The organism is uncultured Lutibacter sp., assembly GCF_947493565.1.
Taxonomy (GTDB): Bacteria; Bacteroidota; Bacteroidia; order Flavobacteriales; family Flavobacteriaceae; genus Lutibacter; species Lutibacter aestuarii.
In genome coordinates this window covers 1-57,671 of record NZ_CANLRG010000009.1, presented here as the reverse complement: position 1 = coordinate 57,671, position 57,671 = coordinate 1, and the positions used below count along the sequence as shown (strand labels likewise).

The following is a 57,671-nucleotide window of genomic DNA, read 5'->3' as shown; positions in this document are numbered from 1 at the left end:
AACAACCGTAGTAAAAGATGTAAACGTCCCTAATGTAGGAAGTTTATTTTCTGGTCAAGTTGCAGGTTTAACTGTAAATAACCCAACAGGTTTATTTCAAGCCCCTTCTTTTTCATTAAGAGGTAAAAATCCTTTAATTGTAATAGACGGTGTACCTGTTGAAACAGATTTTTATGACGTTTCTCCAAATGATATTGCAGATATCAATGTTTTAAAAGGAACTACAGCCTCTGCACTTTATGGGTCAAGAGGTAGAAATGGAGCCATTTTAATTACCACCAAAAACGCTACCAACGAAGGTTTAGAAATTTCAGTTTCACATAACACTATGGTAACAGCTGGTTTTACAGTGTTTCCAGAAACACAAACTGAATACGGAAATGGTTCTAATGGAAAATATGAATTTTGGGATGGAAAAGACGGAGGTATCTCTGATGGTGATATGATTTGGGGTCCAAAATTTGAGTCTGGTGTAAAAATAGCACAATGGAATAGTCCTATATACGACAATGTAACTGGCGAAACGATTCCTTGGTGGGGAGATGTTTATGGAACTCAATATAACGATAAATCTCGCTATTCAAGAGTCCCAATAGATTGGAAATACCACAATAACTTGAAAGATTTCTTAAAAACCGGAGTTATTTCTTCTTCAGATTTTTCTATTTCTCATAAAGGTGAAAAAGGTTCTTTTAGGTTAGCTGGAAATTATTCAAGTCAAACAGATAGAGTTCCAAATGCAAACTTAAAAACTGGAGGACTAAGCTTTAAAGCAAGTACTAAATTATCTGAAGCTTTAACTTTAGACAGTAAACTAGCTTATAATAAAGTTTATTCACCAAACTACCCTAGACACGGATATGGTCCAAAAAATCACATGTACACCATACTAATTTGGATGGGTGATGATGTAAATGGAAAAGAATTAGAAGAACATCAATACATTCCAGGACAAGAAGGTTACAGACAAGCAAATTTTAACTATGCGTGGTATAACAACGTCTATTTTGCGGCACATGAACTTACTCAAACTTACGATGCAAATAACATCAATGGTCAATTAAGTTTAAATTATAAAATTAATGATAATTTGAACTTACAAGCAAGAGGTTCAGCAATAATTAATGACACTTTTGAAGATAGAAAAAGTCCTAAATCATATCTAAATTATGGAGACCCTAGAGATGGGGATTATAAAACTTGGAATAAAAATAAACTCACCGTAGATTATGACTTTTTAGCAAGCTATAATACCTCTATTAACGATAATTTAGTTATAAATATAAATGCTGGAGCTGCAACATACTACAGAAAATATCAACAAGAGTACAATGCTACAGATGGTATTATAGTTCCTTTTATTTATAGTTTAAATAATACAAAAGGGAGTGTAAAAGCTGAAACTTATTATGAAGAAAAAGCAACAAATAGCGTTTATTCAACTTTAGAACTAGACCTATATAATTCAGTATTTTTAACTTTTGCTGCAAGAAATGATTGGTCTTCAACGCTGTCAAAAGATAATAGATCTTATTTTTATCCTTCTGCTTCACTAAGTACGTTGGTTTCAAACTATATTGAAATGCCATCAAGCATAGATTACTTAAAACTATTTGGATCTTGGGCAAAGGTATCTAGCGATTTAAACCCCTACCAAATTTCATCATATTATCAAAATTCAGGAAACTTTGGAGGTTTAACACAACTATACTATCCTAATAGTATTGTAAACCCTTTAATTGAACCTGAAAACTCCACTTCTTTTGAATTAGGTTTAAGTGCTGCTTTCTTAAAGAAAAAATTGAAACTTGATTTTACATATTACAATGTTGTAGATTCAAATCAAATTATAAATTTACCAGTATCAAATGCTTCAGGATTTACTAGTAGAAAAGTAAATGGTAATGAATATACCACTAATGGTTTTGAAGTTGTTTTAAATGCTACGCCAATAAACAATGAGAATTTTAAATGGAATTTAACAACCAACTGGAGTAAAAAAACACAAAAAATAACTAGTATTTATGATAACCAAACTACTTATGGAGACCTTAATTTAAATGATAGAACTGATAGTTACTATGCAACAGTTTGGCAAAAATCAGCTGACGGTAGGTTAATTTTAAATGATCAAGGACTTCCTGTTAAAGATCCATACAAACAATTTATAGGAAACAAAGACCCTAATTGGAGATTAGGATTACAAAATAGTTTTAAGTATAAAAATATGACCCTAACAGTAGGTATTGATGGTGTTTGGGGAGGTTTAATGCGTTCCAGAACTGTTGAAAAAATGTGGTGGGGAGGTAAACATCCTAATTCAACAGAATTTAGAGATGCTGAATATGCTGCTGGAACTCCTGTTTATATACCTAATGGTGTAAATATTGTTAGTGGAGAATTGATTAGAGATGTTGAAGGTAACATCACTTCAGACACTAGAGTTTATCAAGAAAACACCACTGCAGTTAACTGGCAAACTTGGTCTCAAAACTACCCATATAGAGCCCAAGTAACCCAAGAGGAAAGCAAAAAATTTGCCAATGTATTTGATAGAAGTTTCTTTAAAATAAGAGCGGTATCCTTCAAATATGATTTAACTAAAGAGTTAAACATTAATGGAATCAAACATATTGATGTTACTTTAAACGGATACAATCTTTTAGCTTGGAAAAAAGCAGACATTATTGATCCTGATTTTGGGAATGACGATAATCTTCAAGATCCTTCATCGCGTTATATCGGATTTGGAGTTAATATGAAATTTTAAAAAAAATGAACAACATGAAAAACACGTTATTATTATTTTCACTTATAATTTTAGTGTCTGTCTCTTCTTGCCAAGACTTATCTGAAATTAATGAAAATCCGAACAATGTAAACGAAACCCATCCGCAACTTTTATTAACCAATATTTCAGAAAATGCTTTTGAAGTAGATGGCACAGGCGCAATGTACGCAGCAAGAATGTTGGTACAAACTGATGGTGAAAATAGAAGTCAATATTACAACTGGGATAGAGCTAGCTTTAACGATTATGATATGTTAGGCGAAGTGACCAAAATGATGGAAGAAGCTCAACGCATAGAAAGCAATGCCTATATTGCATTAGCCAAATTTTTTAGAGCTTATTACTTTTACAACTTAACATTAACCTTTGGAGATATTCCATATAGTGAGGCTTTACAAGGTGAGTCTAATCAAATTTTCACTCCAAAATACGATGCTCAAAAAGATGTTTTTATTGGTATTTTAAGTGAGTTAGAAGAAGCTAATAACTTGTTAGATGGAAATAATGATATTATTTACGGAGATATTATTTATGGTGGAAACGCTTTAAATTGGCAAAAACTAATCAATTCTTTTCGCTTAAAAGTATTAATAACCTTATCTAAAAAAGAAAATGATACTGAGTTAAATATCAAAAGTGCTTTTGCTTCCATTGTAAACAATAATCCAATTATGCAATCTAATAATGATAGTGGTCAATTGGTTTTTTTAGATCAAGATGGAAGTAGGTATACCGAATTTAATTCCAGTGGTTATGGATCGGGTATGTATATGTCGTCTACGTTTATTGAAAGATTACAAGATAGACAAGATCCAAGGTTATTTATTTTTTGTGGAAGAACAAAAAATGCCAAAGAAGCTGGATTAGCAATAGACGATTTTAATGCCTATGAAGGTGGTGATCCTTTAGCTCCTTATGCTGAAGTTAATGACAAAGCAGCACAAGGAGATGTTTCTAAAGTGAATTTAAGATACTCTACTGATCCAACTACGGAGCCACATGCGCTTTTAAGTTATAGTGAATTAGAATTTATTTTAGCGGAGGCTTCTGTCAGAAACTGGATTAGTTCAAATGCTGAAACGCATTATAACAATGCGGTTAAAGCTTCATTTCAATTTTATAATACGTTTGCAAAAGGATTTGAAAGCTATGTAGAAAGTTCTGCTGCTGAAGCCTATTTAAATGGCAACTTAGTTTCATTTAATAATGCACTAACAATGGAACAAAAATTAGAATTAATTTTAACTCAAAAATATTTTACTTCATTCTTACAATCAGGTTGGAGAATGTATTTTGATCAATTAAGAACTGGATATCCAAATTTTGTATATCATGGAAATTCAACACCTCCAAATAGATGGATTTATCCAACTTCAGAATATCAACAAAACACCCAAAATGTTTCAGAAGCTATTAAATCTCAATTTGGAGAGGGCAATGATTTAATCCGTGAACTAACTTGGTGGTTAAAATAACTTATATAAAAACAATATCAATTATAAACTTAAAACCTTGGAAGAATATTCTTCTAAGGTTTTAGAATTAATACCAATAAGTATGTTAAATAATAAATTATTACTTTTTTTTAGTTTAATTTCTTTTTTTGTTACGGCTCAAACAAAAGAAATAATTATAGAAGTTCAACCTTATTTACAAGATGCTACACCTTCATCAATAAAAATCATGTGGCAAACTAATGCAAATGAAGAAAGTATTGTTGAATGGGGATTAACACCTAAGTTAGGTAAAAAAACCAAAGGAATATCCTACGATGTAAATTTTTCAGAAACTAGAATTCATGAAGTTAGTTTAAAAGGTTTAAAACGGTTTACAAACTATTATTATCGTGTAAAAACAGGTAAAACCAAATCTGATATTTTTCAATTTAAAACACCTCCTTTCGCAAAAGATCAAGAATCTTTTAAAATAGTTGCAATGAGCGATATGCAGTACGATTATAATCAACCTAATAAATTTTATGAAGTTGTAAATGATGGAATTTTAGAGTTCTTAAACAAAGATTCTAAAGATAATCTACCTAATAATTTAGCCCTGATTATGATTCCTGGAGATTTGGTGGAAAATGGAACTAAATACTATCAATGGAAAGATCATTTTTTTAAACCTGCTCAAAAATTATTTGGCAATGTACCTGTATATCCCGTTTTAGGAAATCATGAAAAAAATTCGTTGTATTATTTTAAATACTTTAGCCTTCCTAAAAATGGTAGCCCAGAATATGCTGAACATTGGTGGTTTAAAGATTATGGAAATACGCGAATTATTGGATTAGATTCTAACAACGGCTATAGAAACTCAAAAGAGCAATACAATTGGTTAAAAGAATTATTAGACAAAACTGAACAAGATGATACTATCGATTTTGTTTTTGCTCAACTACATCATCCACATAAATCAGAACTTTGGATTCCAGGAGAAGAGGATTTTACAGGAAAAGTTGTAAAACTTTTAGAAGAATTTAGTACTAAAACAGGAAAACCAAGCATCCATTTCTTTGGACATACTCATGGATACTCTAGAGGTCAATCTAAAGATCATAAACACTTATGGATAAATGTTGCTAGTGCTGGCGGAGCTATTGACAATTGGGGAGAATTTGAAGGAAGAGATTATGATGAATTTACGGTTACCCAAGACGAATATGGCTTTGTTTTAGTTGAAGTTGATGGAAATAAAGAAGACACCAAATTCACCATTAAAAGAATAAGTAGAGGCAATACTAAAGAGTTTAAAAATAACATAGTAACCGATAGTATTACTATCTATAAAAATGAAAAAAAACCTCTACAACCCCAAGCAGTTTCGCCTAACAATTCAACGGTTTCTATAACAAAAACTGTATTAAAGGCAAATGAATTTGAAAGTAGTTTTAAAAACGCTTTTCATGCAGCTTCTAATTGGCAAGTTGCAACTGACAATGATTTTACATCTGTTATATTTGATAGTTGGAAACAATTTGAAAATTGGTACTACAAAGAAAATAGACAAAAAGATGACAATTTAACTGATGAGGAAATTACCAAACGTTTAACTCCAAATACAACTTATTATTGGAGAGTTCGATATAGAGATCAATACCTGAATTGGAGTAATTGGTCTAAAGTAGCTACCTTTAAAACTGATTAAAACTTAAATCAACTATAAATTCAAAATAATAACTAAACACTACAATGAAAAAAAATATACTATCAATAGCACTTTTAATATTTAGCTGCGTAGTACTAAGTGCTCAGCAAAAAGAAACAAAACCAAATGTAATTTTAATAACCTTAGATGGCTTACGCTGGCAAGAATTATTTGGAGGAGCAGATTCTTTATTAATCTCAAATAAAAAATACACTAAAAACATTACTCATTTAAAAGATAAGTTTTGGGCTAACACACCTGAAGAGCGAAGAAAAATTTTATTTCCTTTTATTTGGTCAACCATTAAAGAAAAAGGTCAGATTTATGGAAATAGAAAACATGAAAATAACGTAGATTTAACCAACAACAAATGGTTTTCTTATCCAGGTTATAATGAGATTTTAACAGGAAAGGCTGATGATGAAAGAATTGTAAGCAATAGTAAATTACCAAACCCAAATACCACTATTTTAGAAACAATAAATCAATCTGAAACTTATAAAAATAAGGTAGCAGCATTTACAAGTTGGGATGTTTTTCCTTATATCATAAATGAAAAAAGAAGCGGTGTACCTGTAAATGCGGGGTTTGACATTGCTAATGAAGAAGAATTAACCATTTATGAGGCGTATTTAAACAAACTTCAAACAGTAACTCCTAGTCCTTGGGGCTCAGTTCGTTTAGATGTATTTACACATCATTATGCTTTAGAATATATGAAAAAGAACCATCCAAAATTTATGTATATTTCTTACGGAGAAACTGATGATTTTGCACATGATGGAAATTATAGCGCTTATTTACAATCTGCGAATACAACAGATGGTTTTATAAAAGAACTATGGGAGTTTACGCAGCAAGATAATTTTTACAAAAACAATACAACCTTTATTATAACTACAGATCATGGAAGAGGAACAAACCCAATTGACACTTGGAGAAGCCATGGCAAAGATATAGAGGGGGCAGATGAAGTTTGGTTGATAGCTTTTGGAAACAAAATTAAAAGTACAGGTGAACAAACCTATAAAAATCAACTTTATAGCAATCAAATTGCCAGAACCATTGCAGAAATTTTAGGAGTTGAAATTACCGATAAAACGATTGGGAACAAACTAGAGTTTATAACGTACTAAAGTTATTTTAATAAAAAAGAGAGAGCTATTCTAGCTCTCTTTTTTATTTAGTACAAACTGGTAAAATTTCACCTTTTACCAAACAATATTTAATTACTAATTCTGAAGATAGTGTTTTTGAATAATCAAGTTCATTTACCTTAAAACCAACTTTTCTCAATCGTTCAAAATAATCTTTGCCATATACACGAACATGGTCGTATTGTCCAAAATGTTTTTTCCGATCTTCTTTTGACGTAATTGAAAAATCTTCATATGTTTTTTCTAAATTTAAATCTTGAGGTATTTGAAAAATCCCCATTCCTTTTGGCTTTAAAACACGATATAATTCGCTCATTGCTTTTTTATCATCTTCAATATGTTCTAACACATGATTGCAAAAAACAATGTCAAAAGAATTGTCTTCAAAAGGCAAATTGCAAATGTCAGCTTTTACATCAGCTAAAGGTGAAAATAAATCTGCTGTGATATAATCTAAGTTTGATTGCTCTTTAAAACGTTTTAAAAAACATTGTTCAGGAGCTATATGTAATACCTTTTTTGATGCAGTAAAAAAATCAGTTTCATTTTTTAAATACAACCAAAGTAATCTATGTCGTTCTAGAGATAATGTACTAGGAGATAAAGCATTTTTCCGTTGTTTTTCATAGCCATAAGGCAAAAATCTTCTAAACCTTTTACCATCAATAGGATCTGTATAAGTAGCTCCTTTTAAATAACACGAAAGTATTGGACGTACCCAATAACTTGCTTTTAGTAATAATGGTCTAGGTATGGTATTTAGTATAAGTTTAAAAAGTTTCATTAAAAATTTTGTCTAAACTCATCTTCCTCATTGCTTTCAATGCCTAATGCTTCGTATATGTATTTGAAAGTTGATAAAAGTTCCGGTTTTCCATTTACAATGGCTACATCATGTTCAAAATGCGCACTTGGTTTACCATCTTTAGTTAAAATAGTCCAACCATCATTTAATTGATTTATATGTTGTGTTCCAAGATTCACCATAGGTTCAATGGCAACTACCATCCCTTCTACAAATTTCTTACCTCTACCTCTTCTTCCATAATTTGGCATTTCAGGATCTTCATGCATATCTCTTCCCAAGCCATGACCTACTAATTCTCTTACAACTCCATATCCATGATTTTCACAGTAATTTTGAATTGCAAACCCTACATCACCAATTCTATTTCCTACTTTAAATTCTCTAATTCCCACATACAAACTCTCTTTGGTTACTTGTAATAATTGTTTTACGTCTTCAGCAACTTCTCCTACTTGAAATGTATAGGCATGGTCTCCATAAAAACCATTTTTTAACGCACCACAATCTATTGAAATAATATCGCCTTCTTCTAAAGGTTTGTCGTTGGGTATTCCATGTACTACTTGCGCATTTGGACTCATACAAAGTGTATTTGGAAAATCGTACAAGCCTAAAAATCCTGGTTTTGCACCATGGTCTCTAATAAATTCTTCTGCTAATTTATCTAAATATAATGTGGTTACTCCTGGCTTAACTTCTTTAGCTAAAATACCCAATGTTTTAGAAACTATTAAAGCGCTCTCTCGCATTAATTCAATTTCTTCACGAGTTTTAATTTTTATCATGTAACTGTAAAATTAGAGTTGCAAAGGTACTTTTAAAAAAAAGAATTTCAAAGCTATGATTTTAATATTGACTTTATACAAAAAAGCAGTTAAAAGTGTGACATTTGACAGCTTTTAAACTTAAAAACCTATTTAAATTTGTGAAAAGAAAAATTTAATAATTAGTTATGTATAAAGCAGTAACTGCCGAAGAGGCCGTAAAAGTTATAAAATCTAATGATAGAGTATATATACAAGCAGCAGCAGCAGCTCCTCAAGTTTTAATTAATGCGATGTCTGCAAGACATGAAGAATTGAAAGGCGTAGAAGTTTGCCATTTACACATTGAAGGTGATGCTCCTTATGCAGATCCAAAATATAAAGACAGTTTTCATGTAAACTCTCTTTTTATAGGTAAAAATGTACGTCATACTTTAAAAGCTGGTAATGGCTCATACACTCCTGTTTTTTTAAGTGAAGTCCCTAACTTATTTAGACGAAATGTTTTGCCTGTTGATGTTGCTTTAATTCAAGTTTCAACTCCTGATAAACACGGATATTGCTCTTTAGGAGTATCTGTTGAAGCTATATTAGCCGTTATTGAAAACGCCAAGCACGTAATTGCTCAAATAAATGATAAAATGCCAAGAGTTCATGGTGAAGGGTTAATTCATATTTCTGAATTAGATACTTTTGTTGAAGAAAGTGAACCCATACACGAATTTCCTACCACCGAACCTACTGAAGTAGAAAGCAAAATTGGTGATAATATTGCTGAACTAATTGAAGATAGAAGTACTTTACAAATGGGAATAGGTTCTATTCCTAATGCCGTTTTATCTCGTTTAGGAAATCATAAAGATTTAGGATTGCACACTGAAATGTTTTCAGATGGAGTTATTGACCTTATTTTAAAAGATGTAATTAATGGTAATTACAAAGGTGTAAATGCTGGTAGAGCACTTACAACATTTTTAGGAGGTTCTAAACGTTTATATGACTATGTTGATGACAATCCATTTATTGAAATGCGATCTTGCGATTATACAAATAACGTCTCTATTATTAGACAAAATCCTAGAATGGTTGCTATCAACTCAGCTATTCAAGTAGATTTGTCTGGTCAAGTTTGTGCAGATTCTATTGGAACTAGAATGTATTCAGGAGTAGGTGGACAAATGGATTTTATAAGAGGAGCTTCTTTAAGTGATGGTGGAAAAGCAATCATTGCATTACCTTCAGTAACTAATAAAGGAATTAGTAGAATTGTACCTTTTTTAAATAAAGGTGCTGGAGTAGTTACTACAAGAGCCCATGTACAATATATTGTAACTGAATATGGCGTTGCTGATTTATATGGAAAAACTATTCAACAACGTGTTGCTGCCTTGACCAAAATTGCACATCCAGATCATAGAGAAGCTATAGAGAGAGAATATTTTGAAGCAACAAGTTAATAGTTGATTAACATCCCTTTTAAGAAATATTCTTAAATTAACTTGTTAAAAAAAGCAGAGTAATATACTCTGCTTTTTTTGTATATTTTTTTGTTTGTTAGAAATCAAAATACCAATTAAATACATCGGTTTTTAAACCAACAGTTATCCACGTAGAATTTGAAGTGTCAAAAGCATTTGTTGGAGCATTTGGATTGAAATCTCTAAATGTAAAACCTCCAAATATTTTTAAATTAGTTGCTGGATTTACCAAATATCCTAATTGAAAATCAGCGATAAAAATATTTGCTTTATTTCCTTGTCCTATATGATTTCCATATTCTGAAGCTCTATCATCATTATCTCTATAAATGTTTCCTCCGTAGCTAAAAGTATCTGTACTGTTTTTATAATCAAATCCTTTTTTACCAAAGAGTACTTTAGCATTGGCAAACCATCTATTTTTTGAATAGCGAGCAATTCCAATTGTTTCATTAAAATTAGAACCCCATAAATGAGCTAAAGGTTGATTATTATGTCCAAAGTTATAATTTAATTCATCGTGAGAGTATGTGTATGGCCTCACTGAATTATATTCGGCTTGTAAATATAAATTGTCAACACCAAATGCATTGTAATACTTTGCGCCAATTTGAATACCATTTTTATTCCCCCACCAATCATCATTGCTGGTCATTTCAGAAACTCGAAACTCATCAATTAATACTTGTGAATATAAAGAAATATCCTTCATTTTATATTTTAAACTAAATCCTAATAACGAATTTCCAGCTCTTGAACCCGAAGAAAACTCAATGGCTGTATAAAAAATAAGCGGATTTAGGTAATTTACATCAAAGCCCCTATCATTTACGTTATCCCAAATAACAGCTTCAAATAAACCTAAATTTAACTTTTTTGATACATTCCAGCTTAAATAATGTATGGCCATAAACTTTCGTTTATAAGCCCCATCAACCGTTAATTCTGGTCTTACATCTTGCATCCACATCCACATATTAGTGTACTTAATTTTCCAAAAATTAGTATTAATTTTAAACGAGGTAAATGGAGAAGCTACATCAGATAAGAACATAGATCGATATCCATCTCCAATGAAATTTTTGCCATGACCAAATTGAAAGTTAAAAAAGTTGTTTGGAGTGTATGAAATGTATGCTTCTGAAACTGGATAGTCATACGCATCAGATTTAAACTCCTTGGCTATTCCTCTTCCTGGAATTATTGCTGGATTTCCTCCATCTGGTTTTATAGACTCCGCATACTTATTCACATATTCGGCAAAACGTCCTTGACTTTCATAAAAGCTTGCTGAAAAATTGAATTTTTTGCCCAACCCACCATTCACTTGAATTGCTCTAGTATTGTTAAAGGTACTTATTCCTTCGCTATCTTTTCCAACCTGTAAATCAACTATGGGGTCAATTGTAAACCAATAATCTTTTCCCTTAACAAAAGCCATATGTTCATTTAAAAGTTTTTTACTAAACCACGTATTTTTGGGTTTCATTAATTTATTTTTTTGAGCATCTAAATCAATATATTGTTTTACTTCAGAAAATAAATAAGGTTTCACTGCAGTATGGGAATTTGAAGCTTGATCTAAATAAGAATCAAACGTAGTATATTCTGCATGAGTAAAAGGAATGTTTAGCTCACTTTGATGCTCTGGAAACAGTGTGTTTTTTTGAGTTTCTTTTAAAGTTTCAATATTAGAAATTAATTTTTCTCTTTTTATTTCAGCCTTTTCTTCAACAATTATTTGATTTTCGTTGTTATTAAATGGAATACTAAGTGGTAAAACAAATCTCATCTCAACAGGATGGTTGTTATATTTTGCAGGTGTGATAATTGGAAGGGTTGAAAAAACACGCTGCACTTCTTCCTTAAGTTCTTTATAGGGAGAGTTTACATAAATTACTTTTAATTCTCCTTCAGCGGTTACTAAAAAAACGATATTTACCGTTTCTTGAAAATTTTCTTTTTGTAAATTTTCAGGTATTCTAAAGGCATCAATAACTTTATTTTTAACGTTCACTTTAAAACATTTCTCAATTTTAGAAATTTCTAAAGAATCACAATCTTGAAAAACAGGGTATTTTTCTATTTGGGCTGTTACACTAACTGATAACAATAGGAAAAGTAAACTAATAGTAGCTTTATTCATTATCATTTATTTCGAAACTTTTTGAACTTGATTATTTTTTAGTTGATATTTTTCACCACTTTCAGGGCATATTGCAACACCTTCTTTATTAAAATTTAATCGATGTCCATATTCACTTATCCAACCTATTTGTTTTGAAGGATTTCCAACTACCAACGCATAAGGTAAAACTTTTTTGGTTACCACTGCCCCAGCACCAATAAAGGCGTATTCACCTATTTCATTTCCACAAACAATTGTAGCATTTGCACCAATACTTGCTCCCTTTTTAACAATGGTTTTTTGATACTTACCTCTTCTAACAATAGCACTTCTTGGGTTAATTATATTGGTAAATACCATTGAAGGGCCTAAAAAAACATCATCTTCACAAATAACACCTGAATATATGGAAACATTGTTTTGAACTTTCACATTTTTACCTAAAATGACTTCAGGGGAAATGACTACATTTTGACCAATATTACAGTTTTCACCAATTTTTGAATGAGGCATGATATGACTAAAATGCCATATTTTAGTACCAGCTGCAATTTCACAACCCTCATCAATTACAGCAGTTTCATGTGCAAAATAGTTGCTCATTTTTAATACCCTTCTTTACTTGTTCCTCCATCTGCTATTATTTTAGCTGATGATGTTCCAATACGTGTTACACCTAAATTAACCATTTTTACGGCATCATCGTAATTTCTAACCCCTCCAGCTGCTTTTGCTGGTAGTGGTTTTGCATTTTCAACAATTAATTCCATAGCCTCAAATGTTGCTCCGTTAGGTTTACCTCCTTCTGTTTTAAAAAATCCTGTGGAAGATTTTACAAATACTTTAGTTGCATTTTCCTCTCCAAAATTATCTAGAACTACATCTCTTATCAATTGTGTAAGCATCACAATTTCTTTAGTTGTTAAGGCAGCAATTTCTATAATCCATTTTACAACTTTATTATTCTCCAAAGCTAATTTTGTACCTTGAAAAATTTCAGCTTTGACTAAATTAATTTTTTCTTTCTTAAAAGCTTCATAATTTACTACATAATCTAACTCATCAACCTTATTATTTATTGCTTGTTGTGCTTCTTCTAATTTTTGAGAAGTTGTATAGGTTCCTTCGTGAAAACCAATAACTGTACCCACTAAGGTTGTAGAATTAGCTTCTTTTATCATATTATGAGCTAATGCAACAAACTTAGGCCTAATCATTACTAGTTTGAAATTATTTTCAATAGCTTCATTAACTAGCTCTTTAACTCTATTTTCGGTTTCTTCTTCAGAAATTCCAGCTTGGATTGCTGTTTTTAAATATGTTGAATCTAAATATTGGTTAATATTCATCCTATTTTTTTTACTAAAGTAATTAATTATGATACAAATATACTTTAATAATTAGCTTTTGTTTATAAAAAAATCCCGTTAAAACGGGATCTTTTTACTCAACTCTAAAAACAATCGGTAAACCATACCTAACACCTACTGCTCTACCTCGTTGTTTTCCTGGAGTCATTTGAGGCAATAAATTTATTACTCTTATGGCTTCCTCTTGTAATTTTTTATGTGGCGCTCTTGCATGAATATCAGTAATATTTCCTTCTTTATCAATTTTAAACATTACAAATATTTTTTGTATACTGCCTGATGTTAAACCTAAATCTGAAGCCAGTTCTGAATTGAATCTTTTAGCAACAAATTTTGATATTTGATTTGAAAAACATTCTCTTAATTCTGCATTATTGCCCTTACATCCTGGAAAAATTGGCACATTTTCTATAACCACAAAAGCAACATCCTCTACAATATCCTCATCTTCTTCAACTGCTACAATATCTTTATTAATATCCATATTAATTGCTTCCATTTCGTCGGTTTCTGTTGACTCAATAATTGTTTCCTGAATTTCAACCTCATCTTCTACTTTTACTATTTTTTCAGGAATAACAGCTTTTGCTGCTTGAGGTTCTAATACTTCAATTGGTTTAATTTCAATAACTTCTTCAGTATCATCTTCAACCGACATGGTGCCTACTAACTCTTTAACAGGAGTAGGATACGTTTTCATATTGATAAATTCATATACAATAAACAAAGCCAATACAAGACCTAATTGCATTAAAATTTTACTGTAATTTTCTAAAATTGCACTGGGATATTTTTTTACTTCCATGAGATTCTTTATTTAAGATTACACACGAAAAACTAAATATAACTGCTAAAGGCAGGATAGTTTATAATGCAAGAAATTACGGTAGGTTAAGTAGTATTGATAACGTAATATCTAGCAAGATAGATTTCATATTAAATTTACGTTTTTTAAACTTGAAAAACAATGTTTTAAGATAAAATCATTTATATACTTAAAAAGTATCTAAATTTTTATAAATATTTAACCTTAAGATAGTTAAATAATGTTTTTATCAAAAAAAATTTATTACTCAATTTTAAATAGTATAGGTAATGCATATTTAACAACTACTGGTCTACCTTGTTGTTTACCAGGTTCCATTTTAGGCAATAAATTAATAACTCTAACAGCTTCTATTTGTAGTTTTTTATGAGGAGCTCTGGCTTGAATATCAACTACATTGCCATTTTGGTCTATTTTAAATAGTGTGTGTATTTTTTGAATTCCTGGGGATAAACCTAGTTCAGATGCAATATCCGTATTAAATTTACTATTGATATATTTGCGTATTTTATTAGCAAAACAAGCTTTTTTCTCTTCATTAGTTCCTTTGCAACCTGGATATAAAGGGACTTCTTCTAAAAATACAAAATCGACCTCATCATTAGGATCAAATTCTTCAGCTTCTTTTACATCTTCTAAGTTGGTAATATCTACGGGAGCTTCCGGATCAATATTTTCAAAAAAGAATTCATCAATTTCTGCATCATTGTCTTCTTTTTTAATAATTTCTGGAATTATTTTTTTAACAATCTTTACTTCAGGTTTGGGTTGTTCTCTATTTATATCTACTATTTGTTCTTGCTCGTCAATAAAGTTTCTTTCAATACCTGAAATGTCTTCAAAATCTTTAGCATACGATTTATTTTGAATTAAAACATAAACCACAAATAATGATAAAACTAATCCTAATTGAGTAAATAATCTGCTGTAATTTTCTAAATTTGCTTTTGAGTGTTTTTTGGTATTCATAATGTATAAGGTTTATTTTATCCTTTTGTTATGAACTGCTACTAATTAATTGTTTTTAAGTGGAATTGAGAAAATTAATTATAAAGCAATTGATAATTTTGGATAACTGTTAAAATTATGTTAACATCAAGAAACATACCAAAAAAGAAGCTGTCCAATTGGACAGCTTCTTTAAAGCAATTAACCTATTTCTAACTAATCTATAATTGCAATATTTTTATGGTAATCCGTTAATTAAAGCTTCTAAAGCTGGTTGACTTATTGGACTTAAACTTGTTATTACCTCTATATGATCTTCAACAATTGTAGTTCCTTGGATAGCATAATGCAACTGGCCATCAATTTCAGCTACCATAATGATATGAACTTCCATTCCAACAGGGATTAACCCATAATGCTCGGTAAACATCTCCAATTCGGTATTATACACATCCATTCTAGCTAAAGCTGTTGGTTCTCCATCATAAGATAAATACACGGCACAGTTATCTTGATTAAACTCATTAGGAACATCGATAAAAAGTTCTGTTTTAGCTCCAGCATAGTTGTACCATCTGTCAAGGTTAGTCCATCCAAAATCTCCAATATCATAATTATAAGTTGCAAATTCTCCGTCAGCACCTTGTCCGTCTCTTATTTTTGCATCATCAGTTTGACCATCACCATCTTCATCAGCTTCAACCCAATCACAGGTTGCATCAATTCCATCACAATCATTATCTAATCCACCAGCTCTAAATATTTTCATACCTCCATCTAAATCTGCAAAATCTACAGGTTTACTTGTTACTTCAGCCATTACTAATAGTTCTAAATCATTGTTAGCTTGTTGCGCATTTATAAAAAACTGTCCTGCAGATTTTAACGCTTCTTTGTCTCCATTTGCTTTTTCACCCAAAGTTGATCTGTTTTTAAGTACCATAGAGGCTTTATCATAAATTTCTATTAATTGAACTTTCACATTTCCTGTAACCGGAGTTCCGTTAATTCCAAAAGAGTTTGGTGCAAAAGTTACTTGTGTTCCTTGACTTCCTGTAATAACTCCTCCTGTAGAAGCATCTAAAGTAAATTCTTGCAGAACATCAACCCTATTATTATAAAATCTTTCTGCTAATGCGTCTCCATCAGGTTGAGGTTGGTAAGGTGCATCACCATTATCGGTCACACAACTTGTAAAAAAAGTTAATACTGATACAACTACTATGTTTTTAAAAAATTGGCTCACTCCTTTACTATTATTTAAGTTTGTGATGTTTTCTTTTTGTGTTTTCATAATTATTCGTTTTTAATTGTTTTTAAATTTGTTTTACACTTACATATCAACTCAATTATTTTTTTGTTACCCTTGTTTCTGAAAAAAAAATTAAATTAGCTCTCTATAACTTTAATAAATGAACCAAAAACCACACGAAGACCATATATATATTGAAGCGTTGCTGAAAAATGATAGTAGAATACTTTCTAAAATTTATGAGAAGTATTCTTATAAAATTGTGGCTATGGTTAAAAAAAATAACGGAAATGCAGACGATGCTCAAGACATTATTCAGGAAACTTTAGTAACTATCTACCATCAAGCAATTGAAAAAGGATTTATACTTACTTGCCCTTTTGATGCTTACTTTTACTTATTGTGTAAACGAAAATGGCTAAACGAACTTAAAAAAAGAGGAAATAAGAAGGTAACAATTTTAGAAGATATTACATCTATTAGTGAAGAACAAAAACAACAAGTTGAAGAAACCGAATTGTTTGAACAACAACATCAACTTTTTGAGTCAAAGTTTAAAGAATTAGGCATAAAGTGTCAAGAATTATTAAAAGCATCATTTAAAATAAAGTCGATGGAAAAAGTTGCTGAATTTTTAGGAGTTTCTTATGGATATGCCCGTAAGAAAAAATCGCAATGTATGGGACAATTAACAAAACTTGTTAAAAATTCAACTGAGTTTCAACAACTAAAAGAGTATTAAAATGGAAGATGAAAGATATATAACATTTGAAAATTATTTAACTAATAAACTCTCTAACGAAGAACTTAAATTATTTGAAGAAAAAATTCAGTCAGATGTTGATTTTAAATATGAATTTGAAATTTATAAAGCCTTAAACTCATCTTTAGCCTCAAAGTTTAGCAATGAAGAAAAAGAACAAGAACTTAAAAAAACATTAACTAGTTTAGGAAATAAACACCTTAAAAAAGAAACCAAAGTAATCTCATTATTCAATTATAAAAAATTAATGGTAGCGGCAAGTATTGCATTACTAATTGGATTCTTTTTATTTAAAAATGGAGACCCTGTTTATAGTGATTTTTCTAACCATCATAAATTAGAGCTAGTTGTTAGAAGTGAAAACAACCAAGCAATTTCTAAGGCTGAAGCAGCTTTCAATTCTAAAAATTATAATGAAGCTCTAGAACATCTAAACACCTTATCTCAAATATATTTAAATGATACTGAAATTTTATTATACAAAGGAATTTGCTTATTAGAACTCAATAATTTTTTTGAAGCCGAAGCTATTTTCGATAAAATAAGTACTGGAAATTCAGCATTAGTTAACCAAGCAATTTGGTATAAAGCGCTTAGTTTATTAAAACAAAAAAAGTATTTGGAATGTAAAAAAGTATTAGAAACAATTCCTAAAAGTGCCGAAGAGTTTAAACAAGCTAAAAAATTATTAAGGAAATTGTAACAACTACTTTTTACTTTTAAGCTTTATCTTACTTTTGTATCATGATAATTACCGATACACATACACACTTATATAGTGAACAATTTGATGAAGACAGAAATGAAATGATACAACGAGCTATAGATGCTGGTGTATCTCGTTTATTTATTCCTGCCATAGACTCCACCTATTTTAACGCAATGTTAACTCTAGAAAAACAGTATCCAAAAAATACTTTTTTAATGATGGGACTACACCCTACACATGTAAAAGATAACGTAGAAGAAGAATTGGCTTTTGTAAAAAAGCAATTAAATAAAAGAAATTTTTACGCAGTAGGTGAAATAGGCATCGATTTGTATTGGGATAAAACATTTTTAAAACAGCAACAACACGCTTTTAAAACACAAATAAACTGGGCAAAAGAAAAAAACCTTCCAATAGTTATTCATTGTAGAGATGCTTTTGATGAAATTTTTGAAGTTTTAGAAGAAGTTAAAGATGAAAGATTAATTGGAATATTTCATTGTTTTACTGGAACATTAGAACAAGCAAAAAAAGCAATTTCGTTCAACATGAAATTAGGAATTGGTGGAGTTGTAACTTTTAAAAATGGTAAAATAGACCAATTTTTAAACCAAATTCCTTTAAATCACATTGTATTGGAAACAGACGCTCCTTATTTAGCACCCTCTCCTTTTAGAGGTAAAAGAAATGAAAGCAGTTATATTATCAATGTTTTAAATAAATTAGCAGATATTTATAACTCAACTGCTGAAGAAGTTGCTGAAATAACCACACAAAATTCAAAAAAGATATTTGGAATCTAAACCAACTGCATATTATAAAACACCTATTGGAACAGCCAAAATTATTGGAGATGAAGACGGAATTATAGCTGTTACAGTTTTAGATAATGAAATTGAAACCTCTAAAAATGTTCCTAACTGTTTAAAAGAATGTATTCAGCAATTAGATGAATACTTTAAAGGAACTAGAACTACTTTTAATCTAAAATTAAATCCGCAAGGAACCAGTTTTCAAAAAAAAGTTTGGAAAGAGTTATTGAATGTCCCATTTGGAAAAACACGAACTTATTTGGAACAAACCAAAAAAATAGGAGATCCAAAAGCTATTAGAGCTGTTGCTTCTGCTAACGGAAAAAATCCAATTTGGATTGTAATACCTTGCCATAGAATAATTGGAACTAACGGATCATTAACTGGGTATGCTGGTGGATTATGGAGAAAAAAATGGTTGTTAGAACACGAAAATGGAAGCAAACAACAATCTTTATTTTAACCACCAAAAATTTTAAATATTTTTATTTTGGTTTAATTATTGATAGTACATTTGCTTTACAATTAAAAATTATCGTATGAAAAAAATACTACTTCTTCCTTGTTTATTTTTAACCCTTACAGTTTTTGCACAAAACAATTCAAATTCAACTCCAAAAAAACACGAACTTAAATTAAATGTAGGTTATACCTTAGCAGAATTACCTGAAATTACTTACGAATATATATTAAGTGATGAGTCTGCTATTGGAACAAGTGTAACTTTTGGTTTTAATGAAGATGATTTAAAATTTGCGTTAACACCTTATTATAGATTTTACTTTGGACAAAAAAAAGCCGCGGGTTTTTTTGCAGAAGCTTTTAGCATGTTAAATGTAGTGGAAGACGAAATTTATTATTTAGGAGCTTCTAAAGTTACAAATACTGAAACTGGGCTTGCCCTAGGTATTGCCATTGGCGGAAAATGGATAACCAACAATAATTGGCTTTTTGAGCTCTATTTTGGAGTTGGTAGAAATATTATAAATAATGAAAGTATTGACGGAGTTCCAAGAGCTGGTTTAACACTTGGAAAAAGATTTTAACCAAAAAAAGCCTTGCATTAGCAAGGCTTTTTTTGGTTTGAGTTAAAACTGATTACATTTTCATCAACCAATTTTTTACATCTACTTCTTTTTTAATTATTTCTTTAAGTTCAGAAATTTTTACTCGTTGTTGTTCCATTGTATCTCTATATCTAATGGTAACCGATTGGTCTTTTAATGTATCGTGATCTACTGTAATACAAAATGGTGTTCCAGCAGCATCTTGTCTTCTATAGCGTCTTCCAACAGCATCTTTCTCGTCATAATCAACATTAAAATCCCATTTTAATTCATCAACAATTTGACGTGCAATTTCTGGCAAACCATCTTTTTTTACCAATGGTAAAACAGCTGCTTTTGTAGGAGCCAATACCGCAGGTAATTTAAGCACTGTACGCGTTGTCCCATTTTCTAATGCTTCCTCTTGTAAAGAATTAGAAAAGACTGCTAAAAACATTCTGTCTAAACCTATGGAAGTTTCTACAACATAAGGTACATAACGCTCATTTATTTCAGGATCAAAATATTGTAATTTTTTTCCAGAATATTTTTCATGACTCGATAAATCAAAATCTGTACGAGAGTGTATTCCCTCCAACTCTTTAAATCCAAATGGAAATTTAAATTCTATATCAGCCGCAGCATCTGCATAATGTGCCAATTTTTCATGGTCATGAAAACGATAATTTTCAGCACCCATTCCTAAAGATAAATGCCATTTTAAACGTGTTTGTTTCCATTCCTCATACCATTCTTTTTGGGTTCCAGGGCGAACAAAAAATTGCATTTCCATTTGTTCAAACTCACGCATACGGAAAATAAACTGACGCGCAACTATTTCATTTCTAAATGCTTTTCCAGTTTGAGCTATCCCAAAAGGAATTTTCATTCTACCTGTTTTTTGAACATTTAAAAAATTAACAAAAATACCTTGAGCTGTTTCAGGACGTAAATACAAATCCATAGCAGTGTCTGCAGAGGCGCCTAATTTTGTTCCAAACATTAAATTAAACTGCTTTACATCTGTCCAATTTTTTGAACCAGACAACGGACAAACAATTTCTAATTCTTCAATTAAAGCTTTAACATCAGCTAAATCTTCATTTTCTAAAGATTGTCCCATTCGCTTTAAAATAGCTTCTCCTTTTTCTTTGTATCCTAAAACTCTTGGGTTTGTTGCTAAAAATTGTTCTTTATCAAATGCATCTCCAAATCTTTTTTGAGCTTTTGTAACTTCCTTTTCAATTTTAGCGTCAAGTTTTCCAACATAGTCTTCAATTAAAACATCTGCTCTATATCTTTTTTTAGAGTCTTTATTATCAATTAAAGGATCGTTAAAAGCATCTATATGGCCAGAAGCTTTCCATGTTGTTGGATGCATAAAAATTGCGGCATCTAACCCAACAATATTTTCGTGCATTTGCACCATTGCTTTCCACCAATAGTCTCTTATATTTTTCTTTAATTCTACACCGTTTTGCGCATAGTCATATACTGCGCTTAAACCATCATAAATTTCACTAGATTGAAATACGTATCCGTACTCTTTTGCGTGTGAAACTACTTTTTTAAATTGATCATCTTGATTTGCCATGCTGCAAAAATAGGAAAGGTTTTAGTAGAAAAAAATAAAAAAGTGGAAATAGCCAAAACTATTTCCACCCATTTAACATTAAACAATTATTAAATTGGAGTTGTCTTCTTTACTTTAACATTGCTTTTGTTGCTCCAACAAATTTATTGTCTATAAAAATATTTACTGTATAAACACCTTTTTCAATATTGTCTCTATTCACTTCTACTAAAGATATTACATCTACCGATTCGTTTAAATAGTTAATTGTGGTGTTATCACTATAAGTTATTGAAGTTCCGTCGGTTAAAATTAATTCTCCTTTGCCTGCAATAGTATTTCCTTTAGAATCTACTATTTGAACGTAAACTTGACGTTCACCTTGCTCTGAAATTTCATTTTTTCCAACCGTAAAGTTAATTCTAAAAGCATCTGTATTTCTTGATCTTGAAGTTTCAACTAATTTACCACTTGAACGTTCTCTCATGGCAATCACTTTTGATGTACTTAACTTTAATACTGAACCAATAGCAACTTTTTCTGCTAAATTTAAATTTTGCATAGATAACGTGTCATTAATTGCTATTTGATTAGATATTTTAACATTTGCACTGTCAAGATTCATTGCTAATAGTTGATTTTGTCCTTTTAAAGAATCGTTTAAATAAAATAAACGTCGGTTTGTTTCCTCTAAATTGGCAATTTGTTTTTTATAACGTCTCATTAAGCTATAATTAGTAGCTTTCATATCTTTTACAGAATCTCTTAAAGCTATAATTCTGTCACGTTCAATAGCTAATTCATTTGACATAGAAGTTTTTTGCGCAATAGCATCCTCATACTTCACTATCATACTATCTAAATTTTGCTCAATCTCTTCTTTTTCCTCTTCAATTGCATTGGTTAGTTTTGTGTACTCACTTCTATTATAAAGAGTATATGCCACTACACCTATTAACAATAAGGCTAATATTATAACTATTACCTTGTTGTTTGATTTTTTGTTTTCTTCCATTGTTTGAATATTTTAGTATTACAATTTAACGCAAAAAATGCGAATAAATTATAATAAAATTAACAAATATTTTTGAGGTAACTATTTTAATAGAGGTGCTATAAATTTACAAAAACCTGTCTAATTATCATAATCTTATTTTAAAATATTTACGCTTATATTTTTTTTAATTAAATTTAAATTCTTTATCAAAAAAGATTTGCTATGATTTTTTTAAATGAAATACTTTCTATTTTTTATCCAAAATTATGTTTGGGTTGCTACGAACCTTTAACAACTCATGAAAACTTAATTTGTATTAATTGTAGACATGAGTTGCCATTGACAAACTTTAGTTTTGAAAAAAGTAATTTAGTTGAAAAAGCATTTTATGGAAGAATTCCTATTGAAGGTGCTACTGCTTTATGTTATTTTTTAAAAAAAGGAATCATTCAACAATTAATTCACAATTTAAAATATAAAAATCAACAAGAAATTGGGAAACTCTTAGGCGACTGGCTTAGTGAAGAAATGCTACAAAGCAACAGATTTAATACTATAGATTATATAATTCCTGTTCCGCTTCATAAAAAAAAGCTTAAAAAAAGAGGTTACAATCAGGTTTCTGAATTTGGAAAAAGCCTGTCTGAAAACCTTCAAATTCCCTATTCCGAAAAAATTTTAACTAGAATTTCGTCAACTAAAACACAAACCAAAAAATTACGCTTTGAAAGGTGGAAAAATGTAAGCGAATTATTTTTTGTAGAAAATCCTGCTGTATTAAATAATAAACACATTTTATTAATTGATGATATTATTACTACCGGTGCAACGCTTGAAGCTTGTTATTTAGCCTTAAATAAAAGCAAAAACATTAAAATTAGTATTGCGTGTATGGCTTATACTAAATAAAAGAACATAATTTACAATACTCCTAATTTTAGTGCGTTTTTTAAATAAAATAATTGTTATTTTGTAACCAAAAAACAACTTATGAGGCATTCTTTATTAAAGTTTATCGCTGTGATTATATTCACAAGCTTATTTTTTAATTGCGCTAGAAGAGGTACTCCTACAGGTGGTGATAAAGATAGTATTCCTCCAGTTTTAATAAAAGCAATTCCAGCTATTGAAACAACTAATTTTAAAGAAACCAAAATAAGAATATATTTTGATGAATACATTAAACTTAAAGATGTAAAAAAACAACTGGTCATTTCACCTCCTCAAAAATACGATCCAATTATATCTCCAGTTGGAACTGCAAGCAAGTTTATTTCAATTAAAATATTAGACACATTAGATCAAAATACAACTTACGCTTTTAATTTTGGCAATAGTATTGTAGATAATAATGAAGAAAATGAATTAGGTAATTTCAAATATGTTTTTTCTACAGGTAATTATATTGATTCCTTAAACTTATCAGGTAAAGTAATCGATCCAATGGTTAAAGAAATGGTTTCAGGCATAGATGTTATGCTCTATGAATATAACGAAACCTATACAGATTCAATTATTTATAAAGAAAAGCCTCGTTATATTGCAAACACCTTAGATAGCACTTTATTTGAACTTACAAACCTTAGAGCTGGAAAATATTTATTGATAGCTTTAAAAGATGCCAACGGAAATAAAATTTACAATCCTGAAATTGATAAAATTGGTTTTATTAATGATACAGTAACCCTACCAACTGATAAAAGTTACAATTTTAATATTTTTAAAGAAATTCCTGAACTAAACGTTATTAAACCAAAAGAAGTTAATAAAGGTCATGCCATATTTGGTTTTTTAGGAAATGCTAAAGATTTAAAAATTGAACTTCTAACCAAAACTCCAGAAAATTTTAAATCGCAAATTATTTACGAAAAAGATAAAGACACTATAAATTATTGGTACACTCCATTTGAAACAGATTCATTAAATTTTATAGTCTCAAAGGATGAATTTTACCAAGAATATACTTTTAAACCAAGAAGCTCTAAAATTGATTCGTTAAAAATTCAAAAAAGCACCAATAGTGTTTTACACTTGTTAGACACCTTTTCCATAGCAACTAACACCCCAATTGTAGCTTTTGATAAATCAAAAATTAAAATTATTGATCAAGACTCTACTGCAGTAGAATTTACACCAATTTTAGCACCTTCTAAAAACAAATTATACCTCAATTTTGATAAAAAACACAATAGCGAGTATAATTTTGAGTTATTACCTAAAACAATTACAGATATTTATGAAATTTCAAATGATACCTTATCTTTTAAATTAAAAACAAAAACCACTGAAGATTATGGTATTATTAATGTTAATTTATCTGCAAGTAAAAAAACAGCTTTAATTGTAGAACTTTTAGATGATAAAAATAATTTAATTAGAACTTCTAAAGTTAAAGAGCCTCAAGTTGTGAAATTTGATTTTTTAAATCCTGGAAATTATACTGTTAGAGTTACTATTGATGAAAATGGAAATGGCATTTGGGATACTGGAGACTTTCTAACAAAAAAACAGCCTGAAGTTGTAAAATATTTTGATGAAATAATAGAGTTGAGAGCCAATTGGGATGTCAACCAGCCTTTTAATTTAGATTAGTTTTTATTTAATTATGGTATTTCTTTAAGTTTTTATTACATTTGAATCTCTAAATTTTTTCTTTTTTGAATAAAATTATAAAAATAACAACCTCAATTCTATTACTATTATTTTCAATAAATAGTAATGCACAAGACGAAGCTAGTCACGAAGTGGGCTTTATTTCAGGATCAGCATCTTTCACAACAGATTATGGGCAACGAAATCACTTAAAAAGTAATGTAGCTGGTAATATAGGTATGGGGGTTGGTGTAATTTATTACTTAAATTTTACTGATTACAGGTATCGATGGAATCAAAGAACTAGCTATTTTGCTGAACATTTTAGAGTAAGAGCTGAAGTTTCGTATATGTCTGCAGAATTAGATCATTTTGGGAAATGGGTTGATGAATCTAAAACTACACCCGAAGCAGATAAATTACGTGCAATGCACGGAGAAACTAAATTGCTTAATTTAGGAGCGCAGTTAGAATTTCATATTGTTGATATTGTAGACTTTGGATCTAGAAGAATTCCAGATTTAAAATGGTCTCCTTATTTAAGTGCTGGTTTAATGGTTGATTTTTACAATCCATCATTAAAATCTGATTTAGGAGATTGGGAAGCAAATCCAAATTTACTCTATCCTAAATGGGCTGTTCCAGGGGCTACTAAAATGAAATCTAATGTGACGGGTTCTGCAACTTTAGGAATTGGAACTAGACGTAAATTAGGTGAATATTCTGATATTTTAATAGAATCTCGTTGGCAATATTTCTTTTCAAATTATGTAGATGGATTAAATGCTAAAAATGATCCTGCTAACAAATATAACGACTGGTTATTATGGGTTCATGTAGGATACGTTTACTATTTAAACTAAAATATATTCTCAATAAAAAAGGAGCTTTTAAAAGCTCCTTTTTTTATATTTATTTTTAAGGTAGCTTTCTAAATAAGTTTTAAGGCTTGTTCTAAATCTTCTATTAAATCTTGCTCATCTTCAATACCAACACTTAATCTAATTAAAGAATCTACTACACCGGTTTTTTCACGTTCTTCTTTTGGAATAGATGCATGAGTCATACTTGCTGGATGACCACTTAAAGATTCAACACCACCTAAAGATTCAGCCAAAGTAAATATTTTTAAATTTTCAACAATCTTAAATGCATCTTCTATCTTATTCCCTTTAGTTACAAAAGACACCATACCTCCAAAATCTTTCATTTGATTTTTTGCCACTTCATAATTTGGATGATCTTCAAAACCTGGCCAATATACCTTTTCAATTTTAGGGTGCTTTGCCAAATATTGCGCTACAGCTTTCCCATTTTCACAATGACGTTGCATACGCACATGCAATGTTTTAATTCCTCTTAACACCAAAAAACTATCCATTGGACCACAAACAGCTCCGCAAGAATTTTGGATAAAATACAGTTGATCTGCTAATGTTTTATCATTCACTATTAAAGCTCCCATAACAACATCCGAATGACCTCCTAAATATTTAGTTGCAGAGTGCATTACAATATCGGCACCCAAATTTAATGGGTTTTGTAAATAAGGTGTTGCAAATGTATTATCTACAGCTAATAAAACCTTATGCTTCTTTGCTACTTTTGAAACTGCCACAATATCTATGATATTCATCATGGGGTTTGTTGGCGTTTCCACCCAAATTAATTTAGTTTTGTTAGAAATATAACTTTCAATATTTGTTGCGTTTTCCATTCCAATAAAATGAAACTTAATTCCGTAATTTTCAAATATTTTAGTGAATATACGGTAAGAACCACCATACAAGTCATTTGTAGAAACTACTTCATCTCCTGGTTTCAATAACTTTAAAACACAGTCAATTGCTGCTAATCCTGAACCAAAAGCCAATCCAAACTTTCCATTTTCAATACTTGCGAAAGCATTTTCTAAAGCTGTACGTGTTGGATTTCCTGTTCGAGAATATTCATACCCCTTATGATCTCCTGGAGAAGCTTGAGCATAAGTTGATGTTTGATATATTGGTGGCATAACCGCTCCAGTTGATGGGTCATGCTGTTGATTTCCGTGAATTGTTTTAGTGTTAAATTTCATCTTGTATTCTCTTTGTTTAGAATTGTATTAGGCTACAAATTTACTTATTCTTTACTTAATCTTTTAATTAATTTCCCTACAGTTAAACCTTGTCCAATAATAGAAAAAACTACAACAATATAGGTAATTACTAAAAATAAATCTCTATGCATTTCAGAAGTTAAACTCAATGCTAATGCAATAGAAATTCCTCCTCGTAAACCACCCCAAGTCATAATTAAATTTGTGTTTGGTACAAAATCTAACTTTTTCGCAAATAGTTTTATTGGCAACATTAACGATAAATAACGAGCTAATAGTAAGGTTGGAACACAAAATATACCTGCAAGAATGTATTGATGGTTATAGGTAAGAATTAGAATTTCCATACCAATCATTACAAATAAAATGGTATTCAATAAAATATCGATTAACTCCCAAAATTTATCTACATATTGTTCTGTAGTTTTACTCATTGTTGTTTGCCTAACAGTATCATGTCCGACTATTAAACCTGCAGTAACCATAGCTAATGGAGCTGATAAATGTAAATACTGGGCTAAAACGGTTCCTCCCATAACTGCCGCAATGGTTATTATAACTTCAACATCATAATCATCTATAGATTTTAATAATTTGTAAGTTATCCATCCCAATAAAAATCCTAAACCTATTCCTCCGATAACTTCAACTAAAAACATTTCGGCTACATGCATAAAAGTAACATCTCCACCACCTTTAGCGATTTGATAAATTGTTAAAAACACAACAACTCCTACTCCATCATTAAACAACGATTCACCAACAATTTTGGTTTCTAAATTTTTAGGTGCTCCAACTTGCTTAAGGATGCCTAAAACAGCAATTGGGTCTGTTGGTGAAATTAATGCCCCAAATAATAAACAGTAAATAAAATCTACTTCTAAAGTTAGCATTTGTAATAAAAAGTAAACTAATACACCTACTAAAAAAGTAGAGGTAATAGTACTAAATGTTGCAAAAGTTAGAATTGGTTTTCGTTGTATTTTTAGTTGCTGAAAATTGGTATGTAAAGCACCTGCAAATAGCAAAAAACTTAACATTACATCTAACAATACAGTTTTAAAATCTATTTGAAAAATTAATTGTTTTTCATGCTCCAACAAAGTATCATCAACAAAGCTTGTTGCCAAAATTAATAACGTAAAAATAATGGTAATTACCATTAATCCTATCGTATTTGGAAGCCTTAAATAACGAACATTTAAGTATCCAAATAATGCAGAAATAACAATTAAAATTGAGGCAATGGCAAACAAACTCATCCTAAATAAATTTCATAAGTTGAAGAATGATTCCCAAATGAATACCTTCATGGTATAAATTGAATGAAATTGCATCTTCCACAGAATTTAAAGTAACATTAATACTTGTTGTGTATTGATTGTATTGTTTAAAAACTCCTTTAGCATAATCTTCTTTTAAGAGTAGAGGTAATTCTAAAAATTGTTTTTTTATGGTCGCAAATTCTGCTTCAGAAATCATGTAATTTGGTGCCGATCCTTTTTGAAAATTTTCTATCATTTCATTTGACACCAAACATTTCAATCCAGATAATTTATAACACAACAATTGTTGAGTTACAAGTAAATGTGTCAAATTCCAAGCAATATTATTTTTAAATCCTTCAGGTATTTTATTCAGCTGTTCAATGGTTAAATTTTCTGTAATTTTTAATAAAAATTTTCTTGTAATAAGTAAAGTATCTATTTGATTTTGCATGCTAATTTGAATTTTTAATTTTATTCAAATTTAAAATAAAAAGTCAGTAATTTTACTGAGAACTCTATTTATTAAAAAATGAAAAAAATTTATTATTTAAAAACTTGTGATACTTGTAGAAGAATTTTAAAAGAAATGGATATTACTAATTATATACTACAAGAAATTAAAACAGAACCAATTACTGTAAAACAGTTAGATGAACTTTTTTCCTTAACTAAAAGCTATGAAGTTTTATTTAGCAGAAGAGCTAAAAAATACAAACAAATGGACTTAAAAAATCAAAATTTAACTGAAAAAGATTATCGACAGTTAATTTTAGATGAATATACGTTTTTAAAACGACCTGTTATTATTAATGAAAATGAAGTTTTTGTAGGAAGTAATAAAAAGAAAGTGGTTTAAATTAACTATTTTTTAATTTAAGATTCAATAAATTACATTTATCACATTAATGATACAAAAGTAACATTAGACACATTATAATTTCATTTAAAATATAAATTTGTTCTTATATTAAAAACAATTTTATATTATGAAAAAACATATGCTATTATTGGTTGCTTTGGTTATTGCAACAAGTGCAAGTGCACAATTTTATGTAAGTGCTAGCGGCGGTTATGCAATCCCAAGTGCTGGTGTATTAATGGGTACTAAAGTAACAGCAACAAAAACTGAAAATACGTACGGAAGCTATGGCGAAGGCTTAAATGGGCAATTACGTTTTGGATATTCTATCAATGAAACTTTTGGAGTTGAGTTAGGACTTGGATATTTACATGGTTCTGATCAAATCAAAAGCGATGTTAATATTCCAAACTACAGAATTACAGATGCTGTAGCTAGAGGTAGAGCTTTTGGTGTATTACCTCAATTAACTTATAAATTTAACAGTCATTTTTATGGTAGAATTGGCGCATTACTTAAAGTTGGTGGTAAAACAGAAGCTGTAGTAGATGATAAAAACTATATGTATGACGCCGAAAACGGTATTACTATCTCACAAGCTCTTAATCTTCCTTCAGGATCATATACACATACAACATATACAGAAGATTACCATGGAAAATTACCTTTAGGAATAGTAGCTGCTATGGGATACAAATTTGATTTAAGTGAAAAATGGTCTCTATTTACTGAACTTGAGTATATGGGTGTTAGTGTTAAACGTAAAGACTCTGAATTGGCAGAATTTAATACTGATGTTGTTTTAGCAGATGGCACTATTGCAGTTCCTGGTTTGTACACATTAGATAACCTGCCTGATGGATATGTTAAAAAAACAACATATGTAGATGAATTATCAAATGCTAATACAGATCCTTCAAAAAAATTATCTGAAAGAGTGCCTTATTCTTCTTTTGGGTTAAATATTGGTATTACTTATACTTTTTCTAAAAAATAAGCTAAATTTTAGCTAACAAAAAAGCCGTTTAGAATTCTAAACGGCTTTTTGTTAAAGTTTTTTAAGTTTAATTACTCGTTAATTTTACATTTGATTCTTCAATAATTTTATTAAAATCTTCTTCAGAAATATTTGATTTTAAACCAAGTAAAACAAAATCTTCATCGCTTTTTACTTTTAAAACCAATTCCCTAATTTTATTTTTCTTTTGCAAAAAATACAATTCAACTTGTTCTCCTTTCTCATTCAATCTAAATATGGAAGTATATTTGTGTTGTTTTATAAACCTATTAAATTTTTTATTAAGTGATTTCGATCCCTCAGAAAAGATCATGACTCTGTAATGTTTTACTTTTTTTAATAATGTCTCAAATTCTTTTACATCCTCATTTGGTATAAATAAATTGGCTACAAAGGCTGGTGTACTTATTGAAAACTCACAATCATGTTTATTTTCTGAATAAAAGGAATTGAATGACGTTTGTGCAGCACAAGAAGTTAATACAATGACTGCAAAAAAAGTTAAAATATAGTTTTTCATAAAAAAAGGTGTTTAATTTATGACGATTAAACACCCTTTTTGTTTCTTCTTTAAAACATTTTATTTCTTTTTGTATAACATTGGATTGGTATCCTCATCATTATACATTTTCATTTGTTTATACACTTTTACGTATTTTTCACCTGTGGCATAATCATGTAACAATTCATTAATTGCAGTAGATAAGTCTACTCTTTGTTCTAATAACACATTTAATTTTTGTTGACACTTTGCTCTATGTTCTTCAGAAGCACTTTCTCTTGTTGCTTCTTCTCGCATATGATATATTTTAAGTGCTAAAATTGATAACCTATCTATAGCCCAAGCTGGAGTTTCAGAATTTATTTTAGCTCCTTCTTTTACTTTTACATCTTTAAATTTATCCAAAAAATAGCTATCAATATATTCAACCATATCCGTCCTATCCTGATTAGAAGCATCAATTTTTCTTTTTAAAACAATCGCTTCTTCAGGGTTAATATCTGGTAAACGAATAATATCTTCATAATGCCATTGGACCGTATCTATCCAGTTTTTTCTATACAATAAATGCTCAAAAGAATTTTTATCATACGGATTTTCAAAAGGTTGGTCCACGCTATCAATTATATGGTATTTTTCAATTACCTCATCAAAAAGTTTGTTGTATTGGTTTGCTAAATCTATCATTGTTTTTCTAATATATGTAAATATTCAACTGTTTCAGTTGCTTTGTGATTTCTGTTTTCAGTCTTATCAGCTTTAAAGCGCTGATAATTAACTTTTTTTAAACTATACTTTCCATAAGTACTCATTATAGTACTCACCTCATTTTCAGTCATTAAACCCTCATTATTATAACTTAAAAAAATGTATCTAAAGTTAGCATTTTTTATCAACTCTTCGAAAGATTTTTTCACTTCATTTTTCTTACAATAAGATGATTTATAATAAGCTCTTAAACCCGTTTTCCCTTTTGGTTCAAAGTCATCATATTTAGCAATAGTTGTTAGTATGTGATAATTTGCTCCATATTGCCTCGAATTGTATGGTGGATCCAGATACAAAATATCGCCTTTTATTTTGGTGATAAGTTGATTACTATCTTTATTAAAAACCTGATGTGTATGTTTAGATTCGGAAAAAAAAGCTGGTGTTATTTGAATTTTTTTTTGTGCAGATTTTTTAAGACTTTTTAAGTAAGCTCCATAAACAGAGGCTGTATTGGCAACTTTATCGGCACTTTCAATTAATGATGCTAGTAAATAAAAATAAAGGTCTTCTGTTATTTTATTATAGTGTTTCCATTCTTCAATTTTTTGCCTCACAGCATCAATTTTTTTTCCATTTTCTTTAGAAAAATAAAGTCTATTTCCGCTACCTCCTTCACTATAATTTTGAAAAATAAATCCTTCAACGCCTTCTAAATTATTTAACGTATCAATAAAATTTGAATAATCATACGCTTTATTATTTCCTATATAATTTCTGTTTAAAACATAACTATAATACTCTACGTCGTTTGCAATAATTTTTTTAACCAAAGGTTTAAAAGTCCTACCTACACTTCCAGTTCCAGCAAACAAATCACAAAAAATTAACTTTGATATATCTAAATCAACAGTATCAATAATGGAGTTTTTAATAAATGTAGATAATGTATGTTTTGAGCCTATATAATTCAATTTAAATATTGATTATTGATGTTAGAGATTTATAAATATATTAGTTAAATTATTATTTAATTGCCCAAATAATATCGGATGTTATTATTTGATTTTGAAAATAAAATTTTTCTAAATTTTGAACATCAAAAGTACTTAAATAAGTTGAAATGATATTTTTTAACCACATTAAGTCTGCTTTTAGCCTCCAATGTTCTTGTTCGTTTGCTGTATTAATTAATACAATAAAAAGTCTATTTTTAAAATGTTTACGTTGCTGTTTGCTTTGGTTTTTATAAAACCAATTTATTAATTCTCTTTTATGCTCTATGGCATAAGGAATTGATTTTTTAAATCCTTTAGGGAAAATGGTTGTTTTATGATCAAAAGGAATTTGTTGAATAAAAAAATCGACATATTTATCCTTTGTATTTTGATGTGGATAAACAGATTGATGTTTACAAAAAAACTCTTCAACTGCTTTTGCTGACCAAAAATTAAACCACCTATTTAAAGCATAATTTTTAAAGCTTGTAGAAACTGAAGTGTCTTTAAAATTTGTTTCAATTTCTTTTAAAAGCGTTTCAAAATTAGCACTTTTATAAATAAAATTAGTTTCTTTATCAAAATTATCAACCTGTTTTCTACCCCAAGAGTACGGAAAATCTAATCTTTTTTTTAATTCATTTTCAAGCAATTTATAATCCATTTATACTACATAAATTTACGTTCAATTAAGTTTATTAAGCGTTCTTCATATTCCTCTTTTCCACTCCAATCATAATCGGGTTTTACTAAGTTAAATAAAAAGTCTTTCGTTTCTTTTTCTGTTTTAAATGAGTTTAACTGAGATAACACCCTGTTAAAATCTTCTTGACTTCCGTCAAATAAATACTTTACAAAAGCAATTCTATCATTTAATCCAATTTGCAAATTACTTTTAAACAAAGCGTCGTTTATTGATCTACTTCCACTAGTAGGGGCTTCATCAACTGTAGGACTTTCTTTGGTTGCTTTTTCAAAAAGATTGGTTGCAACATCGGCCGAAATTGCATCTTTAAATTCTTCATCTAAATTAGGTTGAATTGATGGTATTTCTTTCATATCATTTTTAGCCATCATATCTTTTTCACTAAAAATTTCTTCAACTTGAGTTTCCGTTAACGGTTCTTTTCCTTCCTTTTCTTTTTCAACTTCAGTTATAGATTGTACGGTAACTTCAACATCTTCATTTTTCTCTTCTATATTAAGTTCTTCATCTTTTAAATTACCTTCTAAATTTGATTCAACGAATTTCAAAACCGTTAGTTTTTCATAAATTGCTTGTGCTTTTTTATGCAACACAAGAATATTATTATTTTTTTGTTCTAAAATACTGTGTGCTAGACTTACTAATTCAGCTTCTATTTTTTTGTGCATAAGTTGATATGTTAAATGATATTTGGTGTGTTATTTTTAATAAATTTGTACAAATCAAAATAGAATTTTCTTGTTTTAAGATTATATTTTAACGAATATAAAAAATATGATCGTTCTATTTTTGCATTTATTTTAAAATGAAAAGATTACAATAACCTTTCAAGCGTGAAATTACAAAATGTTTCTTGAAAATACCGTAAATCATACAGAACAATTTGGTTGGATTGAAGTTATTTGTGGATCCATGTTTTCTGGTAAAACAGAGGAATTGATTCGCAGGTTAAAACGAGCTCAGTTTGCCAAACAAAAAGTTGAAATTTTTAAACCTGCTATAGATATTAGATATGATGATGAAAAAGTAGTTTCACATGATGCTAATGAAATTAGATCTACACCTGTACCTTCATCAGGAAATATTAGAATTTTAGCTACTGATGTTGACGTTATTGGTATTGATGAAGCTCAATTTTTTGATGATGAAATTGTTGCTGTTTGTAATGATTTGGCAAATAGAGGAGTTCGTGTAATTGTTGCTGGTTTAGACATGGATTTTAAAGGAAATCCGTTTGGTCCAATGCCTGCACTTATGGCAACTGCTGAATATGTAACCAAAGTTCATGCAGTTTGTACCAGAACTGGAAATTTAGCACATTACAGTCACAGAACTGCTGCAAGTGAAGAACTTGTTTTGCTTGGAGAAACGCAAGAATACGAGCCTTTAAGCAGAGCTGCATATTTTAAGGCAATAAAAGAAGAGAAAAAGAAAAAAGCGGAGCCAAATAATGGAAAATAACCACGTTACGGTGCTTGAAATAGATTTAAATGCCATAGATTATAACCTAAACTACTTTAAATCTAAAATTAAAAATTCTACAAAAATTTTAGCAGTTGTTAAAGCCTTTGGATATGGCAGTAATCCAGTTGAAATAGCAAAACATATTGAGTCTAAAGTACATTACTTTGCTGTTGCATATTTAGACGAAGGCATTGCACTTAGAAAGGCAGGCATTAAACTACCTATTTTAGTACTTCATCCACTAAAATTAAATTTTGAAAAAATTATTAAATATAATTTAGAACCAAATATTTATTCTTTAGATTTACTACAATCATTTATCGAAATCTCAAAAAATTTAAACCTAAAAAACTATCCAATTCATATTAAGTTTAATACAGGATTAAACAGGTTGGGATTTTCTAAAAGTGATATTTCAAAAATATCAACCATTGTTAATAAACAAGATGCTATTGAAATAATTTCAATGTTTTCTCATATTGCTGCTAGTGAAGATTTAGAAGAAAGAGCATTTACTTTACAGCAAATAGATACTTTTAAAATGCTTTCTAAAGCACTAATCACAAACTTAAAAAACACCCCTTTTAAACACATGTTAAACACCTCAGGTATTATAAATTATGCCAATGAAGCACAATTTGACATGGTTCGTTTAGGAATAGGATTGTATGGTTTTGGAAATGATAAACAAATAACTACAACGCTAAAAAATGTACTCACTTTAAAATCCGTTATTTCTCAAATTCATACTATAAATAAAGGAGAAAGCGTGGGTTACAATCGCGCATATACAGCAACAACTAAAATTCAAACTGCAACTATCCCAATTGGACATGCAGATGGAATTTCAAGACAACTAGGGAATGGCGTTGGCTATGTATATATAAATAATCAAAAGGCTTCAATTGTTGGAAATGTTTGTATGGATATGATTATGGTTAACGTGACAGGGATAAATTGTTGCGAAGGTGATGAAGTTTTAATCTACAAAAACAAAGAACATATTGAAGATTTAAGCAATCGATTAAATACAATTCCATACGAATTAATTACCGCTATTTCTCAAAGAATAAGAAGAGTGTTAAAGGAATGTTAATGAAATTATTTTTTTTATTACATTAGCACCTAAGAAATTAATTAACTAAAACTTTAAAAAAATGGGAATGTTAAAAGAGTTTAAAGACTTTGCAATGAAGGGAAACCTTGTTGACATTGCAGTAGGTTTTGTAATGGGTGCAGCTTTTAAAAGTGTTGTAACCTCATTTACTGGAGGCATTGTTTCTCCCCTTGTTGGGCTAATATTTAAATCTGATTTTAAAGATTTAAAATGGATTGTAACTGAGGGAGTTGCTAATGATGCTGGTGAAGTAGTTGGTGAAGTTGCAGTACTTTATGGTGATTTTTTAACAAATGTTATCGACTTTATTATTGTTGCATTTGTTATGTTTATGATGATTAAAGGAATCAATAAAACCAAAAAGAAAGAAGAACCTGCTCCTGAAGCACCTAAAGGACCTTCCCAAGAAGAATTATTAACAGAAATTAGAGATTTATTATCTAAAAAATAAACCAAACTTTCTTTAATTTATGAAAGGGCTCTCAATATATACGGGAGTCCTTTTTTAGTATATTTTTTTAGATTCGTATACTTCTGCTATTGTGGGTGAGTTTTCAACTTTTTTGATAAGTACCAACTCATCGTTTACTAAAACACTTCCTGTTTGATTTACTTTAAAATAAATTCCACTTTTAGTAGAATTCCAAAATTGCTTTAGTATATTTTGTGTTCCAAAAACAAGCCCTAATTTAAAACAAGGTTGTCTAGGTTTAGTAACTTCAATTATAACTTCGCCTACCTTATAGGTATCTCCAACACAAATTGTAGTTTCATCTAAATTAGAAATGGTCAAATTTTCTCCAAACATGCCAAACCTCCAATCTAAATTTGGATATAATTGCTTCCAATACTCATAATGATTTTCAGAATAAGCATAAACCGCCTTATCTACGCCACCATGATATCTTCTATCAATTACAGCATCATTAACTACATCTTCTTTCCCTAAAAAGATAGGTTGTTTAATCGGAAATTTAAAAATTCCTGTTACAACCTTTTTCCCTTTGTAGTCAATTGTTTTTTTATCGCCAATATTTACTGAAACAACTTTCATTTTTAACTAGTATTAATCTTCATATTTACTAAGTTCATCAGCTATTTTTCTATCATTGGATAAACGTGGAACTTTATTTTGACCACCTAACTTTCCAACTGATTTCATATACTTATTAAAGCCTCCTTTTTTAATAATTGTGACTTTTAAAGGGCGTAAAATTTTTCCATCAATTAAATCAAAATAATAACTATTTTGTTGTTGTAACGCATTATCTACTGCTCCTGAAAATTTTTCAAGATCATCAGGTTTATTCTCAAATTCAATAAACCATTCATGATACGGCAATCCTGAACTAGGTGAAATTTGTGGAGCTACCGTAAATTCATTTACTCTAATTGAAGTTCCTTTTGTTTGGCTATTAATAGCATCTTCTACTTCTTTTCCAATCACATGTTCACCAAAAGCTGAAATAAAATGTTTGATACGACCTGTAACAATAATTCTATGTGGGTTTAATGAAACAAACTCTATTGTATCTCCAATATTATACCCCCACAAACCTGCATTGGTATTTAAAATAATAACGTAATTAACACCTAATTCTACATCTTCTAGTGAAATTCTAGTTGGGGTTTCATTATAAAATTCTTCAGCAGGAATAAATTCATAAAATATTCCGTTATTGGTTAATAGTAACATTCCTTTAGCTGTTTGAGAATCTTGATAAGCAATAAACCCTTCAGAAGCAGGATATAACTCAATAGTATCTACTTTTCTTCCTATTAAATTTTCAAACTTATTTCTGTAAGGCTCATAATTAACTCCTCCATAAACAAATAAATTAAAATTTGGAAAAATATCACCCACTTTTTTACCTGTCCGTTCAATTAACTTTTCAAAATACATTTGTACCCAAGATGGAATTCCGCTTATTAAAGTCATATTTTCATGAACGGTTTCATCAACTATGGCTTCAATTTTCTTTTCCCAATCATCAATACAATTAGTTTCCCAACTTGGCATTCTATTTTTGGTTAAATAGTTTGGTACATAATGTGCAGAAATACCAGATAGCCTACCAGTTTTAACTCCATTTTTTTCATCTAACTCAGGACTTCCTTGTAAAAAAATCATTTTCCCATTTAAAAAGTCGGTGTTTTGAGTTTCATTGATATAAAGCAATAAGGAGTTTTTAGCTGCACTTATATGAGTTGGCATAGATTGTTTAGTGAGCGGTATATATTTTGCTCCAGAAGTGGTTCCTGAAGTTTTTGCAAAATACAAAGGTTTCCCTTTCCATAATACATCTGCTTCACCATCAACCGCTTTTTCTACATAAGTTTTCAGCGCTTCATAATCTCTAATTGGCACGTGCTTTTTAAAATCTTGATACGAGTTTATTTTAGAGAAATGGTGGTCTTTTCCAAACTTAGTATGTTGAGCTTGTTTTATAAGTTTTTTTAATAATTTATATTGAATTTTAACTGCATTACTGCTCTCTTTATATGTTTTTGCTGCAATGCTTTTTGCAAATGGTTTTGCTAAAATTGATTTTAAGCTCATAGTTTTTATTCGAAATCAATATAATTAATTGGGTTTACTGGATAACCTTCATTCCATAATTCAAAATGTAAATGTGGCCCAGTACTTAGTTCTCCTGTATCTCCTGCTGACGCAATAACTTCTCCCGAAACTACTAAATCACCTTGTTGTTTATGTAAAGACGTATTGTGCTTGTATATGGATATAAATCCTTGAATGTGCTCTACAATTATCACATGACCTGTTTGCGCCGTCCATTCTGCAAAAATTACGGTGCCATCAGCAACTGTTTTCACTGGAGTTCCCATTTCTACAGCTATATCAACTGCAAAATGTTTTAATTTTGCATTGTAGCCTTCTGTTAATGTTCCAACAACAGGTGCAAAAAATACAATATCAGCATCTTTAGTGGCTTCATTAAAAATACTGTACCTATCTGCTCTTTCAATTTCTTGACGAAATTCTAAATCTACCTCTGAAGGTTCTAAATTCATCGTATCTTTATCATACTGAATTACTTGAAGCGCTGAGTCTTTATCAAATAAAACTTCTGAAACTTCTCCAGTTAATAATTCTTTTACTTTTTTAATATATACATTATTTACCTCCAAAACTTGCTCTAGAGAATCTACTTTGTAAACTAACTGCGTAGCTTCTTTTTTTAGTTTGGTTGATGAGTATCCTGGAATATATTCTCTTAAAGGCGTAAACGCAATTAAAAAAATAGTTGCAACAATAAGTATAATTGAAAATAAACTTCCAAAAATAAACACATTTAATCGGTTTAATTTAAATGTTAATTTTTCTTCAAAAGTATTTTCATTTAAAATAACCAATCGGTATTTATTGATTAATTTCTGCCTAAATTTTCCTTTATTTTTAGGTTTTTTTGTCATAATGCTACTTCAAACAAATATACAACGAAAATATGTTTATTTAATTTTAAACTGTTAATGTTACTATGTTAAAACTTAGCTAAAATTACTATTTATAAAAATTCATTTCATCTATATAACTCCAAACGTTTGTTGGCAACATAGTACGTATATCTTTATTCTCTTTTATAGCATTTCTTATAAATGTTGAAGAAATTTCAACTATTGGTGCATTTACAATTTGTATTTTAGAATGGTTTTTAAATTGATGTTCCACTTTTCCTTCAGATACTCTAGGATACACATACAGTTCATAATTTTGAAGAATGGTTTCATAATTTTTCCATTTATGAAAACCTTTTAAATTATCTTCACCCATAATTAAACAAAATTGATGATTTGTGTATTTTTCTTCTAAATGTACAAGTGTGTTAATGGTATAATTAGGTTGAGGCAAATCAAATTCAATAGATGATGTCTTTAATTTTGGATATTCCTCAACGGCAATAGTTACCAACGCCAATCTATGATGATTGCTTAACATTGATTTTTTTTGTTTGAATGGACTTTGTGGGGTAATTACAAACCAAACCTCATCCAAATCTGAAAATTCAGCAATATAATTTGCAATAATCATATGTCCAATATGAATTGGATTAAAGGTTCCAAAAAACAATCCTACTTTCATTTATTTAATAAACTTTTGAACTAAAGTATAGGCTTCTTCTTTTGCTACTTTTAAATCATCATTTATTAAAATAACATCAAAATCTGTTGCGTATTTTAATTCCTTTTCAGCTTTAGCAACACGTTCCTTAATTTTTTCTTCACTATCAGTTTGCCGATCTCTAAGCCTTCTTTCCATCTCTTTTATTGAAGGAGGTTGCACAAAAATAGCCAAGGTTTTGTTGGGAAATTGTTTTTTAATATTTAAACCGCCTATAACATCAATATCAAAAATTACATGTTTTCCTTGTTTCCAAATTCGTTCAACTTCATTTTTAAGTGTTCCATAATAATTATTATGGTAAACCTCTTCCCACTCAATAAAATCATCTTTTTTAATATGCTCTTGAAATTTCTTTAAGGATATAAAATAATAATCTTTCCCATCAATTTCATTCCCTCTTTTATTTCGAGATGTTGCTGAAATTGAAAAATCTAAATTTAATTCTTGTTGCTTTAACAAATGATGAACAATTGTTGTTTTACCTGAACCAGAAGGCGCTGAAAAAACAATTAGTTTTCCTTCTTTTTTCATAAGTTTAAAGTACGTTTAAATTTTGTTCTTTTATTTTTTCCAACTCATCTTTCATTTGAACTACAACTTTTTGCATTCCTGCAAAGTTAGATTTAGAGCCAATAGTATTAATTTCTCTTCCAATTTCTTGAGTGATAAATCCTAACTTTTTACCATTTGAAATTTCAGATTTCAATTCTTTTCTAAAATAGTCTAAATGATTTTTAAGTCGTACTTTTTCTTCAGTAATATCTAGTTTTTCTATGTAGTAAATAAGTTCTTGTTCAAATCTGTTTTGATCTACTTTGGTTTCTAATTCTGCAATAGCCTTTGATAATTTTTCTTTCACCTGCTCCATTCTCTGAGGATCTAATTCAATTACCTTTTCTAATAAATTTTCAATATTAGAAATTCGCAATTCAAAATCTTGATGCAAGGCTTTTCCTTCATCAAATCTATAGGTATTAATTTTCACAGCTGTTTCATCAATTGCTTTATTAATTTGCAACCATTCTTCCTCATCAAGCTCTTCTCTTTCAGTTTTTAATGAATCTGGCAAACGAACTGCCATTTTTAATAATTCAACTTCACTAGAATCAACAATACTTTTCAATTGATTCATATATTCTTTCACCACTTTTTCATTAATTTTTGAGGAAAGTTCACCTCCATTATCTTCAATATATATTGAAAAATCAATTTTACCTCTTACTAATAATGAAGCCAGCTTTTTGCGAATATCCAATTCTTTTTCTCTATAATAAGAAGGAATACGAACATTTAAATCTAAATTTTTACTATTTAAAGATTTTAATTCTACCGTAATTTTTTTGGTGGAAAGTTGTAATACGGTTTTACCGTATCCGGTCATTGATTGTATCATATAATTTTCAATATTTTGGCAAATTTAAGCAATTTATACTTTGTACTAATTAAATATACATTTGATACGAGTTTTTTGTACAAAACTATTGTGTATTTTTGTTTTGAAAATAAAACACTTACCTTATTTTGAGTCAAATTAAACATTTATTAGTTATCCGGTTATCTGCAATGGGCGACGTTGCTATGACAGTTCCTGTTCTTAGAGCACTTATTAAGCAACATCCAAATTTAAAAATAACCATACTTTCAAAACCTTTTTTAAAACCCTTATTTTCTGATTTAAAAAACGTCCATTTTTTTGCTGCGGAAGTTACTGGCAAACACAAAGGTCTTTTTGGAATATACAAACTATACAAAGAATTAAAAAAGCTACCTATAGATGCTGTTGCTGATTTGCATAATGTTTTACGTTCAAAAATTTTAAGAACATTTTTTAAACTATCGTTTACAAAAGTTGCTTTTATTGAAAAAGGAAGAAAAGAAAAAAGAGCGTTAACAAGGTCTAAAAATAAAGTTTTTAAACAGCTAAAAACAACTCATGAACGTTATGCAGACGTTTTTAGAAATTTGGAATTTAATTTAAGCATTTTAAACCCTGAGTTCCCACATAAAAAACAATTATCACAAGAAGTAATAGATATTACAGGATTAAAATCTGAAAAATGGATTGGAATTGCTCCATTTGCTCAATATAACTCTAAAATGTATCCATTAGATTTAATGGAAAAAGTACTAGAAAGTTTATCTGAAAAAACTCATTTAAAAATTTTACTATTTGGTGGTGGGCAAAAAGAAGTTGAAGTTTTACAAAAATTTGAAGTAAACTACAAAAACACTATAAATGTAGCAGGTAAAATAAAATTAGATCAAGAACTTACGCTAATTTCAAATTTAGATCTTATGGTTAGTATGGACTCTGGAAATGCACATTTTTCAGCTATGTTTGGTATACCTACTATTACAATTTGGGGAATTACACATCCATTTACTGGCTTTGCCCCATTTAACCAACCTTTTAACAATGCTATTTTACCCGATTTAAAGAAATACCCAAACATTCCTTGTTCAATATATGGTAATAAAGTTTGTGAGGGTTATAATGATGTAATGAGAACAATAGTACCTGAAACGGTAGTTGAAAAAATTTTAAGTTGTTTAACTTAAAAAAGACAAAGAGAAATTCAATTTATCAAGGAAAATAATCAATATTTAAAAGGTTATTTTCTATTTTAAAGTAGTATTTTTGCAGTAAATAACTATCAATGATTGTCAATATTTTAGATACCAAACAAACCATTCTTAATAAATTTATTTCTGAAATTAGAGATGTAAACATTCAAAAAGATTCAATGCGTTTTAGAAGAAACATTGAGCGAATTGGGGAGGTAATCTCATACGAAATTAGCAAAACACTCGATTATAAATCTCAAACCGTTTCAACTCCCTTAGGAACAAAAATAATGCAATTACCCAAAAAAGATGTGGTATTGTGTTCTATTTTAAGAGCGGGTTTACCTTTACACAATGGACTACTCAATTATTTTGATGATGCAGAAAATGCTTTTATTTCAGCTTATAGAAAGCATATTTCAGAAACTGAATTTGAAATAAAAGTAGAATATTTTGCTTCTCCAAATTTAGATGGAAAAACATTAATTTTAGCAGATCCAATGTTAGCAACGGGTCGTTCTTTAGCTTGTGTCTATGAAGGTTTAAAAAAACATGGAACTCCTAAAGAAATTCATTTAGCTTGTGTTATTGGCGCAACTGAAGGTTTAAATTATATCAAAAAATATTTTCCAGAAGATACCAAATTATGGATTGCTACTGTTGATGAAAACTTGAATAAAAAAGGATATATTGTTCCTGGATTAGGAGATGCAGGTGATTTATCTTTTGGTGAAAAACTATAAAAAATAACTGCTTATTGAAACAAGTAAAAACAAGTATAAAACCATATTTTTAAATGTTTTAGAGCTACTTATTTGTAAAAAATTTGCAAAGATTACACCTAAAGGAAATAATAGAAAATAGAATTCTGATCCATTTTTTATAGGAGATAAAACTATAATTGTTAGAGCTATTAAAAGGTGATTGATAATTACTTGCCAAGATAGTTTTAACTTGTTTCCAACTAAAACTAATTTTGGAGTTACTGAAAAAACAGACCACAATAAAATTGTAACTATAAATGTTATTGGCAACAGTAAATGTAAGGCGTTATACGATGTAAAAACTAAACTTAAATCATATTTAAATTTATCGTAAAAAACAACCACATTGTCAAAACAAAACACATACGTAAAAAATAAAAATAAAGGAGTTATTAAACCTACAAGAGGTATTAAACTGTTTTTTAGATTTATTTTTTTATAAATAATAATACTTACATATACTAAAACTATAAAAAATATACTCCAAGAGTAAATTAAAGATGAAACTCCAATCCACAAACCAGCATCAAAAAGTTTAGCACTTGTATTAATTTCAGATTTTAGACTATAAATTCTTCTATATGAAAGCAATAAAATAAGATTTGAAAAAACGATGTTAGTTGACAAAAATGCTTCTCTAAAAGTACCTAACATTAAAACAATTAATAATAAAGCATAAGAATTATCCTGAGTTAATTTATTTTTTTTAACTATAAAATTAACAATCATTAAAAATAAAATATGCCATCCAAAAAAAAGGATCATTTTTAAAAAATTGTAAATTGAAAACTCCTCTGTATTTACCATTAAACTTGATGACAAATAAAAAATAAACAACAAAACAACTAAGCTAAAAATAGTTACAGGTTTTGTTTTATTAAAAAAATTTGCAATCATTACTATATTTTATACTTTTGCCTGTAAATATAAATAAGAAATGATTGCAAACAATATTTTTAAGGCGATAGGTGATTTTTTTACAAATGTATTATTTGCCCCATACAATGAAATTAGGTTTATGGACAACTGGTGGCTTCAAAACACTGTAAGTTGGATATTTATTGTAATTACATTTATAGCTTTTTTCTACTGGCTAGGAGAAATCAGAAAATACAAAAAAGCTGGAAACGAATAATTTTTCTTTTTCAAAAAAACGATACCATCTTTCCTTTTAAAACACAAAACTGTGGGAAGTAAAAACAAACTTAAAAGATTTCGTGAAAACGAAACATTCTCTAATGTTATTCAACCAACACGAAAAGAAGTAATTGATGGATTTTCATTAAAAGGAAAATGGCAATCTCATTTTGGAAATAACCATCCAATTATTTTAGAATTAGGATGTGGCAAAGGTGAATATACCATTGATTTAGCACGTAAGAACCCTAATATCAATTATATAGGTATAGACATTAAAGGAGCTCGTTTTTGGAGAGGTGCAAAAACCGCATTAGAAGAAAACTTAACTAATGTAGCTTTTTTAAGAACCCAAATTGAATTAATTGACTTACTTTTTAATGAAAATGAGGTCACTGAAATTTGGATAACTTTTCCCGACCCACAAATTAAATATACCCGAACCAAGCACCGGTTAACTAATGCTGAATTTCTAAAAAAATACCACCATATTTTAACGCCAAATGGTATTGTAAATTTAAAAACCGATAGCGAGTTTATGCATGGTTATACACTTGGATTATTACATGGCGAAGGTCATGAAATACTATATGCACATCATGACATTTATAAGAACTTTCATTCTCCAGAAGAAGTAATCTCTACACAAACTTTTTACGAAAGTCAATACTTAGAAAAAGGAAAGCCAATTACATACATCAAATTTAGAATTCGTTATTAATTATTATTTTTAACGAATGAAAAAATCTTCTGAAAATTTTTTTGATAAAGCTTATGAAGTTGCAAAACTTATTCCCTTTGGAAGAGTTACTAGTTATGGTGCTATTGCGAAATATTTAGGTGCAGCTCGTTCAGCTAGGATGGTTGGTTGGGCAATGAATGCTTCTCATAATAACGATGAAATTCCTGCTCACAGAGTAGTTAACCGAAAAGGTTTATTAACTGGTAAACATCATTTTGACGGTACAAATTTAATGCAGCAATTATTAGAAAGTGAAGGAATTGTAGTAAGAGATCATCAAATTCAACATTTTGAAACAGTTTTTTGGGATCCTTTTATAGAATTGCCCAACAATTTATAAGCAATTTCTTTTTGTAACAAACTCTGCATTACTTTTTAATTCTTAGCTTTTTATATTCAACTGAACTCTGTATATTTGTTGTTTAGAATGATTTTATATAAACAACATGGCATATACCAAAAAAGATATAACAAAAGCTCTTGAAACCATTACTGCACCTGGAGAAGGTAAAAGTTTAGTTGAAAGCGGAGCAATCAAAAATATTGTCACTTTTGACAAAGAAATAATTGTAGACGTTACTATTAGCAATCCAACTTTACAAGCCAAAAAGAAAGTTGAAATTGAAATTATGAAAGCGATTCACGCCCAAGTAGATCAAAAAGCTGATGTAAAAGTAAATGTCACGGCTGAAGTTCCATCTACACCTTTAAAACCTGAAAAACCTAAAGTTCCAGGAATACAAAACATTATAGCAATTGCATCTGGTAAAGGCGGCGTAGGGAAATCTACTATTACAGCAAATATGGCAATCTCTTTACAAAAAATGGGATTTAAAGTAGGGATTCTTGATGCCGATGTTTACGGCCCTTCTACCCACCTAATGTTTGATGTCGCAAATGCTAGACCTTTATCTGTTGAAATTGATGGGCGTTCAAAAATGCAACCTATTGAAAGTTATGGGGTAAAAATATTGTCTTTAGGATTTTTTACAGATGCTAATCAAGCAGTTATTTGGAGAGGAGCTATGGCTTCTAAAGCTTTAAATCAAATGATTTTTGATGCGCATTGGGGAGAGTTAGACTTTTTATTAATTGATTTACCTCCTGGTACCGGTGATATTCACTTATCTATTGTTCAAGCAATCCCTGTAACTGGAGCTGTCATTGTTAGTACACCTCAAAATATTGCTTTAGCTGATGCCAAAAAAGGAGTTGCTATGTTTAAACAAGAAAATATAAATGTTCCTGTTTTAGGTATTGTTGAAAATATGAGTTATTTCACACCTGCTGAATTACCAAATAACAAATATTACATCTTTGGGAAAGATGGTGCTAAAAATTTAGCTGAAGATATAAACACTGCTTTCTTAGGTGAAGTACCATTGGTGCAAAGCATTAGAGAAGCTGGAGATGTTGGACATCCTGTAGCATTACAAGATAATACACCCCTTGAGAATGCTTTTTCAGAAATTACTAAAAATGCTTTATCCCAATTAGTAAAAAGAAATAAAGATTTACCACCTACTGAAGTTGTTAGAATAACTACAATGAGTGGATGTAGCACTAAATAAATTATAAAATGACAGCTGAAGAACTAAAAATTAATGTAGAAAACGCCTTGCAAGAAATAAGACCTTATTTAGAGGCTGATGGAGGTAATATTTCATTAGTTGAAATTACAGACAATACTGTAAGTGTTCAACTCGAAGGAGCCTGCTTAGGTTGTTCAGTAAATCAAATGACTTTAAAAAATGGTGTTGAGGCTACCATAAAAAGACATGCACCTCAAATTAAACGTGTTATTGAAATAAACGGTATTACTTTTTAGTTTTTCTTTAAAATTGAAAGTTAAAGAGCTTGTTTGGAAAATATTTTCTAAACAGGCTCTTTTTTAGTTTAATACATAAAAAATTTTATATTTGTGAACTATGAACAATCATTGGACAGGATTATTATTACTTCTAAAATTCTTAATCAAGAGAGATCCTGAGTGATTTTGTTTTATCAAAAGCTTAACAATTTCATAAATAAAATTGCTTAACTTTAATACTTTCAAAGTGCATGTACATCATTATTAACATGTTACTTCTTTTAAAAAATTTATTTTCCATTTATAAAATGGAGTTTTATAACTAAAAAAATTAAACTATGCCTAGATATCATTCATTAGGTAAAATACCTCCAAAACGTCATACAACTTTTGAAAAACCTGAAGGAGGATTGTACCAAGAAGAGCTTTTTGGAACTGCTGGTTTTGTAGGTATGTCATCGTTGATATATCATATTCATCCGCCTACAGTTGTTTCAGAAATTAAAAAATTAAAAAACGTTACTCCAAAAATTGCCATCGAAAAAAACATGAAAGCATTAAGTTTTAAAGGCTTTTCATTGCAACCTGAAACAGATTTTTTAGAAAGCAGAAAAACACTTTTTGTCAATCATGATTTGCATATTGGATTAGCAGCACCTAAAGAATTTTCATCATCCTATTTTTATAAAAATGCCGATGCTGATGAAATGTTATTTGTACACGTAGGTTCTGGAATTTTAAAAACGATGTATGGAAACATTGAATTTGAATATGGAGACTATTTAATTATTCCTAGAGGAACCGTTTATCAAATTGAATTTAATACTACTGAAAATAGACTTTTATATATAGAATCATTCAGCCCAATTGTAACCCCTAAACGCTATAGAAATAACTTTGGTCAATTATTAGAGCATTCTCCTTTTTGTGAACGAGATTTTAAATTGCCTACTAATTTAGAAACTCATGACGAAAAAGGTTCCTTTAAAATTTGTATAAAAAAACAAGGAGTTCTTTGGGAGTATATTTATAAAAACCACCCTTTTGACGCCGTTGGATGGGATGGATTTAATTATCCTTATGCATTTTCAATTCACGACTTTGAACCAATAACTGGACGTATTCATATGCCGCCTCCAATACACCAAACTTGGGAAGCATCCGGATTTGTAGTTTGCTCTTTTGTACCACGAATGTACGACTATCATCCAAAATCTATTCCAGCTCCTTACCACCATAGCAACATAGATTCAGAAGAAATTTTGTATTATGTTGATGGAGATTTTATGAGTAGAAATAATATTGAAAAAGGTCAATTAACATTACATCCTGGCGGAATACCTCATGGCCCACATCCAGGTGCAATTGAAAGAAGCATAGGAAAAGAATCAACCGAAGAATTAGCTGTTATGATTGACCCTTTTAAACCTGTAATGATTACTGAAGAAGCAATGAATTTACAAGTAGAAGACTATTATAAATCTTGGATAACCGAATAAACCTAAAAAAATGTCAGATTTAAAAAATAAACAGAATTTTAATTACGGTTTGGAAAAAATCTTTCCAGAAGCTGAAGATTTTTTACCACTATTAGGAACCGACTATGTAGAACTATATGTAGGAAATGCAAAACAGGCAGCCCATTATTACAAAACAGCTTTCGGATTTCAATCTTTAGCTTATGCTGGTTTGGAAACTGGACTTACAGACAGAACTAGTTATGTTTTAGTACAAGATAAAATTAGATTGGTACTAACTACTCCCATGCCAAATAAGAATAACCCTGAACTCTTTGAACATATTGAAAAACATGGTGATGGTGTTAAAGTAGTAGCTCTTTGGGTTGAAGACGCTACTAAGGCTTGGGAAGAAACAACAAAAAGAGGAGCAAAATCGTACTTAAAACCAACCAAAGAAACCGATGAAAATGGAGAAGTAATTCGTTCTGGAATTCATACTTATGGAGATACTGTGCATGTGTTTGTAGAACGAAAAAAATACAACGGAGTATTTTTACCAAAATTTCAAAAATGGGAAACCACTCACAATCCTAAAGATGTAGGCTTACGTTATATAGACCATATGGTGGGTAATGTTGGATGGAATGAAATGAATGTTTGGGCTAAATTTTATAATGAAACTATGGGTTTTGCCAATTTAATAACTTTTGATGATAAAGACATTTCTACACAATATACCGCTTTAATGAGCAAAGTAATGACCAATGGTAATGGACGTGTAAAATTTCCAATTAACGAACCTGCAGAAGGAATAAAAAAATCACAAATTGAAGAGTACTTAGATTTTTATAAAGGTCCTGGAGTACAACATATTGCTGTTGCTACCAACAATATTTTAGAAACTGTAAAAGCGATGACAGAAAGAGGTGTTGAATTTTTATACGTTCCAGGTACTTACTATGATACCGTAATGGACAGGGTTGGAGAAATTGATGAAGATTTAGCTGAATTAAAAGACTTAGGAATTTTAGTTGACAGAGATGATGAAGGTTATTTACTTCAAATTTTTACCAAACCAGTAACAGACCGACCTACTTTATTCTTTGAAATTATACAACGAAAAGGAGCTCAATCTTTTGGTAAAGGAAATTTCAAAGCTTTATTTGAATCTATTGAAGCAGAACAAGCCAGAAGAGGAACGTTATAATTTTCTTAATTCATACTTTATTTAATAAAAGCTTAACCTTATGTGTTAAGCTTTTATTATTTTTGGAACAGTAATTGTATTTTTTATAAAAAACAATAATTTACACTACTATTAAATGAAAAAATTACTTATCATATTAGCTTTATTTACCTCTGTAATTTCATTGGGACAATCGGTAAAAAAATTAACTCCCGAAAAAAATTATGCTTTTAAACAAGGAGAATGGCTAAAATTTAGAATGAGCTATAGTAATTTTTTAAATGCTGGTTTTTCAACTATTGAAGTTAAAGAAACAACTAATTTTAATAAAGAAGCGTTTCATATAATTGGAAAAGGAAAATCAACCGGACTTGTAAGTTTATTTTTTAAAGTAAAAGATGATTATCAAACTTTTATGTATAAAGAAACTTTAAAACCCTATCGCTTTATTCGCAAAATAAATGAAGGAGGCTACACCAAAGACAAAGAAATTCTTTTTGATTATGAAAAAAACGAAGCCATTGTAAAAAATCACAAGCACAATACCGAAACTAAGCATCCAATTAATGATGAAATTCAAGATATGCTCTCATCACTTTACTTTTTAAGAAATCAAAAATTGAAAAACTTAAACAAGGGTGATGAAATTGAGTTGCCAATGTTTTTTGATCAAGAAATTCATAATTTTAAATTGGTGTTTTTAGGCGAAGAAATTATTAAAACAAAATTTGGAAATATTAATTCACTTGCTTTTAGGCCTATGGTACAAGCTGGTAGAGTTTTTAAGGAACAGGAAAGTGTAACAGTTTGGATTAGCAATGATGATAATAAAATTCCATTAAGAATTAAAGCATCATTAGCTGTAGGATCTTTACGAGCAGACATAGAAGCTTTTAAAGGCTTAGCACATCCTTTTAACATTATTTTTGATAATTAAATTGTATTTTTGCGTTTAACTTTAACAAACCAAAACATAAAACGCTTAAACCCTTGAAAAATTTAATAATCTTATTTCTATTTGTTTCATTTATTTCTTGTAAAACTGATGAAAAACCACAAGCAAGTATTGTTCCCGAAACGCCTAAAATTGTTAAAGAATTTGGTTTTAAATTAAATAATTTTAAAGTCATAAACGACACTATAAAGCCTGGAGAAAACTTTAGTGAAATTCTTGATCGAAATCATGTAGATTACCCGAGAGTATTAGAGATTGTCAATAAAATTAGAGACACTTTTAATGTTCGAAAAATAAAAAGTGGAATCCCATATACCGTTTTGGCTAAAAATGATTCAACTGAACAAGCACAAGTTTTTATATACCAACATTCCAAAGTTCGATATACTGTTGTCGATTTTAGAGATTCTATTCCCGTAGCTTATCATGGAAAAAAACCTGTAAAAACTGTACTAAAAACTGCTTCTGGAATAATCACAACCCATCTTTCAGATGCGGTGGAAAGTCAAGGTTTAAGTTCTTACTTAACTTATAAAATGGCTGATGATATTTATGCTTGGACTATAGACTTTTCTAGACTTCAAAAAAATGATAAGTTCAAACTTATTTATGAACAGTTATACATTAATGATACCATTCCAGTTGGAATAGGAGAAATTAAAGCAGCATACTTTGAACATGGAAATCAACCCTTTTATGCGTTTAAATATGTTGCAGATACTATTTTAAATATTCCTGATTATTTTGATGATGAAGCCACCAACCTACGTCGTCAATTTTTAAAAATGCCTGTAAAATTTAGCAGAATTTCTTCTCGGTATAATTTAAAAAGAAGAATTGCCTTATATGGAAACAGAGTAAGACCTCATAAAGGAACCGATTTTGCAGCACCTATTGGAACACCAATAATGGCAACTGCTAATGGAACTGTTACTGAATCTAGAAGAAAAGGCGGTAATGGAAATTATGTTAAAATTAGACATAATGCAACGTATAGCACTCAATATTTACACATGAGTAGAAGAGCTGTTAAAGTTGGAGACGTGGTTAAACAAGGAGATGTTATTGGTTATATTGGAATGACTGGAAATACTTCTGGACCTCATGTTTGTTATCGCTTTTGGAAAAATGGAAGACAGGTAGATCCTTTAAAAGAAAAACTTCCTGCAGCAGAACCTATGAAAGAAAATATAAAACCTCATTATTTTGAGTTTATCAAATCTTTAAAAGAACAGATAGACGCCATTAATTATTCAACAATTGATAACGAAATTATAATTCCTAAAAAAGAATTACAATCTTAGCATATAACATATGAAAAATATAAATCCAACTACAACCAAAGCTTGGGAAAAACTTACCAAAAATTATAACGATACAAAGCACCTACATTTAAAATCATTATTTAATAGCAATCCTTCAAGAAAAGAAAAATTCACTATAAATTTTAACGATTTTGAATTTAATTTTTCCAATAATAGAATTACTGAAGACACCTTAAATTACCTATTAGAGCTAGCAAACGAAGTAGATTTAAAAGGCGCAATAAAAGCGTATTTTTCTGGAGAGAAAATTAATGTCACTGAAAATAGAGCTGTATTACATACCGCACTTAGAAACCAAAATAATCAAGAAATAGTTGTTGATGGTATAAATGTAATGCCTGAAGTTAAAGAAACCTTGCTTAAAATGGAAGCTTTTACCAATAAAGTTGTTTCAGGCACTTGGAAAGGTTACACTAACAAAACTATAACAGATGTTGTAAATATTGGTATTGGAGGATCTGATTTAGGTCCTGATATGGTCGTAGAATCTTTAAAATACTACAAAAACAATTTAAATGTTCATTTTGTTTCTAATATTGATGGAGATCACGTACAAGAAATAATTAAACATTTAAACCCTGAAACTACGTTGTTTGTAATTGTTTCAAAAACGTTTACAACTCAAGAAACATTAACAAATTCAACAACCATAAAAAATTGGTTTTTAGAAAAAGCTACTGAAAAAGATGTTGCTAAACACTTTGTAGCAGTTTCAACCAACTTAAAAAATGTACGTGAGTTTGGAATTGACTCTGAAAATATTTTTCCAATGTGGGATTGGGTAGGTGGTCGTTTTTCGCTTTGGAGTACTGTAGGTTTATCTATTAGCTTAGCCGTGGGGTTCAAAAATTTCAAAGAACTTTTAATTGGAGCTTTTGAAATGGATGAGCACTTTAAAAACACCCCTTTTGAAAAAAACGCCCCAGTTTTAGCGAGTCTTATTGGAATATGGTACACTAATTTTTACAAATCTGAGTCTGAAGTAATTTTACCTTACACTCAATACTTAACTAAATTAGCGCCATACTTACAACAAGCAATTATGGAAAGTAATGGGAAAAGTGTGGACAGAAATGGAAACCAAGTAGCTTACCAAACAGGTAATATAATTTGGGGAAGCACAGGTACAAATTCACAACATGCTTTTATGCAGTTATTACACCAAGGAACCAAATTAATTCCAGCAGATTTTATAGGGTTTAAAAATTCGTTGTATGGAAATAAAGAACACCATAAAAAATTAATGGCAAACTTTTATGCTCAAATACAAGCTTTAGCTGAAGGAAAAACAAAAGAAGAGGCGCATTTAGATTTAAAAACTCAAGGTAAAATGGATGAAATTGAAACGTTGTTACCTTATAAAGTTTTTGAAGGAAACAAACCAAGCACATCCATACTAATAAACAAATTAACCCCTAAAACTTTAGGAAGTTTAATTGCTTTTTATGAACATAAAATATTTGTTCAAGGGGTTATATGGAACATCTATAGCTATGACCAATTTGGTGTAGAGCTTGGAAAAGAATTAGCGCATAAAAACCTAACAAAGCTATAAACACTTAACAATTCTATAACATACTTAAAGTTTTTAACAATATTTTACATATTTCTCAATAATTGTTAATATTTATTTTATTGAAAATCAGCAAAAGGTAGCCATTTTTGTATATTTATAAGTTCTTAATTTTTTGTTAAAAATTAACAATTAATTAAAAGCGAAATCGACAAAAATTTGCACTTTTGCAAAACATTTAATTCAAATTAAAATTAAACAATGAGAAATTTAAAAAATTGGCTAGTGGTAGTTATGTTAATTTCAACATCTATCATTTTTGGACAAACCAAACTTACTGGTAAGATTGTTGACGAGACAAATCAACCTTTACCTGGAGCTTCAGTAGTTTTAAAGGGAGCTACTTCAGGTGCATCATCAGATTTTGATGGTAATTTTACATTTGAAACATCCGTTTCTAATGGTACAGTTTTAGTTTCATTTGTTGGCTATGAAACAAAAACATTAACTTTTAATGGAAGTACTAATTTTGGCACAATTGCCTTAAATCCTTCATCTGAATCATTAGAAGAAATAGTAATTACAGCTACCTCTTTTGCTGTTGACAGAAAAACTCCTGTTGCAGTTTCAACTGTTAAAGCTGATGTTATTGAAAACAAATTAGGATCTCAAGAATTTCCTGAAATTTTAAAATCTACACCAGGTGTGTATGCTACTAAATCAGGTGGTGGTTTCGGTGATGGAAGACTTAACTTAAGAGGTTTTAACTCTGAAAACGTTGCCGTTATGATTAACGGAGTTCCTGTTAATGATATGGAAAATGGTAGAGTTTACTGGAGTAACTGGGCTGGTTTAGCTGACGTTACAAGTGCTATGCAGGTTCAACGTGGATTAGGGGCTTCTAAAGTAGCTGTTCCTTCAATTGGAGGTACTGTAAACATCTTATCTAAAACTACTGATATAGAGAAAGGTGGAAATATTTTTACTGCTGTAGGAAATGATGGTTACCAAAAATATGGGGCTACTGTTTCTACTGGATTACTAGATAATGGATTTGCAGCTACAGTATCTGCATCAAAAACCAAAGGTGATGGTTATGTAGATGGAACTGAATTTGAAGGTTATAATTATTTTGTGAATATTTCAAAACAATTGAATGAAAACCACAAATTATCATTAACATCATTCGGAGCACCACAAAGACACGGACAAAGACAAAATAGAAGTCTTATCTCTAAATACCGAAATGCTGAAAGTGGGAATAAATTTAATCCAGATTGGGGGATAAAAAATGGAAGTGTTGTACATGTAGAGGACAACTTCTACCACAAATCACAAACTTCATTAAACCACTATTGGACTATCAACGATAAAACAGATTTATCTACTGCACTTTATGCCTCTTGGGGTACTGGTGGTGGTGGTGGAACTGCTGGAGATAACAGAGATTTATTCAATGTTAGATTAGGTGGAGATGATCAACCTATTGATTTAGACAATATAGTTGAAATAAACAGAGCCAATGCAGCTCAAGGATTGGGTTCTGAAGCTTATTTAAGAGCTTCTAGAAATGATCACAGTTGGTTTGGTATGTTATCAACATTTAAAACTGAATTAAACGATAACTTAGATTTTATCACAGGTCTAGATTTAAGAACTTATACTGGAAAACACTTCTCTGAAGTAACAGATTTATTAGGTGGTGCTTATGCATATGACAATAATAATGTTAACAATCCTAATGCTGCTTTAAAAGTAGGTGATAAACGTGATTACTGGAATGATGGTGAAGTTGGATGGCAAGGTATATTTACTCAATTAGAGTATAATAATGACCAAATTTCTACTTTTGTATCAGCAGCAATTTCTAATACTTCTTACAGAAGAATTGATTACTTCCAATATACACCAGGAAATCAAAAAACTGATAAATATAATTTTACTGGATTTAGTGTAAAAGGTGGTGCTAACTATCGCTTAAATGATACTCATAACATTTTTGCTAATATTGGTTATTTTGAAAAAGCAGCAGGCTTTGATTCTGTTTTCTTACAATTTGATAATGATCATATTAATGCTGATGCTGAAAATCAAAAAATATTTAGTGCAGAATTAGGGTATGGCTTAAGAAGTGAAAAATTAGCTGCTAATTTAAATATTTACAGAACTCAATGGAATGATAGAACTCTAACAAGAGGATTCCAAAATCAAGATGGAACCTTTAATACAGCTAATATTTTAGGTGTAAATGCTATTCACCAAGGTATTGAGTTAGACTTTACCTATAAACCATCTGACAAACTTACTTTAATTGGTATGTTATCTTTAGGTGACTGGCAATGGGATAATGACTTAGAAAATGTTCAAATCTTTGACGAAGAACAAAATTTAGTAAACACAGTTAACCTATATATCTCAGGATTAAAGGTTGCCGATGCTGCACAAACAACAGCAGCTTTAGGTTTAGACTATGAATTAATGTCTAAAACTCATTTCACTGTAGACTTTAACTTCTTTGATGATTTATATGCTGCATATGATCCTAACGACAGAGGAACTCAAGGTGCTCCTCAAGCATGGAAAGCACCAAGTTATAGCACTTTTGATGCAAGTATAAGATATGGTTTCAAAATTGGAGATTTAGACACTACTTTAATTGGTAGAATGAATAATGTTTTCAATACTGAATATATTGCTGACGCATTAGATGGCTCAGGTTCAACTGACCAAACTGCACTAGTATGGTTTGGGTACGGAAGAACGTTTAACGTAAGTGCTAAAATTAGATTTTAATTAAAAAAACAGTAAACAATGAAAAAAATAATTTATTTATTGATGGTTTTAGGCTTAGTTTTTACAACGGCCTGTGACCCTATGGAAGATATATATGCTGAAATAGATGCACAAGAAGAAATTATTACTGGTGAAGTTACTTTTACTTTAAGTGATGATGACTATGAGGATTTAGAATTAAATTATGGTAATTTTAGTTCAATTGATGATGCCAAAGCGATGATACCAGGTCTACTTATTGACAAATATCCTGTTTGGGGAGAAGGGTCTTTAGCTACTGTAACTTTTAAACTATACAACCCTTTAAGCACACCAAGTGCTGAAGTATATGAATTAAGTGACGCTGAACATAATGCAATTACTGGTAAAACCTATGGTAATTTTGACAGAGATTATCACATTTTTGACTATTTAGAAGCTACTTATCCAACACCAGATGAAGGTGATTTTTATTCTTTAAGATACCGTTTTTACGCAGGAGGAGAAGTTACATTAACTGATGGATTTTTATATAAAAATGGTGAATGGAATAGATTTGCAGGGTTTACTCCTGATGAATATAAAGCTATGGGAGAAGGGTATCCTAACTTCTCAAGCCATGATGAAGCAGCAATTAAAATACCTTTAGCATTACCTGACATCTTTAAATTTAGTCCAAAAAAAGCGGGAGATATTGTTCAAGCAATGTATGAATTATATGCTGGTGGTGGAGTTACAAAAAGTTATGTAAATAACTATATTTTTGATGGCTCAACTTGGTCTAAATACAATAATGTAATTGAAGAAACTATTAAGTTTGGTCATGATGGTACTACTTGGGTTCCTGACAACACCATAAAATATACTTTAACAGCTGCAGATTATGATCTAGTTGGAAATGGATATTATCAAAATTTTGATGTAAGATCTGGTAAAGCTGAAGAGTTAGAAAGTGTTAGACTAGAAAAAATTAATACTATTTTATTAAATAATTTCCCTGATAGCGCTGAAGGACAAAAATACGTTGTATCATATAATGTATATTCCGGTGCTGCTGAAGTATGGGAAATGAAAGTTATTTTAAGTGGAGGTGTATATGTTCTTCAATAAAAATAACTAATAATCCTTATAAAAAAAGACCGCTAATTAGCGGTCTTTTTTTATTTATGTTTTATCTAAGCTTAATAAGCTAATTAAATTGAATTATGATCTTATTAAATAAAATTAATAAACTAGCTTTAAGTATTCGTTTTAAAATATCAATAATAAAAAAGGAGTAACCATTTTTATTAAATTTATACTATTGCTTTATAATTTTTAAAGTTAAAGTTTCATCTAAATAAACTTTAGCAAGGTACAACCCTGTAGGTTTATTTTCAAGGTTTACTTGGATTTTTCC

General features: G+C 29.7%; 56 protein-coding genes and 1 pseudogene (1 of these 57 running past the window's edge). 32 read left to right on the top strand and 25 right to left on the bottom strand.

Annotated elements, in window-relative coordinates:
• The 4 genes in view from Q0714_RS12010 to Q0714_RS11995 are tightly spaced (at most 44 nt apart) and all read left to right on the top strand, a layout consistent with a single transcriptional unit that may run on beyond the window.
• Positions 1 to 2,770: the 3' portion of a SusC/RagA family TonB-linked outer membrane protein gene (locus tag Q0714_RS12010; RefSeq protein ID WP_298265376.1), read on the top strand. The gene continues 383 nt to the left of window position 1, outside the view; only the last 2,770 of its 3,153 coding nucleotides appear in the window; its start codon lies beyond the left edge, outside the window; it ends in the stop codon at positions 2,768 to 2,770.
• A gap of 14 nt (positions 2,771 to 2,784) precedes the next feature.
• Positions 2,785 to 4,266: a SusD/RagB family nutrient-binding outer membrane lipoprotein gene (locus Q0714_RS12005; RefSeq protein ID WP_298265374.1), complete on the top strand. Its 1,482-nt coding sequence runs from the start codon at positions 2,785 to 2,787 to the stop codon at positions 4,264 to 4,266.
• A 37-nt stretch (positions 4,267 to 4,303) separates the two neighbouring features.
• The gene (locus Q0714_RS12000) at positions 4,304 to 5,938 is read left to right on the top strand and encodes a fibronectin type III domain-containing protein (protein WP_298265373.1); all 1,635 of its coding nucleotides are present in this window, start codon (positions 4,304 to 4,306) and stop codon (positions 5,936 to 5,938) included.
• Positions 5,939 to 5,982: 44 nt separating this feature from the next.
• Positions 5,983 to 7,074, top strand: a complete 1,092-nt coding sequence (locus Q0714_RS11995) for a sulfatase-like hydrolase/transferase (protein WP_298265371.1) — start codon at positions 5,983 to 5,985, stop codon at positions 7,072 to 7,074.
• A gap of 43 nt (positions 7,075 to 7,117) precedes the next feature.
• Here Q0714_RS11995 and Q0714_RS11990 read toward each other — a convergent pair whose 3' ends face one another.
• Together Q0714_RS11990 and map are read right to left on the bottom strand one after the other, a co-directional pair.
• On the bottom strand, positions 7,118 to 7,879 hold the full coding sequence (locus tag Q0714_RS11990; RefSeq protein WP_298265369.1) for a class I SAM-dependent methyltransferase: 762 nt from the start codon (positions 7,877 to 7,879) through the stop codon (positions 7,118 to 7,120).
• Positions 7,879 to 8,688, bottom strand: coding sequence for a type I methionyl aminopeptidase (map, locus tag Q0714_RS11985; RefSeq protein WP_298265367.1), 810 nt, complete (start codon positions 8,686 to 8,688; stop codon positions 7,879 to 7,881). Before map ends, Q0714_RS11990 begins: the two co-directional genes overlap by 1 nt.
• Before the next feature lie 167 nt (positions 8,689 to 8,855).
• Between map and Q0714_RS11980 the strand changes: the two genes are divergently transcribed.
• A complete protein-coding gene (locus Q0714_RS11980; protein ID WP_298265366.1) occupies positions 8,856 to 10,124 on the top strand; it encodes an acetyl-CoA hydrolase/transferase C-terminal domain-containing protein in 1,269 nt (422 codons plus the stop codon).
• A gap of 97 nt (positions 10,125 to 10,221) precedes the next feature.
• On the opposite strand, the gene Q0714_RS11975 is transcribed toward Q0714_RS11980, so the two are convergent.
• The 6 genes from Q0714_RS11975 to Q0714_RS11950 form a co-directional block, all read right to left on the bottom strand.
• Positions 10,222 to 12,291, bottom strand: a complete 2,070-nt coding sequence (locus Q0714_RS11975; RefSeq protein WP_298265364.1) for a gliding motility protein RemB — start codon at positions 12,289 to 12,291, stop codon at positions 10,222 to 10,224.
• A gap of 6 nt (positions 12,292 to 12,297) precedes the next feature.
• On the bottom strand, positions 12,298 to 12,876 hold the full coding sequence (locus Q0714_RS11970) for a DapH/DapD/GlmU-related protein (protein ID WP_298265362.1): 579 nt from the start codon (positions 12,874 to 12,876) through the stop codon (positions 12,298 to 12,300).
• A gap of 2 nt (positions 12,877 to 12,878) precedes the next feature.
• Entirely contained in the window at positions 12,879 to 13,622 is a 744-nt protein-coding gene (deoC, locus tag Q0714_RS11965; protein ID WP_298265360.1) for a deoxyribose-phosphate aldolase, read from the bottom strand.
• A 94-nt stretch (positions 13,623 to 13,716) separates the two neighbouring features.
• Positions 13,717 to 14,448 (bottom strand): energy transducer TonB, encoded by a 732-nt coding sequence (locus tag Q0714_RS11960; RefSeq protein WP_298265358.1) that lies wholly within the window; start codon positions 14,446 to 14,448, stop codon positions 13,717 to 13,719.
• A 264-nt stretch (positions 14,449 to 14,712) separates the two neighbouring features.
• Positions 14,713 to 15,438 (bottom strand): energy transducer TonB, encoded by a 726-nt coding sequence (locus Q0714_RS11955; protein WP_298265356.1) that lies wholly within the window; start codon positions 15,436 to 15,438, stop codon positions 14,713 to 14,715.
• Positions 15,439 to 15,655: 217 nt separating this feature from the next.
• A complete protein-coding gene (locus tag Q0714_RS11950) occupies positions 15,656 to 16,711 on the bottom strand; it encodes a hypothetical protein (RefSeq protein WP_298265354.1) in 1,056 nt (351 codons plus the stop codon).
• A gap of 118 nt (positions 16,712 to 16,829) precedes the next feature.
• On the opposite strand from Q0714_RS11950, the gene Q0714_RS11945 reads away from it, so the two are divergent.
• The 5 genes from Q0714_RS11945 to Q0714_RS11925 all read left to right on the top strand — a co-directional run bounded on the left by Q0714_RS11945 (position 16,830) and on the right by Q0714_RS11925 (position 19,999).
• Positions 16,830 to 17,411 carry a sigma-70 family RNA polymerase sigma factor gene (locus Q0714_RS11945; protein ID WP_298265352.1) on the top strand — a complete coding sequence of 194 codons (582 nt, stop codon included), beginning with the start codon at positions 16,830 to 16,832 and terminating at the stop codon, positions 17,409 to 17,411.
• 1 nt (position 17,412) lies between these two features.
• Complete coding sequence (locus Q0714_RS11940; RefSeq protein WP_298265350.1) at positions 17,413 to 18,135, top strand: hypothetical protein; 723 nt, start codon at positions 17,413 to 17,415, stop codon at positions 18,133 to 18,135.
• A 41-nt stretch (positions 18,136 to 18,176) separates the two neighbouring features.
• Positions 18,177 to 18,944: a TatD family hydrolase gene (locus Q0714_RS11935; RefSeq protein WP_298265348.1), complete on the top strand. Its 768-nt coding sequence runs from the start codon at positions 18,177 to 18,179 to the stop codon at positions 18,942 to 18,944.
• Positions 18,934 to 19,416 (top strand): methylated-DNA--[protein]-cysteine S-methyltransferase, encoded by a 483-nt coding sequence (locus tag Q0714_RS11930; RefSeq protein ID WP_298265346.1) that lies wholly within the window; start codon positions 18,934 to 18,936, stop codon positions 19,414 to 19,416. The genes Q0714_RS11935 and Q0714_RS11930 overlap by 11 nt, the downstream gene beginning before the upstream one ends.
• A gap of 76 nt (positions 19,417 to 19,492) precedes the next feature.
• Positions 19,493 to 19,999 (top strand): DUF3575 domain-containing protein, encoded by a 507-nt coding sequence (locus Q0714_RS11925; protein WP_298265344.1) that lies wholly within the window; start codon positions 19,493 to 19,495, stop codon positions 19,997 to 19,999.
• Positions 20,000 to 20,051: 52 nt separating this feature from the next.
• Here the strand turns inward: Q0714_RS11925 and Q0714_RS11920 are convergent, their stop codons facing one another.
• Positions 20,052 to 21,593, bottom strand: coding sequence for a glycine--tRNA ligase (locus tag Q0714_RS11920; protein WP_298265342.1), 1,542 nt, complete (start codon positions 21,591 to 21,593; stop codon positions 20,052 to 20,054).
• Between the two features lie 109 nt (positions 21,594 to 21,702).
• Positions 21,703 to 22,587, bottom strand: a complete 885-nt coding sequence (locus Q0714_RS11915; RefSeq protein ID WP_298265340.1) for a hypothetical protein — start codon at positions 22,585 to 22,587, stop codon at positions 21,703 to 21,705.
• Between the two features lie 204 nt (positions 22,588 to 22,791).
• Here Q0714_RS11915 and Q0714_RS11910 point away from each other — a divergent pair, with 204 nt between their 5' ends.
• The 3 genes from Q0714_RS11910 to Q0714_RS11900 all read left to right on the top strand — a co-directional run bounded on the left by Q0714_RS11910 (position 22,792) and on the right by Q0714_RS11900 (position 26,024).
• The gene (locus Q0714_RS11910; RefSeq protein ID WP_298265339.1) at positions 22,792 to 23,478 is read left to right on the top strand and encodes a ComF family protein; all 687 of its coding nucleotides are present in this window, start codon (positions 22,792 to 22,794) and stop codon (positions 23,476 to 23,478) included.
• Positions 23,479 to 23,559: 81 nt separating this feature from the next.
• Complete coding sequence (locus Q0714_RS11905) at positions 23,560 to 25,161, top strand: Ig-like domain-containing protein (RefSeq protein WP_298265337.1); 1,602 nt, start codon at positions 23,560 to 23,562, stop codon at positions 25,159 to 25,161.
• A gap of 65 nt (positions 25,162 to 25,226) precedes the next feature.
• Complete coding sequence (locus Q0714_RS11900; protein ID WP_298265335.1) at positions 25,227 to 26,024, top strand: glutamate dehydrogenase; 798 nt, start codon at positions 25,227 to 25,229, stop codon at positions 26,022 to 26,024.
• A gap of 68 nt (positions 26,025 to 26,092) precedes the next feature.
• On the opposite strand, the pseudogene Q0714_RS11895 reads toward Q0714_RS11900, so the two are convergent.
• The 3 genes and pseudogenes from Q0714_RS11895 to Q0714_RS11885 all read right to left on the bottom strand — a co-directional run.
• Positions 26,093 to 27,244, bottom strand: a pseudogene (locus Q0714_RS11895) (cystathionine gamma-synthase); the annotation flags it as partial.
• Positions 27,245 to 27,282: 38 nt separating this feature from the next.
• Positions 27,283 to 28,521 (bottom strand): sodium:proton antiporter, encoded by a 1,239-nt coding sequence (locus tag Q0714_RS11890; protein WP_298265333.1) that lies wholly within the window; start codon positions 28,519 to 28,521, stop codon positions 27,283 to 27,285.
• A gap of 1 nt (position 28,522) precedes the next feature.
• Positions 28,523 to 28,978, bottom strand: coding sequence for a DinB family protein (locus Q0714_RS11885; RefSeq protein WP_298265331.1), 456 nt, complete (start codon positions 28,976 to 28,978; stop codon positions 28,523 to 28,525).
• Positions 28,979 to 29,056: 78 nt separating this feature from the next.
• Between Q0714_RS11885 and Q0714_RS11880 the strand changes: the two genes are divergently transcribed.
• Together Q0714_RS11880 and Q0714_RS11875 are read left to right on the top strand one after the other, a co-directional pair.
• The gene (locus Q0714_RS11880; RefSeq protein ID WP_298265329.1) at positions 29,057 to 29,383 is read left to right on the top strand and encodes an arsenate reductase family protein; all 327 of its coding nucleotides are present in this window, start codon (positions 29,057 to 29,059) and stop codon (positions 29,381 to 29,383) included.
• 130 nt (positions 29,384 to 29,513) lie between these two features.
• A complete protein-coding gene (locus Q0714_RS11875; protein ID WP_298265327.1) occupies positions 29,514 to 30,383 on the top strand; it encodes an outer membrane beta-barrel protein in 870 nt (289 codons plus the stop codon).
• 67 nt (positions 30,384 to 30,450) lie between these two features.
• Here the strand turns inward: Q0714_RS11875 and Q0714_RS11870 are convergent, their stop codons facing one another.
• Genes Q0714_RS11870 through Q0714_RS11850 form a run of 5 tightly spaced genes read right to left on the bottom strand, consistent with a single transcriptional unit; the run spans position 30,451 to position 33,986 of the window.
• The gene (locus tag Q0714_RS11870) at positions 30,451 to 30,924 is read right to left on the bottom strand and encodes a DUF4252 domain-containing protein (protein WP_298265325.1); all 474 of its coding nucleotides are present in this window, start codon (positions 30,922 to 30,924) and stop codon (positions 30,451 to 30,453) included.
• 60 nt (positions 30,925 to 30,984) lie between these two features.
• Entirely contained in the window at positions 30,985 to 31,593 is a 609-nt protein-coding gene (locus tag Q0714_RS11865) for a DUF4254 domain-containing protein (protein WP_298265323.1), read from the bottom strand.
• Complete coding sequence (locus Q0714_RS11860) at positions 31,590 to 32,588, bottom strand: DNA adenine methylase (protein WP_298265321.1); 999 nt, start codon at positions 32,586 to 32,588, stop codon at positions 31,590 to 31,592. Before Q0714_RS11860 ends, Q0714_RS11865 begins: the two co-directional genes overlap by 4 nt.
• Positions 32,589 to 32,640: 52 nt before the next feature.
• The gene (locus Q0714_RS11855) at positions 32,641 to 33,276 is read right to left on the bottom strand and encodes a hypothetical protein (protein ID WP_298265319.1); all 636 of its coding nucleotides are present in this window, start codon (positions 33,274 to 33,276) and stop codon (positions 32,641 to 32,643) included.
• Positions 33,277 to 33,281: 5 nt separating this feature from the next.
• The gene (locus Q0714_RS11850) at positions 33,282 to 33,986 is read right to left on the bottom strand and encodes a hypothetical protein (RefSeq protein WP_298265317.1); all 705 of its coding nucleotides are present in this window, start codon (positions 33,984 to 33,986) and stop codon (positions 33,282 to 33,284) included.
• A 178-nt stretch (positions 33,987 to 34,164) separates the two neighbouring features.
• On the opposite strand from Q0714_RS11850, the gene Q0714_RS11845 reads away from it, so the two are divergent.
• From Q0714_RS11845 to mscL, 3 genes are all read left to right on the top strand, one after another.
• Positions 34,165 to 34,779: a thymidine kinase gene (locus tag Q0714_RS11845; protein ID WP_298265315.1), complete on the top strand. Its 615-nt coding sequence runs from the start codon at positions 34,165 to 34,167 to the stop codon at positions 34,777 to 34,779.
• Positions 34,769 to 35,878, top strand: coding sequence for an alanine racemase (gene alr / locus Q0714_RS11840; protein WP_298265313.1), 1,110 nt, complete (start codon positions 34,769 to 34,771; stop codon positions 35,876 to 35,878). Before Q0714_RS11845 ends, alr begins: the two co-directional genes overlap by 11 nt.
• A 67-nt stretch (positions 35,879 to 35,945) precedes the next feature.
• The gene (mscL, locus tag Q0714_RS11835) at positions 35,946 to 36,350 is read left to right on the top strand and encodes a large-conductance mechanosensitive channel protein MscL (RefSeq protein ID WP_298265517.1); all 405 of its coding nucleotides are present in this window, start codon (positions 35,946 to 35,948) and stop codon (positions 36,348 to 36,350) included.
• A 54-nt stretch (positions 36,351 to 36,404) separates the two neighbouring features.
• Here mscL and Q0714_RS11830 read toward each other — a convergent pair whose 3' ends face one another.
• From Q0714_RS11830 to Q0714_RS11805, 6 genes are all read right to left on the bottom strand, one after another.
• Positions 36,405 to 36,953: an MOSC domain-containing protein gene (locus Q0714_RS11830; RefSeq protein ID WP_298265311.1), complete on the bottom strand. Its 549-nt coding sequence runs from the start codon at positions 36,951 to 36,953 to the stop codon at positions 36,405 to 36,407.
• Positions 36,954 to 36,965: 12 nt separating this feature from the next.
• Positions 36,966 to 38,459: a GH3 auxin-responsive promoter family protein gene (locus Q0714_RS11825; protein WP_298265309.1), complete on the bottom strand. Its 1,494-nt coding sequence runs from the start codon at positions 38,457 to 38,459 to the stop codon at positions 36,966 to 36,968.
• A gap of 5 nt (positions 38,460 to 38,464) precedes the next feature.
• The gene (locus tag Q0714_RS11820; protein WP_298265306.1) at positions 38,465 to 39,334 is read right to left on the bottom strand and encodes a M23 family metallopeptidase; all 870 of its coding nucleotides are present in this window, start codon (positions 39,332 to 39,334) and stop codon (positions 38,465 to 38,467) included.
• Positions 39,335 to 39,422: 88 nt separating this feature from the next.
• Positions 39,423 to 40,001 carry a nicotinate (nicotinamide) nucleotide adenylyltransferase gene (gene nadD, locus Q0714_RS11815; protein ID WP_298265304.1) on the bottom strand — a complete coding sequence of 193 codons (579 nt, stop codon included), beginning with the start codon at positions 39,999 to 40,001 and terminating at the stop codon, positions 39,423 to 39,425.
• A complete protein-coding gene (gene gmk, locus Q0714_RS11810) occupies positions 40,002 to 40,574 on the bottom strand; it encodes a guanylate kinase (RefSeq protein ID WP_298265302.1) in 573 nt (190 codons plus the stop codon).
• Between the two features lie 4 nt (positions 40,575 to 40,578).
• Positions 40,579 to 41,436 (bottom strand): YicC/YloC family endoribonuclease, encoded by an 858-nt coding sequence (locus tag Q0714_RS11805; protein ID WP_298265300.1) that lies wholly within the window; start codon positions 41,434 to 41,436, stop codon positions 40,579 to 40,581.
• Positions 41,437 to 41,564: 128 nt separating this feature from the next.
• Here Q0714_RS11805 and Q0714_RS11800 point away from each other — a divergent pair, with 128 nt between their 5' ends.
• Positions 41,565 to 42,602 (top strand): glycosyltransferase family 9 protein, encoded by a 1,038-nt coding sequence (locus tag Q0714_RS11800; RefSeq protein ID WP_298265298.1) that lies wholly within the window; start codon positions 41,565 to 41,567, stop codon positions 42,600 to 42,602.
• Positions 42,603 to 42,700: 98 nt separating this feature from the next.
• The gene (gene upp / locus Q0714_RS11795) at positions 42,701 to 43,351 is read left to right on the top strand and encodes a uracil phosphoribosyltransferase (RefSeq protein ID WP_298265297.1); all 651 of its coding nucleotides are present in this window, start codon (positions 42,701 to 42,703) and stop codon (positions 43,349 to 43,351) included.
• Here upp and Q0714_RS11790 read toward each other — a convergent pair.
• Positions 43,346 to 44,269 (bottom strand): DUF6427 family protein, encoded by a 924-nt coding sequence (locus Q0714_RS11790; RefSeq protein ID WP_298265295.1) that lies wholly within the window; start codon positions 44,267 to 44,269, stop codon positions 43,346 to 43,348. The two genes, upp and Q0714_RS11790, sit on opposite strands and share 6 nt — an antisense overlap.
• 40 nt (positions 44,270 to 44,309) lie before the next feature.
• On the opposite strand from Q0714_RS11790, the gene Q0714_RS11785 reads away from it, so the two are divergent.
• From Q0714_RS11785 to Q0714_RS11730, 12 genes are all read left to right on the top strand, one after another.
• Entirely contained in the window at positions 44,310 to 44,507 is a 198-nt protein-coding gene (locus tag Q0714_RS11785; RefSeq protein WP_298265293.1) for a uracil phosphoribosyltransferase, read from the top strand.
• A 51-nt stretch (positions 44,508 to 44,558) separates the two neighbouring features.
• Positions 44,559 to 45,230 carry a tRNA (guanosine(46)-N7)-methyltransferase TrmB gene (trmB, locus tag Q0714_RS11780; protein ID WP_298265291.1) on the top strand — a complete coding sequence of 224 codons (672 nt, stop codon included), beginning with the start codon at positions 44,559 to 44,561 and terminating at the stop codon, positions 45,228 to 45,230.
• 16 nt (positions 45,231 to 45,246) lie between these two features.
• Complete coding sequence (locus tag Q0714_RS11775; protein WP_298265289.1) at positions 45,247 to 45,591, top strand: MGMT family protein; 345 nt, start codon at positions 45,247 to 45,249, stop codon at positions 45,589 to 45,591.
• A gap of 106 nt (positions 45,592 to 45,697) precedes the next feature.
• Positions 45,698 to 46,822, top strand: a complete 1,125-nt coding sequence (locus Q0714_RS11770) for an Mrp/NBP35 family ATP-binding protein (RefSeq protein ID WP_298265286.1) — start codon at positions 45,698 to 45,700, stop codon at positions 46,820 to 46,822.
• A gap of 8 nt (positions 46,823 to 46,830) precedes the next feature.
• Positions 46,831 to 47,079, top strand: a complete 249-nt coding sequence (locus Q0714_RS11765; protein ID WP_298265284.1) for a NifU family protein — start codon at positions 46,831 to 46,833, stop codon at positions 47,077 to 47,079.
• A gap of 320 nt (positions 47,080 to 47,399) precedes the next feature.
• Positions 47,400 to 48,560 carry a homogentisate 1,2-dioxygenase gene (locus Q0714_RS11760; RefSeq protein WP_298265282.1) on the top strand — a complete coding sequence of 387 codons (1,161 nt, stop codon included), beginning with the start codon at positions 47,400 to 47,402 and terminating at the stop codon, positions 48,558 to 48,560.
• Positions 48,561 to 48,570: 10 nt separating this feature from the next.
• Positions 48,571 to 49,728 carry a 4-hydroxyphenylpyruvate dioxygenase gene (gene hppD, locus Q0714_RS11755; RefSeq protein ID WP_298265280.1) on the top strand — a complete coding sequence of 386 codons (1,158 nt, stop codon included), beginning with the start codon at positions 48,571 to 48,573 and terminating at the stop codon, positions 49,726 to 49,728.
• A 115-nt stretch (positions 49,729 to 49,843) separates the two neighbouring features.
• Positions 49,844 to 50,644: a DUF3108 domain-containing protein gene (locus Q0714_RS11750; RefSeq protein WP_298265278.1), complete on the top strand. Its 801-nt coding sequence runs from the start codon at positions 49,844 to 49,846 to the stop codon at positions 50,642 to 50,644.
• Positions 50,645 to 50,697: 53 nt separating this feature from the next.
• Positions 50,698 to 51,966 carry a peptidoglycan DD-metalloendopeptidase family protein gene (locus Q0714_RS11745; protein ID WP_298265276.1) on the top strand — a complete coding sequence of 423 codons (1,269 nt, stop codon included), beginning with the start codon at positions 50,698 to 50,700 and terminating at the stop codon, positions 51,964 to 51,966.
• Between the two features lie 10 nt (positions 51,967 to 51,976).
• Positions 51,977 to 53,542 carry a glucose-6-phosphate isomerase gene (pgi, locus tag Q0714_RS11740; protein ID WP_298265274.1) on the top strand — a complete coding sequence of 522 codons (1,566 nt, stop codon included), beginning with the start codon at positions 51,977 to 51,979 and terminating at the stop codon, positions 53,540 to 53,542.
• A 219-nt stretch (positions 53,543 to 53,761) separates the two neighbouring features.
• On the top strand, positions 53,762 to 56,293 hold the full coding sequence (locus Q0714_RS11735; protein ID WP_298265272.1) for a TonB-dependent receptor: 2,532 nt from the start codon (positions 53,762 to 53,764) through the stop codon (positions 56,291 to 56,293).
• An 18-nt stretch (positions 56,294 to 56,311) separates the two neighbouring features.
• Positions 56,312 to 57,382 (top strand): hypothetical protein, encoded by a 1,071-nt coding sequence (locus Q0714_RS11730; RefSeq protein WP_298265270.1) that lies wholly within the window; start codon positions 56,312 to 56,314, stop codon positions 57,380 to 57,382.
• Positions 57,383 to 57,671 lie beyond the last annotated feature (289 nt).

What these genes read in the sequence shown, in the direction of transcription:
- Q0714_RS11920 (WP_298265342.1), bottom strand. Translation starts at nt 21,593, where the DNA reads ATGGCAAATCAAGATGATCAATTTAAAAAAGTAGTTTCACACGCAAAA.
- map (WP_298265367.1), bottom strand. Translation starts at nt 8,688, where the DNA reads ATGATAAAAATTAAAACTCGTGAAGAAATTGAATTAATGCGAGAGAGC.
- Q0714_RS11875 (WP_298265327.1), top strand. Translation starts at nt 29,514, where the DNA reads ATGAAAAAACATATGCTATTATTGGTTGCTTTGGTTATTGCAACAAGT.
- Q0714_RS11975 (WP_298265364.1), bottom strand. Translation starts at nt 12,291, where the DNA reads ATGAATAAAGCTACTATTAGTTTACTTTTCCTATTGTTATCAGTTAGT.
- Q0714_RS11950 (WP_298265354.1), bottom strand. Translation starts at nt 16,711, where the DNA reads ATGAAAACACAAAAAGAAAACATCACAAACTTAAATAATAGTAAAGGA.
- deoC (WP_298265360.1), bottom strand. Translation starts at nt 13,622, where the DNA reads ATGAATATTAACCAATATTTAGATTCAACATATTTAAAAACAGCAATC.
- Q0714_RS11995 (WP_298265371.1), top strand. Translation starts at nt 5,983, where the DNA reads ATGAAAAAAAATATACTATCAATAGCACTTTTAATATTTAGCTGCGTA.
- Q0714_RS11865 (WP_298265323.1), bottom strand. Translation starts at nt 31,593, where the DNA reads ATGATAGATTTAGCAAACCAATACAACAAACTTTTTGATGAGGTAATT.
- Q0714_RS11955 (WP_298265356.1), bottom strand. Translation starts at nt 15,438, where the DNA reads ATGAATACCAAAAAACACTCAAAAGCAAATTTAGAAAATTACAGCAGA.
- nadD (WP_298265304.1), bottom strand. Translation starts at nt 40,001, where the DNA reads ATGAAAGTAGGATTGTTTTTTGGAACCTTTAATCCAATTCATATTGGA.
- alr (WP_298265313.1), top strand. Translation starts at nt 34,769, where the DNA reads ATGGAAAATAACCACGTTACGGTGCTTGAAATAGATTTAAATGCCATA.
- Q0714_RS11730 (WP_298265270.1), top strand. Translation starts at nt 56,312, where the DNA reads ATGAAAAAAATAATTTATTTATTGATGGTTTTAGGCTTAGTTTTTACA.
- Q0714_RS11915 (WP_298265340.1), bottom strand. Translation starts at nt 22,587, where the DNA reads ATGGAAGAAAACAAAAAATCAAACAACAAGGTAATAGTTATAATATTA.
- Q0714_RS11855 (WP_298265319.1), bottom strand. Translation starts at nt 33,276, where the DNA reads ATGGATTATAAATTGCTTGAAAATGAATTAAAAAAAAGATTAGATTTT.
- Q0714_RS11885 (WP_298265331.1), bottom strand. Translation starts at nt 28,978, where the DNA reads ATGCAAAATCAAATAGATACTTTACTTATTACAAGAAAATTTTTATTA.
- Q0714_RS11905 (WP_298265337.1), top strand. Translation starts at nt 23,560, where the DNA reads ATGAGGCATTCTTTATTAAAGTTTATCGCTGTGATTATATTCACAAGC.
- Q0714_RS11945 (WP_298265352.1), top strand. Translation starts at nt 16,830, where the DNA reads ATGAACCAAAAACCACACGAAGACCATATATATATTGAAGCGTTGCTG.
- Q0714_RS11880 (WP_298265329.1), top strand. Translation starts at nt 29,057, where the DNA reads ATGAAAAAAATTTATTATTTAAAAACTTGTGATACTTGTAGAAGAATT.
- mscL (WP_298265517.1), top strand. Translation starts at nt 35,946, where the DNA reads ATGTTAAAAGAGTTTAAAGACTTTGCAATGAAGGGAAACCTTGTTGAC.
- pgi (WP_298265274.1), top strand. Translation starts at nt 51,977, where the DNA reads ATGAAAAATATAAATCCAACTACAACCAAAGCTTGGGAAAAACTTACC.
- Q0714_RS11760 (WP_298265282.1), top strand. Translation starts at nt 47,400, where the DNA reads ATGCCTAGATATCATTCATTAGGTAAAATACCTCCAAAACGTCATACA.
- Q0714_RS11990 (WP_298265369.1), bottom strand. Translation starts at nt 7,879, where the DNA reads ATGAAACTTTTTAAACTTATACTAAATACCATACCTAGACCATTATTA.
- Q0714_RS11820 (WP_298265306.1), bottom strand. Translation starts at nt 39,334, where the DNA reads ATGACAAAAAAACCTAAAAATAAAGGAAAATTTAGGCAGAAATTAATC.
- Q0714_RS11910 (WP_298265339.1), top strand. Translation starts at nt 22,792, where the DNA reads ATGATTTTTTTAAATGAAATACTTTCTATTTTTTATCCAAAATTATGT.
- Q0714_RS11970 (WP_298265362.1), bottom strand. Translation starts at nt 12,876, where the DNA reads ATGAGCAACTATTTTGCACATGAAACTGCTGTAATTGATGAGGGTTGT.
- Q0714_RS11870 (WP_298265325.1), bottom strand. Translation starts at nt 30,924, where the DNA reads ATGAAAAACTATATTTTAACTTTTTTTGCAGTCATTGTATTAACTTCT.
- Q0714_RS11785 (WP_298265293.1), top strand. Translation starts at nt 44,310, where the DNA reads ATGATTGCAAACAATATTTTTAAGGCGATAGGTGATTTTTTTACAAAT.
- Q0714_RS11925 (WP_298265344.1), top strand. Translation starts at nt 19,493, where the DNA reads ATGAAAAAAATACTACTTCTTCCTTGTTTATTTTTAACCCTTACAGTT.
- Q0714_RS11825 (WP_298265309.1), bottom strand. Translation starts at nt 38,459, where the DNA reads ATGAGCTTAAAATCAATTTTAGCAAAACCATTTGCAAAAAGCATTGCA.
- Q0714_RS11770 (WP_298265286.1), top strand. Translation starts at nt 45,698, where the DNA reads ATGGCATATACCAAAAAAGATATAACAAAAGCTCTTGAAACCATTACT.
- upp (WP_298265297.1), top strand. Translation starts at nt 42,701, where the DNA reads ATGATTGTCAATATTTTAGATACCAAACAAACCATTCTTAATAAATTT.
- Q0714_RS11980 (WP_298265366.1), top strand. Translation starts at nt 8,856, where the DNA reads ATGTATAAAGCAGTAACTGCCGAAGAGGCCGTAAAAGTTATAAAATCT.
- Q0714_RS11790 (WP_298265295.1), bottom strand. Translation starts at nt 44,269, where the DNA reads ATGATTGCAAATTTTTTTAATAAAACAAAACCTGTAACTATTTTTAGC.
- gmk (WP_298265302.1), bottom strand. Translation starts at nt 40,574, where the DNA reads ATGAAAAAAGAAGGAAAACTAATTGTTTTTTCAGCGCCTTCTGGTTCA.
- Q0714_RS11890 (WP_298265333.1), bottom strand. Translation starts at nt 28,521, where the DNA reads ATGAGTTTGTTTGCCATTGCCTCAATTTTAATTGTTATTTCTGCATTA.
- Q0714_RS11735 (WP_298265272.1), top strand. Translation starts at nt 53,762, where the DNA reads ATGAGAAATTTAAAAAATTGGCTAGTGGTAGTTATGTTAATTTCAACA.
- Q0714_RS11960 (WP_298265358.1), bottom strand. Translation starts at nt 14,448, where the DNA reads ATGGAAGTAAAAAAATATCCCAGTGCAATTTTAGAAAATTACAGTAAA.
- Q0714_RS11765 (WP_298265284.1), top strand. Translation starts at nt 46,831, where the DNA reads ATGACAGCTGAAGAACTAAAAATTAATGTAGAAAACGCCTTGCAAGAA.
- Q0714_RS11830 (WP_298265311.1), bottom strand. Translation starts at nt 36,953, where the DNA reads ATGAAAGTTGTTTCAGTAAATATTGGCGATAAAAAAACAATTGACTAC.
- Q0714_RS11940 (WP_298265350.1), top strand. Translation starts at nt 17,413, where the DNA reads ATGGAAGATGAAAGATATATAACATTTGAAAATTATTTAACTAATAAA.
- hppD (WP_298265280.1), top strand. Translation starts at nt 48,571, where the DNA reads ATGTCAGATTTAAAAAATAAACAGAATTTTAATTACGGTTTGGAAAAA.
- Q0714_RS11805 (WP_298265300.1), bottom strand. Translation starts at nt 41,436, where the DNA reads ATGATACAATCAATGACCGGATACGGTAAAACCGTATTACAACTTTCC.
- Q0714_RS11750 (WP_298265278.1), top strand. Translation starts at nt 49,844, where the DNA reads ATGAAAAAATTACTTATCATATTAGCTTTATTTACCTCTGTAATTTCA.
- Q0714_RS11850 (WP_298265317.1), bottom strand. Translation starts at nt 33,986, where the DNA reads ATGCACAAAAAAATAGAAGCTGAATTAGTAAGTCTAGCACACAGTATT.
- Q0714_RS11775 (WP_298265289.1), top strand. Translation starts at nt 45,247, where the DNA reads ATGAAAAAATCTTCTGAAAATTTTTTTGATAAAGCTTATGAAGTTGCA.
- Q0714_RS11935 (WP_298265348.1), top strand. Translation starts at nt 18,177, where the DNA reads ATGATAATTACCGATACACATACACACTTATATAGTGAACAATTTGAT.
- Q0714_RS12005 (WP_298265374.1), top strand. Translation starts at nt 2,785, where the DNA reads ATGAAAAACACGTTATTATTATTTTCACTTATAATTTTAGTGTCTGTC.
- Q0714_RS11845 (WP_298265315.1), top strand. Translation starts at nt 34,165, where the DNA reads ATGTTTCTTGAAAATACCGTAAATCATACAGAACAATTTGGTTGGATT.